The organism is Kineosporia sp. R_H_3 (assembly GCF_002198675.1).
In the GTDB taxonomy this organism is placed as follows: Bacteria; Actinomycetota; Actinomycetes; order Actinomycetales; family Kineosporiaceae; genus R-H-3.
In genome coordinates, this window is record NZ_MWLL01000092.1 from 1 (window position 1) to 57,554 (window position 57,554).

Here is a 57,554-nt window from a genome sequence, read left to right on the forward strand (position 1 = left end):
TGTAGATCTCGGTGAAGCCGACCGACCGGTACCACAGGACGTTCGTCCACACGGAGGACAGCAGCAGCACCAGCACGACGATGACGCCGAGGATGGCCAACGTCGGGGCGAGAGCCCCGCGACGGCGGGTCGGGACGGCGGGACGCGGGGCGCTGCGCGGATCGCGCTCGAAGCTCACACCCGGAGAACTTACCTTTCGCACGCATCGTTCCCGAGGTCGACCGGCCGTTCAGACGCCGTTGACAGCCGGAGCCCGGCCCGCACCCGGGCACGGCGCGGAGAATCCGCCCGGCACGTGCGAGGATCGCGCCGTGAGCACGGACGACCCGACGACCACGTCGCCCTCCTCCCCCGGCACCCGCGCGCAGGCCGTGCGCCGTGCCGTCCGCGAGCTCGAGGCGCACGTCGCCTCGGGCGGCTGGGACGGCCCGGTGCGGGTGTTCGCCCTGGTGAACACGCACGCCGCGCTCGGCCGTGACCCGGGACTGGCGACCGCCCTCGGGCCGGACGTCGTCGAGGCGGCGACCCGCGATCCCGAGCACCTCACGGCCGTCGAGCAGGAGCAGCTGCCGGACGCCGACTCGCTCGAGGGCCTGCTCGGCCGGATCGCCTGGCCGCCGAGCGTCGACGGTGCGGCCGTCGTCGTCGAGCGGCTCGTCGTCCCGCCGGAGGCCGAGGCCGCGGCCCCGCGCGACCCGGAGGCGGCGCTGGCCTACCTCCAGGAGCACCCGGACCGGCGCGAGCTGCGGATGGCGGCCGGGGTGCTCCGCGACGGGACCGGGGCGTGCGCCGTCCGGGCCCGCGACCACGACGAGGACGACCGGGTCGCCGTCGGCGGCCCCGAGCTCGTCCCGGGGCTCGTGTCCGCCGTCGCCGCGACCCTCGACGGGTAGCCGGTCAGGACGCCTGGCAGGTCGGCAGGGACGCCGGCGCGGCGCCCTTGCCGATCTTCTCGACAGCGGCCCGCGCCTCGTCGAGCGTCGCGACCCGGACGACGTTCAGCCCGTCCGGCACGTGCCCGACGACCTCGTCGCAGTTGTCCGCGGGCGCGAGGAACCACCGGGCACCGGCGTGCCGGGCGCCGAAGAGCTTCTGCCGGATGCCCCCGATCGGCCCGACCGTGCCGTCGGGGTCCATCGTCCCGGTGCCCGCGATCTGCTTGCCGCCGGTCAGCGGGCCCGGGGTGAGCTTGTCGATGATGCCGAGGGCGAACATCGTCCCCGCGCTCGGGCCGCCGATGTCCTCGATCTGGATCTTCACGTCGAACGGGAACTTGAACGTCGCGTCGATGAAGACGCCGATCTGCGTCTTGCCGTCGTCGCCCGCCCGGGTCGTCACGTCGAGCGGCACCTGCTTGCCGGCCCGCTCGACGACCATCGCCGCGACCTTGCCGGGCGCCGTCCTGTCGAGCCCGGTGCGCAGCGCGTCGAGGGTGTCGGTCGGCACGCCGTTGATGCTCACGAGGACGTCCCCGGCCTTGAGGGTCTTCGCCGCCGGGGCCTTGGCGTCGACCTCGGTGATGGAGATCCGGGTCGTCACGGCGATGCCGAGCGAGGTCAGCGCCGCGGCCGTCGCGCTCTCCTGCGACGACGTCATCTCGCGCTGGTTCTCCTCCTCGTTCTGCTTCTCCGTGACGCCCTTGGGGAAGAGCCGCTCCTCGGGGACGACCGCGACCGACGGGTCGAGCCAGCCCTCGATGACCTGGTACAGCTCGACGTGGCCGCCGGGGCCGCCGAAGACGCTGACCGTCGTGAGGTCGAGGGCGCCCGACGTCGGGTAGCTCTCGTGCCCGGAGATCGCGATGAGGTCCTTGCCGTTCTCCGTGCCGAGCGTGTTGAGCGCCGGTCCCGGCCGTTGGACGGCGTAGTGCACCGGCATGAGGAACGCCGCGGCGACGAGCGCGACCGTGACGAAGCCGGAGAGCAGCAGGACGCCGGTGCGCGGGTTCATCGTCAGCGGGTTGTCGGCCGTCGCGTGCTGCGGCCCACCATCGGCCGGCGGCGTGACCGCGGACGGCGCGCCGCCGTCGTCCGCCGCGGACGACGGCCCCGGGACGACGTCAGGCCACGGCGCGTCGTGGTCGTGGCCTGGGTTCACGGGTGGCTCCTCGGGCGTGCACGGTGCGGACGGGCCGTCACAGGGTAGGACGACGCGGGCCCGGACGGCGTGCCCGGGCCCGGCGGACGAGCGCCGCGGCACCGAGCAGCGCGACCGCCGCACCGGCCGCGCCCGCGGCCGCCTCGCGCCCCTCGACGCGCCGGCCGGCGACCGCCCGGTGGCCCGCGACGAGCGCGAGGAGCTCGGTGAGGCAGTCCGCGTTCGTCCGCGTCGGCACCCAGCCGGCCGCCCGCAGCCGCTGCGAGGACACCACCCACGGGTGGACGACGAAGGCGAGCTCCGCGGCCGGCATCGGCAGCACGCCGACCCGGTGCAGCCGCTCGGCGGTGCCGAACGCCAGGGCCGGCGGCAGCTCGACGGTGCGCAGCCGGGCGAGCCGGGCGGTCTGCCCGGCGTCGAGCCAGCCCTCGCAGCCGACGCCGAGCGGGCCGTCGAGCCCGGCGGTGAGCGCGGTGACGACGGCGGTCCCGAGGTCGTCGACGTGGCAGAACTGCCGGGCGGCCCGGGCCCCGCGCACCTCGAGCAGCCGCGGCGCCTCGAAGTGCCGGGTCACCATGCTGTCCACCCCCGGCCCGACGAGCGCGGCCGGCCGGAGCACGGTCAGCGGCAGCCCGGCGGCGTGCGCGAGCGCGGCCAGGGTCGCCTCGACCTCGACGAGGTCGCCGACGATGCCCGCGCCGCCGTCGTCCGGCACGGGCGCGTCGTCCGGGAGCGGGACCGGGTTGTCCGCGGCCGCCCCGTGCACCATCGCGCTCGTCACGACGACAAGGCGGGCGGCACCGGCATCCCGGGCGGCGGCTCCGACGGCACGGGCGGCCCGGACGGCGTGCGCCCGCCGCTGCGGACCGGTCATCGCGAGCGCGGCCTCGAGGTCGTCGGCGGCGGCGACGTGGACGACGACGTGGGCACCGTCGAGCAGCGCCGCCCCGCCGGGCGCCGCGACGTCCCCGACCCGCCAGGTGCCCGGCGCGCCGCCCCGGCGGTCGTCCACCGCGATGACCGCGAACCCGGCCGCGACGAGCGCCGACGCGACCGCGGAGCCCGCCGGACCGGCCGCCCCGACCACGGCGACCCGCCGGCTGCTGCGCCGTGAGCGAACCGTCGCGCGCTGCGGGCTCACCGGACGACCCCCCGTCGTTGGCTGTTGCGTAGGTTGGACCCCATCCTCGCCGAGAGCGGCCGCGCGCGGGCCGCGCTCCGGTGGACGAACCGTGTGAATGAGGTGCGCATGACCGGCTTCGGCAGGGACCTGCCCGACCGCAGCGAGGGCGACGACGGCGACCCGATGGGCGAGCTGTTCAAGGCGATGTTCGGCCCCGGCGGCCAGCTGCCGCCCGAGCTCGCGAACCTGCCCGGCCTGCCGCAGGACCCGGCGGCGCTCCAGGCGATGTTCCTCCAGGTGCAGCAGATGCTCGCCGGGGGAAGCGACGGTCCGGTGAACTGGGACCTCGCGGAGAACATCGCCCGCCAGGCGGCCGCCGAGGGCGGCGACCCGAGCGTCGGCGACGCGCAGCAGCGTGCGGTCACCGAGGCGCTGCGGACCGCGGACCTCTGGCTCGACCGGGCCACCGACCTGCCCGCGGCCGCGGGGCGTACCCACGCGTGGAGCCGCTCGGAGTGGGTCGCCCAGACCCTGCCGGTGTGGAAGGGCGTCGTCGAGCCGGTCGCCGAGCGGGTCGGGCAGGCGATGGGCGAGGCCATGTCGTCCCAGGCGCCGCCGGAGATCGCCCCCATGCTCGGGGCCGCGCTGCCGATGATGCGCCGGATGGGCGGCGCGTTCTTCGGCGCCCAGGTCGGCCAGGCGGTCGGGGCGCTGTCCCGCGAGGTGGTCAGCGGCGGGGACGTCGGCCTGCCGCTGCTCCCGGCCGGGGCGGCCGCGCTCGTGCCGGCGAACATCGCCGCGTTCGGCGAGGGCCTCGGCCTGCCGGAGGACGAGGTGCGGCTCTACCTCGCGCTGCGCGAGGCGGCGCACGCCCGGCTCTTCGCCGGCGTGCCGTGGCTGCGCGCGCACATCCTCGGCGCGGTCGACGAGTACGCCCGGGGCATCGCGATCGACACCGACATGATCGAGCAGGCCGTCCGGCAGATCGACCCGGGCGACCCGCAGGCCCTGCAGGAGGCGCTCTCCTCGGGGATCTTCGAGCCGGAGCGGACGCCGGCCCAGCAGGCCGCCCTCGACCGCCTCGAGATCGCCCTCGCGCTCGTCGAGGGCTGGGTCGACGAGGTCGTCGACGCCGCGGCGCGCACGTCGCTGCCGCACGCCGTCCAGCTGCGGGAGACCGTCCGGCGGCGGCGCGCCGCGGGCGGTCCGGCCGAGCACACCTTCGCCTCGCTCGTCGGCCTCGAGCTGCGCCCGCGCCGGCTCCGCGAGGCCGCTGCGGTCTGGGCGGCGCTCACGACCGCGCGCGGCGTCGGCGGCCGGGACGCGCTCTGGGAGCACCCCGACCTCGTGCCGGGCGCCGACTCCTTCGCCGACCCCGAGGGCTTCGCGCGAGGGGCCGGCCCGGACGCCGGCGGCCAGGACCTCGACGCCGCCCTCGCGGCGATCCTCGACGAGGCGGACCGGGACGAGGCGAAGCGCGACGACGCGGACGGTGACGCCGAGCAGCCCGGTGACGGGTCCGGGGGCGAGGGCCGGTGACCCCCACGCTCCACCCGGTGTCCGACCCGTCGGCCTCCCCGGGCGAACCGGCCGGCGGCGAGCCGCTGTGGACGCCGGACGAGCAGCTCGTCGCCGACGTCCGGCACGCCCTCGCGCACGCCCCGCGGGACACCCCGCAGGCCCGCTTCGAGGCCTGGGCCTGGCGCGCGATGCTCGACGAGGACGGCGCGGCGCTGCTGACCCGGCACGCCGCGCCCGCGCACGTCACGGCGTCCGCGCTCGTGCTGTCCCCGGACGGCCGGCGCACCTGCCTGGTCCTGCACGGCCGGATCGGTCTGTGGGTCCAGCCCGGCGGGCACCTCGAGCCCGACGACACGAGCCTGGCGGCCGCCGCGGCCCGCGAGGTGCTCGAGGAGACCGGGCTGACCGGCACGGTCCTGCCCCGGCTCGCCCAGCTCTCCCGGCACGCCGCCCCCTGCCGCCCCGGGGTCGTCGACTGGCACCTCGACGTCCAGCACGTGCTCGTCGCGCAGGCGACGGCGCCCGCGGTCAGCGCGGAGTCGAAGGACGTCCGCTGGTTCGACGTCGACGCCCTGCCGGCCGATCTCGCGAGCGGGGTGCCGGACGGCGTCGCCGCCGCACGTGCGGTCCTCGCCGCCGGGTAGCCGCGCAGCCGGGCTCAGGCGGTCTCAGGCCGTGCTGTCGACGTCGGCGCCGTCGACGTCCGCGCCGTCGACGTCCGTGCGGACGTTGACGCCGAACGCGGGGGTGTCGTCGACCCGGTCGGCGTGGTCGTCGTCCGTGCCGTCACCGATGCTGCCGTCGCGGGCCGCCGCGAACCCCTCGAGGAAGCCGCGGGCGCGCTCGGTCCTCGGGTAGTCGGCGAGCAGCGCCCAGAACCGCGGGCCGTGGCCGTGCTCGACGAGGTGCGCGAGCTCGTGGAGGAGCACGTAGTCGATGACCCACGGCGGCATCCCCTGCAGTCGGGTGGAGAGCCGGATCGTCCGGTCGGACGGCGTGCACGACCCCCAGCGCGAGTTCTGGTTGGGCACCCACGCGACGCTCGCCGGCCGGGCCAGCCCGTCGAGGTAGCGGCGGGACAGCTCCGTCGCGCGGGCCATGAGGTCGTCGTCCCCGGGACGGCGGCGCCGGTCCTGCGCCGAGAGGCGGGCGACCATCCGCTCGACCCACTCGCGCTCCTGGGCGCGGGTGAAGCGCGCCGGGATGAGCACGATCGTGCGGTCGCCGTCGCGGTAGGCCGTGACCGTGCGGACGCGCCGCCTGCTCCGACGTACCTCGACGTCAGGTGGCGGGGCATACGCGGGCACGCCGGCCATGGGTCGAGGCTACGGCGCCGGGCCGAGAAAATCTTCCATCCACATCCGGTGGACGGTTCCGCCGCAGGTCAGACGGGCCGTCGCGGCGTGGTGACGATCCCCTTCCACAGGCCCCGGGCGTCGTGTCCACAGCGACACGCGACGCTCTCCCCAAGATGTCCACAGGTCTGTCCACAGGCCTGGGGACAGCGGCGTTGACGACGTCCGCCTGGTGCTCCTAGGTTCGGTCCAAGACCCCGGGAGTCCGGGGGCGGCGCGCTGGGGAAGGTGCGTCGGCCCCGGCCCCGGGGTTTCTCCGTTCACGCTGCGCGACGTGTCGAGGACGCACCGAGACCTCCGCGCCGGCGATACCGGGTGCCCGGTCCGTCCAGAAATGTCCGGTGATTCGTGCGCGGCGTGGTGCCCGGACGTCACCCGTTCCATCGATCTTCCGACGCGCCAAGGCCGACTTGACCGGCGCCACGCTCACGCTCGGCTAGGCTTCACGCCGGGTCTGACGCACGGAGGGGGCCGCCAGAGCGCGTCCCGACCGGCCCGCGAGCGGCACCACTGGCCGTCGCGGTTGACCAAGCCATACGACATGAGGAGCGCCATCGTGGCCGACGAGACGTACAGCGGCGAGTTCTACTGCGTGAAGTGCAAGGAGAAGCGCCAGGCGGAGGGCAAGGTCGTCGAGACCAACGGCCGCCGCATGGCCAAGGGCCAGTGCCCCGTGTGCGGGACGAACCTCAACCGCATCCTCGGCAAGGCCTGAGCCTCACCGCTCACCGCCACGACGGGCGGCCCACCGACCGGTGGGCCGCCCGTCGCCGTTCCCGGCCTGTGGACGAGGCCGGTGGAGCGCACGGGCCTGTGGACGACGACGGCGACGCAGACGCCCGACGTGGCACGCTCCCCGGGTGCGCATCCAGCTGCTGCCCGGCCTCCAGCGCGTGTGGCGCGGGCCGACGACCCTCCAGCTCGGCGTGAGCCCGCGCCGGTCGGTCGTCCTCGAAGGGCTCACCCCGGACGACGTCCGGCTCGTCGAGCGTCTCGACGGCGGCCTCGACCCCACCGACGTCACCGCCCCGGACGAGCTCGTCGCGCTCCTGCGCGGCGCCGGGGCGCTCGTCCCCGCCCGGGCCGGGCGCTCCGCGCGCAGCGTCGTGGGTCGGCACGAGGAGCTCGAGCCGGACGCCGCGACCTGGGCGCTCGTCCACCGCGGCTGCGGCGACGGCTGGGACCTGCTCGCGGCCCGGGCCGCCCGGACCGTCCTCGTCGTCGGCGAGGGCCGGGTGGCCGACGCCGTCGCGGCCGCCCTGGCCGCCGCCGGGATCGGGACGACGGACCGCAGGCCTCGGCTCACCGAGCGCGGGATCCGTGCCCGGACCGGGCGCGGCGTGCCCAGGCCGGCCTGCGTCGTGCTCGTCGAGCCGGTCGCCGCCGACTCCGCCCGGGCGGCCGACCTCGTCCGCCGGGACGTCCCGCACCTGTCCGTCGTCGTCCGGGAGGGCGACGTCGTCGTGGGGCCGCTCGTCCGGCCCGGCACCGACCCCTGCCTGCGCTGCTTCGACCTGCACCGCACCGCGCTCGACCCGGCCTGGCCCGGCGTCCTCGCCCAGCTGCTCTCCGGCCCCCGGGACGCGCCCGAGGAGACCACCGTGGCGGCCCTGGCGGGCCGGCTCGCGGCCCTCGCCGTCCTCACCCTCCTCGACGGCCGCACGACACCCGCGGCCTGCGGTGCGACGCTGGAGGTCGAGCTGCCGGACGGGCTCGTCACCCGTCGTCCGTGGCCCGCGCACCCTGAGTGCGGGTGCCGCTGGCCGCCCGCCGGCGAGCCCGGCGACGCGCCCGGGACGACGACGTCACCCGCCCACCGCGCGCGGTCGCAGCCCGCGACCGTGACAATGGAGCCGTGACGGACCTCCCCCGCCGTGCTGTCACCCGCACGGCGAAGCTCGCCAGCCTCCCGCTCGCCTTCGCCGGCCGCACGGCCCTCGGCTTCGGCAAGCGGGTCGGGGGCCGGCCGGCGGAGATCGTCGCGGCCGAGATGCAGGCCAGGACGGCCGAGCAGCTCTTCCGCGTGCTCGGTGAGCTCAAGGGCGGCGCGATGAAGTTCGGCCAGGCCCTGAGCATCTTCGAGGCCGCGATGCCCGAGGAGCTCGCCGGCCCCTACCGGGCGACGCTCACCAAGCTCCAGGACGCCGCTCCCCCGATGCCGACGGCGACGGTGCACAAGGTGCTCGCCGCCGAGCTCGGGCCGCAGTGGCGGCGCCGGTTCAAGGAGTTCGACGAGACACCGGCCGCCGCCGCCTCGATCGGCCAGGTGCACCGCGCCGTCTGGAAGGACGGCAGGCAGGTGGCCGTCAAGGTGCAGTACCCCGGCGCCGGTGACGCGCTGATCTCCGACTTCACCCAGGTCGCCCGGGTCGGCCGGGTCGCGGCCGGCTGGATCCCGGGCCTCGACATCAAGCCGATCCTCGACGAGCTCAAGGCCCGGATCGTCGAGGAGCTCAACTACACGCTCGAGGCGGAGTCCCAGACGCAGTTCGCCGACGCGTTCCGGGACGACCCCGTCTTCGTCGTCCCCGAGGTCGTCATCGCGACGCCGCACCTCATCGTCAGCGAGTGGCTCGAGGGGGTCGCCCTCTCCAAGCTCATCGCGACGGGCACCCCGCAGGAGCGCAACCTCGGGGCACGCCGCTACCTGGAGTTCCTGCTCGCCGGGCCGGCCCGGGCCGGGTTGCTGCACGCCGACCCGCACCCCGGCAACTACCGGCTCACCCCGGACGGGCGGTTCGGCATCCTCGACTTCGGCGCGGTCAAGCGGCTGCCGGACGGGATGCCCCCGGAGATCGGGCGGCTGCTCACGCTCGCGCTCCAGAACGACGCCGACGGCGTCGTCGCGGGGCTGCGCGAGGAGGGCTTCATCAAGGCGTCGATCGACATCGACGGCCGCGCGCTGCTCGACTACCTCGCGCCGTTCCTCGAGCCGGCCCGGCACACGACGTGGACGTTCTCCCGGGCCTGGATGCGCGAGCTGTTCGCCCACGTCAACGACGTCCGCCGGCCGCAGTGGTCGCTGGGGCTCAAGCTCAACCTGCCGCCCGAGTACCTGCTCATCCACCGGGTGTGGCTCGGCGGCATCGGGGTGCTGTGCCAGATCGAGGGCGAGGTGCCCGTGCTCGAGGTGCTCGCGGAGTGGCTGCCGGACTTCGACGTGGCCTCGCTCGACTACATCGAGTGGGTCGACGACGAGGGCGAGCCGGTCGAGCCCTGAGGGCTGCTCGACCGGGTGCTCGACGGGCGGATCACCACCAGGCGGAGTCGAGCTTGCCCTCGATGCTGCGGATGTTCGCCCGCATGCACGCACCGCACGTCCAGACCCGGCGGCCCCGCTCGGTGCCCGCGGACCACGTGAGCGGCGGCGGATCCGACGGCGCCGCGGCGCCGCAGGTGAGGCAGACCATCGCGGACCCCTGGGACGGCATCGTCGCCGTGGGCAGGGCCGAGGACGTTGTGGGCTCGGTCACATCCAGAGCGTACGCCCGGAACCGTTGCCTCGCGAGGGATCCACGCCCGAATCCTTGCCAGAAATCTGGGCCGACAACGAAAACCCCCCGTTCGGCGGAGTGTTCGCCGCGGATTCCGTCGACGCGTCGACCGCTGGGCGGGCCGCCCGTCGGTCAGACGGCGATGGTCTCGATCGCGTGCAGGTGGCGACGGGTGCAGGGCGAGCAGGTCCAGGCCCGGTGCCCCTCCCGGACGGACATGGACCACAGCAGGGCGGGCCGCTCCTCGGAGGGCCGGCTCCCGCACTCGAGGCAGCACGTCGTGGTTGTCATGCTTCTCGACGCTACGGACGGTTCGTCGCCGACGGGCTACGCCTGCGCGACGGCACTGTAAAGGGTCTGTCACCCCGGGTTACGGAAACACGACACCCGTGTGTCGCCGCCCGGTGCGGCCCGGACGGCGCAGCGGCCCGCCGGGATCCCGGCGGGCCGCTGCGGACGGTGACGTGCGGGTCAGCGGCGGTAGACCGCGTCCCAGTCGCCGACCTCGAGCAGGAGGATCTGGCCGTTCTCGACGAGCTCCTCCACCGTGCCGGCGCCGGTCCCGGCGGGCAGGTTCTTCTTCGTGTGGACCTGGGCGTCGAACAGGAACGTGCCCTTGCCGAAGAGGTCCGCGGTGTCGACGATGCCGCTCGACTCCTCGTCGGTCGTGAGGACGGCCCGGGTGTCGGGCGTCGTCCCCGCCGGGTTCGTCACGCCGAAGAGGGCGGTGTCGAAGCCCGCGACGACGCCGACCCGGCCGTCCTTGATCCGGTAGGCGAGGATGCGCGCGACGTGGTCGTTGCCGCCCGGGTCCTCCTGGACGAGGAGGTTGCCGCGCCGGTCGATCGCCATGTTGTCCGGCTTGCTGAGGTACGGCGCCTCGCTGCCGTCGAGCAGCAGCGTGAGCGTCCCGCCGAGCTCCGGCTTGTCGACGTTCGTGAAGCGCAGCCGCCAGAGGCCGCCGCCGTCGCGGGACACCCCCGGCTCGGCCGGGTTGGCCGCGGTCGAGCCGCCCTCGGTCGTGAGGAAGTAGTAGTCGTTGCGGTTGCGCGGGTCGAAGGAGCCGTCCTCGATCCGGTTCAGGGTCAGGCCCTTCGCCGCCGCGTCGGCGTTCTGCGCGGCACCGCTCGCCGTCGTGTCGACCTGCTCGCCGGCCCCGAACGTCACCGGGACGGCCTTGCCCTTGCCGTAGGCGGTGCGGAACTGCGCGTCGGTCGAGACCGACTCGTCCGCGGTGTCGACGACGAACAGCGAGCCGTTCGTGAGGCCGGCGCGCTCGACCGGGCTGCCCTTCGTCGTCTTGGTGCCGACGTAGACCCGCAGCTGGCCGTTGCCGCCGTCCTCGTTGCCCATGACGACGGTCGTGTCGGTGCGGTTGGCGGCCGAGACGGTGTTCTCCCACGAGAAGAGCCCGAGCCGGGGCAGCTGGGTCGCGGCGCCGTCGGTCGTCACGCCGAACACGCGGCCCTCGTCACCGGCCTCCTCGTTCGCCATGTAGATCGCGCCGTCGTACCCGGCGTCCGTGTCGTCGTTGTAGAGCGAACCGGCCGGGGCGAGGTAGCCCGAGCAGAACCGGTTGAAGGCGGCTGTGTGGGTGCCGGCGGCGGCCCCCGCGGGAGCCACCGGCGCGGCGGCGTAGGCGCCCGTCGTGTAGTCCCAGTAGCGGACACCGGGCTGGACGAGGTCGGAGCCGGTCGTCACGGCGAGCGTCTTCGGGTCGATCGTCCAGCGGCTGACGAAGGCGCCCTTCTGGCCGTGCGCGCGGGCGATGCCGGCCGTGGCGCCGAGCTCGGCGTTCACCAGGGCCACGACCCGCTTGCCGCTGCGGTAGGCGCCGATGCCGTCGGGGATGCCGACGAGCTGCGTGCCGTCCTTCGCCGCGCCGTTGTTGACCGTGAGCAGGGACGTGACCGTCACGTCGGGGGCGACGGGCAGGACGTACGGGGCGATGCCGCCCGTCGGGCCGATCGCGGTGCTGCCGGCGGCGGACGCCGGGGCCGCCATCGGCACGACGAGTGCCGCGCAGCCGAGGCCGGTGCCGGCCAGGACGGCGCGGGTCCGGCGGGAGCGGGCGGGGGTCTGCTGGGTCACGCGGTCCTCCAGGTCGGGGTGTCGGTCGCCGCGGGGCGGCAGAGCCGAATCTGGCGACCCGGGATGAACGGACCACGGTCCTCAGGACGAACGGCACGGGACCGTCCGGTGTCGGTCCCGTGCCCGGCCCGGGCGGGTCAGACGCCGAGGTAGAGGAACCCCGGTCCCTCGTCCCGCCAGCCGACGCCCAACGGGTCGAGGGCCGCCGCGAGCGCCGGCCGCCAGGAACCGGTCCGGGTGACGTCGGCGCCCTCGAACCCGTGGTCCGCGGTGAGCAGGAACGTCACGTCGTCGGTGACCCCGAGCCCGTCGAGGTGGTCGAGGAAGGCGCAGAGCCGGCGGTCGGCGTCGCGGAAGCTGTCGCGGGCGATCTTCGAGCGGGGCCCGCCGCCGTGGTGCCCGGCGTCCGTGACGACGTTCGACCACCACGTGAGCGCGGGGGCGTCGTCCGGTACGGCCCACAGCTGGAGCATCTGCGCGACGCCCGCGTCGTCGACGCGGGTGCCCCAGCGGTAGTACGAGTCGGCCAGGTGCGCGCGGTCGCCGACGAAGGGGCTCGCGTCGGCGTCCGGCAGCGCGGAGTCGAGGTCGCCCGCTCCCCCGGCACCGGCCTGGGCCCGGACGAGCTGCATCGTCGAGTACCCCGCGCCGCGTTCGACGGCCTCGTCGACGCACGCCGTGAACGCGCCGGGCCGGGCCGCCGCGAGCGTCTCGAAGACCGTCGCGACGCCGGGTCGCAGCCACTCGGCGGAGCGGTGCCACGTCGTCTCGTCGTTGGGGACGACCCGCTCGCCCGTCGCGCGGTCGTAGAAGACGTTGCCGAGGACGCCGTGCCGACCGGGCCCGACGCCGGTGAGCGCCGAGGTGTGGTTGCACAAGGTGATGCTCGGGAACTCGGCGACCGCACCGCCGGCGAGCGCCGTCCCGTGCGCGAGCAGCCGCGCGACGCCCGGCAGCTCGCCGGACGCCGCGAGGTGCAGCAGCTCCGAGCAGTGCGCGCCGTCCCAGAGGATGCCGACCACCCAGCGGCCCGCGCCCTCGTCGACGAGCCCCTCGAGGGCGCGCCCGTCCAGGGGCAGCCCGGCGGCGTCGACGTGCAGGCGGGCCGGCACGCCCGCGGCCCGCAGCAGCGTCGGTGCGACGTCGACGATCCGGGCGTGCTCGGCGACGACGCCGCGCGGTCGGACGCCGGCCCCCGACAGCAGCAGCGGCGCCCGGGACTGGACGATGTCGAGCGAGCCGTGCTCGCCGTGGTGACCGCCCTCGTCGGGGAAGAAGTGCCGCGGCGTGTGGACGACGGCGACGTCCGGGCTGCGGCTCGGGTCGGCGAACAGGGAGAGCAGCCGCCGGCCCGGGTCCGGGTAGGCGTTGCGGGCGTTGTCCGGCGAGGGGTCGGCGACCTCGAGCTCGTACGGCAGGAAGGCCATCGGGTCGACGTCCCCGACCGGGTCCTCGCCGTGCAGCACGGTGTGCACACCACCGGCGTCGAGCCGGACGGCGCCGCGCGCGTTCGCGACGACGACGGTGGCGCCCGGGCCGAGGTTGTGCGGGCCGGGCCCTGCGTCGGGGTACGCGACGAGGTCGACGACGCCGGCGAGCGCCGGGTCGGTCAGGGCCCGGACGGCGGCGTCCCGGGCCGCGGCGGCCCCGGCCGGGCCGGTCCCCGTGACGTCAGCTCCTGCAGTGCTCATGCCCGCAGCGTGCCACGGGGGCAGACTGTGGCGGGGCCGGACACCCGGCGCCGGCCACCGTCGTCGCGAAGGAGCTTCACGTGCAGGTCGTCCGGATCACGGCCACTGGCGGACCCGAGGTGCTCGAGGTCGCCGACGTCGCACCGCTGGCGCCCGCGGCGGGCGAGGTCCTCGTCGACGTCGCCGCCGCCGGGGTGAACTTCATCGACACCTACGTCCGCTCGGGGCTCTACCCGACGCCGCTGCCCGTCGTCCTCGGCCAGGAGGGCGCCGGCACGGTGTCGGCGGTCGGCGCCGGCGTGGACGACGTCCGGGTCGGGGACGTCGTCGCCTGGGCGGGCGGGGTCGGCGCCTACGCGCAGCAGTCCGTCCGGCGCGCGGGCGAGGTCGTCGTCGTCCCGCCGGGTGTCGACCCCGAGACCGCCGCGGCGGCGATGCTCCAGGGGATGACCGCGCACTACCTCGTGACCGACACCTTCGCGCTCGGCCCGGGGCACCGCTGCCTCGTCCATGCGGGTGCGGGCGGCGTCGGGCTGCTGCTCATCCAGCTCGCCAAGCAGGCGGGCGCCGAGGTCTTCACGACCGTCGGCGGGCCGGAGAAGGCCGAGCTCGCGCGGGGCGCCGGGGCCGACCACGTCATCGACTACCGGGCCGAGGACTTCGCCGGAGCCGTCGAGCGGCTCGCGGGGCCGAAGGCGCTCGACGTCGTCTACGACGGGGTCGGCAAGGACACTTTCGTGCGGGGCCTGGACCTGCTGCGCCGGCGCGGCCTCATGGTGACGTTCGGCAACGCGTCCGGTGCGCCCGACCCGGTGCCGCCGCTGCTGCTCTCCCAGAAGGGCTCGCTCTTCCTCACCCGGCCGACGCTCGGCGACTACATCGCGACGACGCAGGAGCTGCGGGCGCGGGCGGGCGCCGTCCTGGACCTCGTCGCGGCGGGCGGTCTCGACGTCCGCGTCGGGGTGCGGCTGCCGCTGGCACAGGCCCGGCAGGCGCACGAGCTGCTCGAGGGTCGCCGGACGACGGGCAAGGTCCTGCTCGTCCCCTGACGGCGACCGGCAGGGAGGCCGCGGGCCCGGCAGACGTCAGGGCCGGGCCATCCCCTCACATGGCCCGGCCCTACCGCGTACCCGACAAGACGCAGGAACCGCCGTTTCGGTTGCTCCTGACGGAGCACGTGCGCGTGCTCCACGTACGTCCGCGGCGTGTGAGCCGCACCACGTGAGGGGTGGCACCGAGGGGTGGGCGGCCGGTCGCCGGCGGGAGCCGTCGGACGTGACGACGGCTCCCGCCTCTCCTGGCTGCACCCACCGCCCCGGTGCGGGTGCCGCTCGTCGTCAGACGAGCTGCTGGGCCGCGCGGAGCGCGGCCTGGGATGCGAGGCGCGCCGACTGGACGGCGCGCTGCGCGGATCGCTCGGCCCGACGGGCCCGGCGCTCGGCGCGCACTGCGCGCACGACGCGGGACCGCTGGGCCTCGCTACTCAGCTCGTGCCATCGGTGGCGTGCGAGCTGTTCGTTGAGGACGTGCTGACTTGCGTACATGTCGGTGCTCCTGGGCTGCGTCCGCGCGAGGCGGAGACGGATGTCGGTCTCGAGGCACCGGTCGGTGCCGTCGAGGAGTGCGTCGTGCTCGGTGCGGGACCGGGCTGCGGCGCGGTCGGTGACGGACGGGGAGACGGACGTGGCGGCGGCGCGGGCTGCCGCCCGGCGGGCTGCGACGGCGAGCCGGACGGCGCTCACGCCGCGGCCTCGTTCTTGCGCGGACGCCCACGCGGCCGCTTGCGGGCCACGACGACACCGGCGATGAAGAGCTGGCCACCCCAGACGCCCCACGGCTCCCGGCGCTCGAGGGCACCGGCGAGGCACGACGTGCGGACGGGGCAGGGCTGGCAGAGCGACTTCGCGGTCTCGACGTCTGCGGGGGACTCGGCGAACCAGAGCTCGGAGTCGTTCACCCGGCACGGGATCGTCGGCGTCTGCTCCTGGACGACCTCGTCGAGGGTGTCCAGCAGAGCGGTGAGCTGCATCGTCGTCACCTCCTCGTTCTCCTCGGGGCACCGGTTGTGACCGGGCCGCCGTCACGGCGGTCCGCCGGTGCGGGTCGACCGGCGGCTCGAACTACCCGGCGACGGTCGTCGCCGGAGTCCTTGCCGGGATCCGCGGGAGGAACACGAAGGCCGCGGATCCCGTGATCGGGTTCCGCGGCCTGAGGAGGCGTCTCGCCGGTGCTAGACCGGCGGCTTCCAGACTCTGGTACCCGATTGGTGCGGGGTGGTGCCGTACTGCTTGTCGAAACCGAACTTCTGCGTTGCCGCGGTGCGGGCGGACTCGTCCGCCGGACCGTCGTTGCGGACGCCGGCGATCAGGTCGCCGACGAGCTCGAGGGACACGTGGGCCATGGGCGCCTGCGGGCAGAGGTCTGCCCAGCTGCGGAGCGGGTTGACGCCTGCCCGGACGCGGCCGCTGAGCGGCGAGGTGGCAGCGCGCGAAGCACCGGTCATGACGCCGTAGGCGCTCTCGGTCGTGATCGCGATCATGTCTGCCACCTCCTCCCGGTCTCGGGCCCCGTGCGCGCGTGGGCGCAGCACGTGGCGTTCTGTGATGCGATGAAGGCTAGACGACGCTACGAACGAGCCACAACGTATTTTCCGTCGTGTTTTCCGAACTTTTTTCGACGATCTTTGCGGCCGGTCGTCGCGCGGACCGAAAGTCCTTCTCCCGCAACGGGAACCGGACACCGGGCCCGAAGCGGACGATCCCGGCGGCTCACCCATTCGGGGGACCGCTCCCGGCGCCCAGCTCGGCGAGCAGCGCCGCCCCGTACCGGTCGAGCTTGGCCTTGCCGACGCCCGCGATGGCGGCGAGGGAGGCGACGTCCCGCGGGACCGCCTCGGCGACCGCGACGAGCGTCGCGTCCGTGAGGACGACGTACGCGGGCACCTTCGCCTCCGCGGCGACCCGTGCCCGCCACTCGCGCAGGCGCGCGAAGAGCTCGGGGTCGTACGCCGGCGGGCAGTCCCCGCAGCGGCCGGTCTTGCGCTCGGCCCCGGACGACAGCACCGTGCCGCAGACCCGGCAGGCGGTCGGCAGCGACGTCTTGCTCCGCGAGCGGCGCGGCCCGTCGCCGTCCCGGCCCGGGCCGCGGGAGCCGCCCTGCGGAGCGCGGCCGGCGGGGGCGCCGATGAGCCCGTCGAGGAACCGCGACGGCTCCCGGGTCGCCCGCCCGCCCGGTGTGCGGGACCGGGTCCACGACAGCAGCAGGTGCTCGCGGGCCCGGGTGATCCCCACGTAGAGGAGCCGGCGCTCCTCCTCCACGGCCTCCCAGCCCTGCGCGAGCGAGATCGGCATGAGGCCCTCGGAGAGCCCGACGAGCAGGACCGCGGCCCACTCCAGACCTTTGGCCGCGTGGAAGGACGCGAGCGTGACGCCCTCGACGGTCGGGGCGTGCTGGGCGGCGGCGCGCTCCTCGAGCTCGGCGACGAGGTCGGTGACGACGGTGCCCGGGCGGGCCGCGGCCAGCTCGTCGGCGAGGACGGCGAGCGCCTGGAGGGACTCCCAGCGCTCCCGGACCGCACCGCCCGTCGACGGCGGTACCGGCGTCCAGCCGGCCGACGCGAGGACCGAGCGGACCTCGTCGCCGAGCGGCCGTGTGCCGTCGGACGCGCGCGCCGCCCCGCGCAGGAGCAGGACGGCGTCCCGGACCTCCTTGCGCTGGAAGAACCGCTCCCCGCCGCGCACGAGGTAGGAGATCCCGGCGTCGGCGAGGGCCGACTCGAGCGGCTGGGCCTGCGCGTTCGTCCGGTAGAGGACGGCGATCTCGCTGGGCCGCACCCCCGCCTCCATGAGCCGGGTCACCTCGCGGACGACCCCCGAGGCCTCGGCGAGGTCGTCGTCGTACGCCGTGAGGGTCGGGGCCGGGCCGGCCTCGCGCTGGGCGGTGAGGGTGAGCCGCGCCGTCGCCGGGGTGCCCGCCGGGCCGGACGTCGCGAGCAGGCCGTTCGCGAGCGCCACGACCTGCGGGGTCGAGCGGTAGTTGCGCTCCAGGCGGACCGTCCGCGTGCCCGGGTGCCGCTTCGGGAAGGCGAGCAGGTGCTCGGGCGAGGCGCCGGTGAAGGAGTAGATCGTCTGGGCCGGGTCGCCGACGACGCAGACGTCCTCCCGGTCCCCGAGCCACAGATCGAGCAGCCGCTGCTGGAGCGCCGAGACGTCCTGGTACTCGTCGACCACGAAGTGCCGGTACTGCCCGCGGATCGTCGCCGCGACGGCCGGGTACTCCTCGAGGATGCCGACCGTGAGGAGCAGGACGTCCTCGAAGTCGATGACGCCGCGGTCGGTCTTGACGTCCTCGTAGAGCTCGAGGACCCGCCCGACGGTCGGCAGGTCGAACCCGCCCGGCTCGCCGCGACCGGCCCGGGTCGCGGCGGCGACGTAGCGCTCGGGCGTGAGCAGGGTGACCTTGGCCCACTCGATCTCGGCGGCGAGGTCGCGGATCGCGGCCCGGTCGACGGTGAGCCGCATCCGCGCCGCGGCGTCCGCGACGAGGCCGGCCTTGTGCTCCTGGATCGCAGGCGGGGCGCCGCCGACGGCCTGCGGCCAGAAGTACGAGAGCTGGCGCAGCGCCGCGGCGTGGAAGGTCCGGGCCTGGACGCCGCCGACGCCGAGCGCACGCAGCCGGGTGCGCATCTCCCCCGCGGCCCGGGCGGTGAACGTCACCGCGAGCACCTGCTGCGGGACGTAGACCCCGCTGTGGACGCCGTACGCGATCCGGTGCGTGATGGCGCGGGTCTTGCCGGTGCCGGCACCGGCGAGCACGCAGACCGGCCCGTGGAGCGCGGAGGCCACCTCGCGCTGCTCGGGGTCGAGCGCGGCGAGGACGCCGTCCGCGGACGGCAGCAGGGTGGTGAGGACGGGCTCGGGACCGGGCATCGGGGGCCATCCTGCCAAGGAGCGGCGACAGCCGGGCGGGCGGGCGACCCCGGCCCGGGAAGATCGCACCCCCGGCCGTACGTTGACATGTCAAGCGGCCCCGCCCGCCGCCGGCCAGGACCCGGCGGGCGGGGCCGCCAGACTGCCCGAACGCCCGGCACCCGCCCCACCGAACCCGAGGAGACGCGCACGATGGAAGCCCCCGCGCCCGGCACGATCACGATGTACTCGACCACCTGGTGCGGGTACTGCCAGCGACTCAAGAAGCAGCTGGACCGTGAGGGCATCGGCTACACCGAGGTGAACATCGAGCACGTGCCGGACGCCGCCGAGTTCGTCATGCAGGTCAACAACGGCAACCAGACCGTGCCGACGGTGCTGTTCCCGGACGGCACCGCCTCGACGAACCCGTCGCTCGCCGAGGTCAAGGCGCGGCTGTCCGCCTGACGGCCGGCCCGTCACAGACCGGCCCCGAGCCGACCGACCCGCTGGACGTCGTCCCGCACTCCACGGCCACGCTCGCCGCGCACGTCGCGGGCGTGGCCGTCGGCGTCCGCGGCACCGTCGCCGCGGCCGGCGGGCACGCCGTCCGGGTCGGGGTCGACGGCCCGGTCGGGGCGGACGGCGCGGCCCTCGCGGACGCCGTGGCGGCCGCCCTCGCGGAGCGTGCGGTGCCGACGGGCAGGGTGCGCGCTGACGACTGGCTGCGCTCCCGGTCGCTGCGCCTGGAGTACGGTCCGGCCGACCCGGACGCGTACTACGAGGGCTGGCTCGACATGTACGCGCTGCGCCGGGAGGTGCTCGACCCGCTCGGTCCCGGCGGGTCGGGGCGTTGGCTCGCCCGGCTGCGCGACCCGGCGACCGACCGCTCGTACCGCGAGCCCGCGACGGTCGCCGTCCCGGGGCTCGTGGTCGTCGCCGACGGCCCGTTCCTCGCCCGCTGGGAGCTCGCCGACGCGTTCGACGTCGTCGTCCACCTCGAGGTGACCCCCGCCGCGCAGCGGCGCCGGCTCCCCGACGACGACCGCGAGCGGGTGCTGGCCGCCTGGCGGCGCTACCTCGACGAGACCGACCCGGCCCCGCGCGTCCTCGCGGCCGGCGGGCTCGTCGTCCGGTTCGACCACCCGGCCCGGCCGGCGCTCGTCGTCCCGGACGACGGCGCCCGGGACGGGCACCGGTCCGCCGGGTCGTGACCGACCCGGCGGACCGGCGGGACCTCACTCCTCCATCGAGGACCGGTGCGCCCGGGTCAGCGCCGGCGGCCCGGCGGGACCGGCGGGGCCACCGGGCCCACCGGGGCCGTCCACCGCGGCCGGGGCCGGGACACCGCGGGTGGCCCGCAGCGACAGCACGACCGACCCTCCGACGAGTGCCGCGACGACGCCCAGCGAGACGAGCGTCGGGATCTTGACGTCGGCCATGAGGAGCAGCATCTTCACGCCGACCCAGACGAGCACGAGCGACAGGCCCGCCTTGAGGTGGACGAACCGGTGCACGAGGTCGGCGAGCAGGAAGTACATCGCCCGCAGCCCGAGGATCGCGAACGCGTTGGCCGTGAAGACGAGGAACGGCTCCTGGGTGACCGCGAAGATCGCCGGGATCGAGTCGACGGCGAAGACGACGTCCGTCACCTCGACGAGGACGAGCACCGACAGCAGCGGGGTGGCCAGCCGCCGGCCGGCCCGCACGACGGTGAACCGCGCCCCGTGGTACTCGTCCGTGTGCGGGACGACCCGCCGGAACCAGCGCAGCACCCGCGAGCGCGACGGGTCGATGTGCGTGGCGCGGTGCCGGTACATCTGGACGCCGGTGAAGACGAGGAACGCGCCGAACACGTAGAGCACCCAGGAGAACGACGAGATGAGCACCGACCCCCCGGCGATGAACGCCCCGCGCAGGACGAGCGCCCCCAACACGCCGTAGAAGAGCACCCGGTGCTGGTACTCCCGGGGCACGGCGAACCAGGTGAAGATCACCGCCCAGACGAAGACGTTGTCGACGGCCAGGCTCTTCTCGATGACGTAGCCGGCGTAGTACTGGGTCGCCGCCTCGGCACCCCAGGCCCGCCACACGACGGCGCCGAAGCCGACGCCGAGGAGCACCCAGAAGCCGGACCACCAGGCGGCCTCGCGGACGCCGATGACGTGGCTGTCGCGGTGCGCGAACAGGTCGACGGCGAGCATGACGAGGATGACGCCGAGAACGGCGAGCCAGGCCCACAGGGGCACGGACAGGTCGAGCGGCACGGGAACCTCCGGTCAGGGACCAGAGGTCTCCCCCGCCGGCGCACCGTCGTGGTGGCCGGCCCGGCCGCCGGGCTCCGTCCGTGGAGCCGTCCTGACGACGGACCGTGTCGTGGGGTACTCCCCTCGACACCAGAGAATGACGAAATCCATTTCGTCTGTCAAGTGATCAGCGCCAGGCCTCCACGGCCTCGTCGAGCGGGCCGCCGAACCACTGCTCGACGAGCCGGCGGGCGATCGAGACGGCCGGCGGCAGGAGCAGCTCGCCGGACGCGACGTCGGCGGCGAGCTCCTCGCGGCTCCACCACCGGGCGTGCGCGAGCTCCTCGCCGTCGACCGTGACCTCGGTGCTCGTGGCCCGGCCGGAGAAGCCGAGCATGAGGGACGACGGGAACGGCCACGGCTGGCTGCCCTGGTAGGTGACCTCGCCGACCCGGACGCCGGCCTCCTCGAAGACCTCGCGGCGGACGGCGGCCTCGAGCGACTCCCCGGGCTCGACGAAGCCGGCGAGCGTCGAGTACCGCTTCGGCGGCCAGACCTGCTGGCGGCCGAGCAGGATCCGGCCCTCGTCGTCCTCGATCGCCATGATCACCGCAGGGTCGGTGCGCGGGTAGTGCTCTGCCCCGCAGACCGGGCACTTGCGGGACCAGCCGGCGGTCGCGACGACCGTCGGCTCGCCGCAGCGGGCGCAGCGCGGGTGCGTCGAGTGCCAGTTCGACAACGCCACGGACGCCGTGAGCAGCCCCGCGCCCGTCGCGTCGACGAGCGGGCCGACCTCGCGCAGCCCGGCCCAGCGCGAGCCCGCCGGGGCCGGGTGCTCGGCCGGGGCCGCCTGCGGGCCGCCGGTCAGCGGCACCGGGATCCTCGGGACGGCGAGGAGCACGTACGCGGCCCGGTCCGGGCCGTCGACGCCGAGGTAGGCGGCGGTCACGCCGGTCAGCGGGTCGGCCCCGAGCGCTGCGACGGCTGCACGGGCCGCGGCCGGGTCGAGCAGGAGCAGGCCGGGCCCCTCCGGCGCCGCGCCGTCGACGGCGGCGTCGGACCAGGCGTCGCCCTCGGCACCGAGACCGGTGACGAGACCGCGGTCGCCCTCGAGGACGAGCACCCGGGTCGCCGGGTCGGCGAGCAGCCCGTCGAGCAGGCCCTCCCGGGTGCGGCGCTCGGCGTCGCGGTCCAGCGTCGCGCGGGACAGCGCCAGCTCGGCGAGCGGCGGGCGCGGGGCGGTCTGGTCGCCGGTGGCGGCGTGGGTGGTCACGAGGGCCCACCCTAGGTCGTGCTCCGCGTCACGCGGGGCGGCCCGGCCCGCGTCGGTGGGTGCACCCCGGTGCGGGGCCGCGGACCGTTTACGGTGGAGCCCGTGCCCGACCGTTCCCCGTTCGCCCTCGCTGCGCTCGCGTGCGCCGCCGTCCGCGGCCTCGAGCCCGCGGCCGCCGCCGCGCGGACGAGCCACGACCCCGAGGTGGACGCCGCGGACCTCGAGGACGACCTCGGGCGCCGCTGGGTCGTGCGGGTACCGCGCACCGCGACCGCGGCCGCCCGGCTCGACGCCGAGGGCCGGCTCGTCGCCGGTCTCGCCGGTTACCTGCCGTTCGCCGTGCCGGACATCGCCGGCCGGACCCCGCTGCCCGACGGCACCGCCGCCGTCGTGACCCGGGCGCTCGCGGGCGAGCCGCTCGACCCGGCGACGCTCGAGCCGGGCCCCGGTCTGGCCGCCGCGCTCGGCCGTAGCATCGCCGCGATCCACGACCTGCCCGACCGGGTCGTCGAGGAGGCCGGACTGCCGGTCTACACGGCCGAGGAGTACCGCCAGCGCCGGCTCGCCGAGGTGGACCGGGCGGCCGCCACCGGGCACGTGCCGGCCGGGCTGCTCACCCGCTGGGAGAAGGCGATCGAGGAGGCCGGCGCCTGGCGGTTCATGCCGTGCGTCGTGCACGGCGACCTCGCGAGCGAGACGGTGCTCACCGAGCACGCGGACGTCGTCGGCGTCCTCGAGTGGGGCGAGGCCCGGGTCGCCGACCCGGCCGACGACCTGGCGTGGGTGCTCGCCGCGGCCGACGAGGACGCGGCCGAGGCCGTCCTCGAGGCGTACGCGCACACCCGGCGCACCCCGGTGGACGGCGACCTCGCCCGCCGCGCCCGGCTCGCCTCCGAGCTCGCCTGCGCCCGCTGGCTGCTGCACGGCGTCACCGCGGACGACGCGGAGGTCGTCGACGACGCCGTCGCGATGCTCGCCGACCTCGACGCCGCCGTCGACGGCTCGTCCTGGTGACCCCGGGCCCCTCGACGGGCGCCGCCGGCGGGCTGCGGCTCGTCTCCTTCAACGCGTGCTCCGGCCGCTCGCTGGACGACGGCGGCACAGACCCGCAGCGGTTCGCGGACGCCGTCGCCGCGACCGGCGCCGACGTCCTCGCGCTCCAGGAGGTGGACCGGTTCCAGCCGCGGTCCGGCGGGGTCGACCAGGCGGCGCTCGCGGCCGCGGCGCTGGGCGGCGCGCACCGCTACCTCGGGCTCGTCCACGGCACGCCCGGCGAGGACGGCTGGCTGCCCGCGCCCGACGACCACCCGCCGTCCGGTCACGAGCACGACCCACCGCCGGACGGCGCGGCGGCCGACCCGACGTACGGGATCGCGCTCGTGACGACCCGCCCGGTCGTCTCCTGGCACGTGCTGCGCCTGGCACCGGCACGCGGCCGGTACCCGATCCCGCTGCCGACCCGGCCGCCGCGGCTGCTGTGGATCCCCGACGAGCCGCGGGCCGCGATCGCCGCCGTCCTCGCCGAGCCGGCCGTCACCGTCGTCGCGACGCACCTGTCGTTCGTGCCCGGTGCGAACGTGCGCCAGCTGCGCCGGCTGCGGGACTGGGTCCGGACGCTGCCCGGCCCGCACGTCCTGCTCGGGGACCTCAACCTGCCCGGCCGGCTGCCGGCGCGGATCACCCGGTGGACGCCGCTCGTCACCGGCCCGACGTTCCCCTCCCCCGGGCCCCGGGTCCAGCTCGACCACGTGCTCGCCCACGGGCTGCCGGAGGGCAGCCGGGTCCGTGGCCGCGTCGAGCGGCTCGCCGTGAGCGACCACTGCGCGGCCGTAGCGGACGTCGACCTGCCGGGCTGACGGGCTGCGGGGCTGACGAGCTGACGGGCTGACCCGTCAGGAGAGCGCGACGCTCGTGCGCGCCGAGGCGTGGGTGTCGCCGAGCCGGGAGACGGTGACGCCGGGCACCTGGTTCGGTGACGACAGGTTCGTCGTGTCCCGGTTGCCGAGCATCCGGTTGTTGTTGAGCCCCCAGCACCACAGGGTCGCGTCGGTGCGGCGGGCGCAGGAGAACTCGTAGGCCGCGTTCACCTCGGCCCACGTCGTGGCGCTGCCGACCTGGGTCGGGGCGCTGCGGTTCGTCGACGTGCCGTCGCCGACCTGGCCGTTGCTGCCCAGGCCCCAGCACCACAGGGTGCCCGTGGTCCGCACCCCGCAGGCGTGGGCGCGGCCGACGCTCACCCCGGACCACGTCGCGGTGCCGATCTGCACGGGCGCGTTCCGCTGCGTCGTCGTCCCGTCGCCGAGGCGGCCGCTGCCGTTGTCGCCCCAGCAGAAGAGCTTGCCCGCCGCGGCACCGGTCGCCGGCACCCCGCACGTCGAGAAGTAGCCGGCGCTCACCGTCGACCAGGTCGTCGCGCCGGTCGCGCTGACCTGCACGGGGGTGGTGCGGTCCGTCGTCGTGCCGTCGCCCACCTGGCCGTTGAGGTTGTCGCCCCAGCACCACAGGGTGCCGTCGGTCTTGATGCCGCACGTGTGGGTCTCCCCGACGCTCACCGAGGACCACGACCCGGCCGGGCCCGCGGTGGGCGTCGTGATCGTCCCCGACGCACCCGAGACGCCGGTCTGCGCGTAGGTGGTCGACCCCCAGCACCAGAGCGAGTCGTCGGTGCGGACGGCGCAGACGGCGTACGTGCCCGCCGACACCGAACGCCACGTCGACGCTGCCCCCGCCTGGACGGGCGCGTACCGCGTCGTCGTCGCCGCGTCGCCGACCTGCCCGTAGAAGCCGTACCCCCAGCACCACAGCGTCCCGTCGCCGCGGACGCCGCACCCGCCGTGGTAGCCGGTCGCCCCCGCGGTGAACGCCGTCGCCGGGGCGATCAGCGGGGTCGGAGAGCCCGCGGAGTTGTTGTAGTACATGCCGAGCTGGGCGGACCCGTCGTCCCCGGAGCACCAGACGGCCTGGTCGCTGCGCAGCCCGCACGTCGTGCTGAAGCCGCCGCTCACGGAGCGCCAGGCGGTCGAGGACCCGGCCTGCACGGGCGACAGGCGCTGCGACGTCGTCCCGTCGCCGAGCTGGCCGGAGCCGTTGTAGCCCCAGCAGTACAGCGCCCCCGTGGTGCGGACCGCGCACGTGTGGTTCTGCCAGGTCATGAGCGCGGGGGCGGACGACGAGGCCGGGCTCATCCCTGCCGTCGCCCAGGTCGTCGCGCTCGTGCTCTCCCGCACGGGCGTCGTCCGGTCGGTCGTCGTCCCGTCACCGAGGTTGCCGTAGCCGTTGTAGCCCCAGCAGTAGAGGGACCCGGCGGTCGTCACGCCGCACGCGTAGTGGTCGGCCACGGAGACCGTGGCCCAGGACAGGCCGCCGGAGACGGTGACGGGCGTCGACGAGTCGGCCGTGGCGCCGTTGCCGAGCGCGCCGTACAGGCCGTTGCCCCAGCAGCGGATCGCGGCGTCCGAGGTCCGGACGGCGCACGTCGAGTCGTAGCCGGCCGAGACGGTCGAGTACGCGGTGCCCGCGGTCACCTGGACCGGGCTGCTCTGGTTCGAGGTCCCGCCGTTGCCGAGCCGGCCGCTGCCCCCGCTGCCCCAGCACCACAGGCTGGAGTCGGTCTTCCGGGCGCAGACGTGGTTCTGGCCGACGCTCACCTGCGCCCACGTCGTGACGCCGGTGGCGGGCACCGCGTTCGGGACGTCCCGGGAGGTCGTCGTCCCGTCGCCCATCTCGCCCGCACCGCCGTAGCCCCAGCACCACAGGCTCTGGTCGGACTTGATGCCGCACGTCGTGTTCTCGCCGGCGTCGACGGACAGCCAGGTGCCGCCGCCGGAGACGCCGGTCGCCTCCCAGCGCTGCGCCGAGTCGCCCACCCCGAGGCTGCCGAAGGAGTTCGGTCCCCAGCAGGACAGGGCGCCTGCGGTGCTGATGGCGCAGCCGTGGTTGTCGCCCTCGGTCATGTCCTGCCAGGTCTCCGGGCCGGGCATCCGGACGGCGGTCGTGGTCGTCGAGTTCTGCATGATCACGCCGGTGCGGCCGAGGTCGCCGTCGCCCCAGGCGTACAGGTACGACGTCACCGTCGCGCCGGCCGAGGCCGCCGAGGCGGGCCCGGTGCCGACGCTGTTCGTCGCCGTCACGGTGAACGTGTACGTCCCGGCGGCGAGGCCGCTGAACGTGCAGGACGTCGTCGCCGACGTGCACGTGCTGCCGCCCGGGCTCGCGGTCGCGGTGTAGGAGGTCACGGTGGCGCCGCCGTTCCACGCGGGCGCGGACCAGGACACCGTGGCACCGCCGAAGCCCCCGGTGGCGGTGGGGGTCCCCGGCGCGGACGGGGTGATCGTGACGCCCCACTTGCGGGCGAGGTACTCCTGGACGGTGCGGGTCTGGGCCGACGTCGCGGCGGTGTTCGTCACGACGACCTCGGCGATCCGGCCCTTCCACGTGTCCGCCGTGTTCCAGCCGGTGGCGCCGAGCGCCGCACCGTCGGCGGTGCCGGTCGTGTTCGTCGTCGAGAGCGTGTAGTTGCTCGCACCGTTGACGTTCGACGACATCGACGTCGACGTGACGACGCCGTCGGTGACGACGGCGGTGCCCACCGGCCACGTCTTCGTCGGTGTCACCGAGGCCCAGGTGTCGTAGGTCTCGAGATAGACGTTGTTGTTCCCGTTGCCCCGCTCGAGGACCCGGCCGAGGCCGGTTCCCGCAGCGCCCCAGCCGATCGCGTGCCGCCAGGTCGACGACGGGACGGCCTCCTCCTGGACCGCGACCGCCCACAGCGTCGACGGCGTCGTCCCGGTGGGGAGCTTGGCGACGGCGAGCGGGTAGTGGTCGTCGGTGCCGTCGAAGGCCGGCGCGGTGCGGCCGTTGAGGCTGCTCACGAGAGGTCGCCTGGTCGACGTCGACTGGACGGCGTCGTTCGCCTGGGCGGACTTGTCCTTCCAACAACCGACGGCCGTCCCGGCCGCGGCGGCGGCCCCGCTGCACGCCGTCGACGTGAACAGGGTCGAGGAGTCGGCGCCGTCCATCCACAGCCGCACCGCGGACGTCGTCATGACCGCGGCGGGGTAGGTCGTCAGCGCGGTCCCGGACGACGCGGCGCCGGTGCCCGCGGCGTTCGTCGCCGCCACGGTCACCGTGTAGGCCGCACCGTCGGTGAGCCCGGTGACGGCGCACGGCGAGGACGCGCAGGACTGCGTGACGGTCGCCGCCGTCACGTCGGACGGGGTCGCGGTGACGGTGTACGAGGTCACCGCCGCGCCGCCGTTCCACGCCGGGGCGGTCCAGGTCACCGAGGCGGTCCGGTCGGCGGTCGTCGACGGCGTCGCGGTCACGGTGGCCGGCACGTCCGGCGTGATCGCGACACCCCACTTGCGGGCGAGGTACTCGCGGACGGTGCGGCGCTCGGCCGCGGTGAGCGCGGTCCGGAAGACGAGGACCTCGCGGAAGGAGCCGCTGCCACGACGCGCCACGAGGTCGTAGTCGTCGGCGCCGACGGTCAGCGTGACGCTCCCCGCCGACCGGGTCGTCGTGCTCGACACCGTGCCGCTCACCACGGAGTCGACGGCGACGTCGAGGGTCTGGCTGGACGTGCCTCCGGAGATCTGGCCGTCCCAGACGTGAGGGCCGGTGAGAGCGGTCGACGGGCTGACGATGGCGGTGTTCGTCGTCTGCAGGTTGTAACCGCCGGCCTCGATGCCGAAGAAGCTGGTGCCGGTCGAGCTGATGTGGGGGTGCAGGATCCAGCCGTTCGCGGCGCGGCTGCCGGTGAGCCACCCGTAGGTGTTGAACGTCGGGTCCGTCGACGACGCGACCGAGAAGGCGGTGACCCCCGGCCCGGTCGGGACGCCGGCCGCGGTCTGGTAGTACCCGTTGCCGGAGAACGACACCAGCCCGGTCGCAGGCGTGTACGTGCCGGCCATCGCCGTCGTCGACTGGACGGCGTGCCGGCCGCCGCCGGTCTTGTCGACCCACCGCTTCAGGACGTTCGCCGTCGACGCGCAGGACGTCGCGGTGTCGCACGACTCCGCCGTCCCCTCGAGGACTCCGTCGCCGTCCACGTCGACGCCGTCGAGCCACAGCACCGCGTCGCTGCTCGCGAGGAGCGCCGGCCGTGGCACGACGGTGACGGCCGTCGACGCCGGTCCGGCGCCCACGGCGTTGTTGCCCGCCACGGTGACCGCGTAGGTGGCCCCGTTCGTCAGGCCGGTCAGCGTGCACGGCGACGACGCGCAGGGCAGCGTCACGGTCGGCAGGGTGCCGTCCGAGGGCACGGCGGTGACCGTGTACGACGTCACCGCGGAGCCGCCGTTCCACGGCGCCGTCCACGAGACCGTCGTCTGGGCGTCCCCGGCGGCCGCCGCGACCGCCGTCGGCACGCCCGGGGTGATCGTGGCGGACCACTTGCGCGCCAGGTACTCCTCGACGGTGCGCCGCTGCGTCGCCGTGAGCGTGCCGGAGAGGACGACGACCTCGTCGACCGGGCCCTGCCAGGACTCCGTCAGGGTAGCCTTCCGCCCGATCGCCCCGGAGGTGCCCGTCGTGCTGAACGAGCCGGTGCCCGTCGTCCCCGCCAGGCCCGACGGCCACAGCGTCACCGAGGTCCCGGAGGCGAACTCCGTCGCGGCGACGGTCGGCTCCGTGGCGGACCAGGTCCCGGCGTAGACCGACAGGGGCGTGTCGTTGTGGGCGTCGGCCTGGATCGTCGACGTCGCCGCGCGGTGGAGGACCTGCCGCATCTGGCCGCTCGTCGCCGTCCCGTACGAGACGACCACGCCGTACACGGTGGCCGGGCTCGTCAGCGTCGCGACGGTGAACGTCGTGCTGCTGCTCGTGCCCGTGGGCAGGGCCGCTGCGGAGAACGAGAACCCGTCGTCGCTGCCGTCGAACCCCGGGACCTGCCGGCCCGCCGAGGTCGTCAGCACCGGCTGCTTCGCGGCGGTCCCCTGCGAGGCGTGGGCGGCGGACGCCGACTTGTCCAGCCAGCAGCCCACCGTGGTCGTCGCGACGGCGCCGGTGCACGTGGACGACGCGACGAGGGTCGAGGTGTCCGCGCCGTCGAACCACAGCTTCGTGGCACCGGACGACATGACCGTCGACGGGTACGGGACCGTCGTCGACGTCGCCGCCGGCCCGGTCCCGAGGTTCGAGGTCGCCGTCACCGACACGGTGTACGTGAGGCCGTTCGTCAGCGACGACCACGAGCACGAGGTGGTCGGCACCGTCGCGGTGCACGTCGCCGACCCGGACCCCGGCGCCGGGGAGATCGTCGCCGTGTAGGACGCGACCGTCCCGCCGTTGCCCGCGGGCGCCGTCCACGACGCCTGCACCGCGCCGTCCGAGGGCGTGAGCGTCAGCGCACCCGGCGCGTCCGGGTACCCGTTGCACACCGACGCCGCGGGGGTCGAGGTCGTCGACACCCAGGAGTTGAGCCGGGCCTTGACGCGCGGCGTCACCGCCGACGCCGGGACCGTCACCGAGACCGAGGTGCCGGACACCCCGGTCGCCACCGTCGACGTCCCGTCCGTGACGTCGTACGTCAGGCCCGCGGGCAGCCCGGACGCCGGGGTCCAGGACACCAGGCACGTCGTCGCGGCGGTGCGAGAGGCCGTGACGGCCGTCGGGACGTACGACGTGAGCTGGCCGGCGGTGTACACCGACGGCGGTCCCGCCGTGGTCGCGGAGAAGACCGCGCCGATGACCCCGATGACGAGGGCGACGGCCGAGACGCCGAGCGCCGCGACCCCGGCCCGGCCGAGCCGCTCCTGCAGCGACCGGTCAGGGGCGCCGCGGTGCCGGGCAGCCCGCGGGAGCGGCCCGCGGCACGCCGAGGACCGCGACCCGCGTCCCGCGGTCGCGCCCATGCCTGGAACGTCGTCCGCGCGACGGGTCCCCTGAAGCGCCTGCGCGGGCGATCCCGATCACCGCACCGCGCCCACAGGGGGACGAAACGGACGGCGCGATCACGAGACGGCGATCTCCGCGTGCCGGTACCGGTGCGCGGCGTTGTCCGACGCGATGGCGACGATCCCCTCGACGGACACCGGGTCCTTCGTCGTCGACACGTCGTTGACGACGGCGCCCGCGGCGCTCATGAGGACGGTCCCGCGGCCGGACCCCCAGGAGAGCGTGGCGGCCGAGGCGTCCTTGCGGTAGACCGACCCGCCGGCGACCGGCGAGGTGGTGAGCACGTGCACCCGGCCGTTGACGAAGTCCACGACGAGCTGGGGGCGGGTGGCCTTGTCGGCGACGGTGTGCGACGTCGAGACCGTCCACCGCCCGGCGGCGTCCCGGCGCAGCACCTGGATGAGCGGCGCCGTGGCCGGGGACGCCGGGTCGTCGTCGAGCGAGGTCTTCACCGCCGCGAAGACCCGGTCGTCGTCGAAGGTGCCCTTGAGGCTGATGTGGTCGTCGGCGACCCCCGCCCCCGACAGCACCGTCTGGACCGTCCAGCGGGTGTCCGGCGTCCCGTCGTCGTGCACGGCGAACCGCACCGCGCTGCTCTGCTGGTCCGACCACATGATCCCGACCCTGCCGCGGAACCGGGTGATCGCCGAGATGTCGTCGGAGGAGACGGTGGCGTCCGGCACCGGCAGCACCGAGGCGGGCGTCCAGTCCCCGCTGCCCGGTGACACCGTCCGGGTGACCATGACCCGCTTGCCCTGCGTGAAGGTGACCCAGAGCATGCCGGTCGAGTCCCGGGTGAGGGACGCCGACTCGGTCCCGCCCGTGGCGAGCACCCGGGCCGCACCGGGCAGCCGGAGCCAGACGTTGCCGACCCCGATGTACTGGAACCGCTCGTAGCGGATCTCGCCGGTCGCCGTCCGGCTCACGACGTGCGCCATGTTGCCGAGCCCCAGGACGTCCGCGGTGCTGTCCGGCCGGGACGCCGCAGCCGCGTCCGCGGCAGCCGCTCCGCCGGCGTCCACGAGGACCCCGGTGTCGCGCCAGGTGTGGTCGGGCATGAGCTGGTGGATCGTCGGCCGGCCGCGGCCGGCCGGGACCATGACCGCCCACCACCGGTTGCCCGCCCGACCGCACGGATCCTCTCCGCGANTGGTCCCGGCCGGCCGCGGCCGGCCGGGACCATGACCGCCCACCACCGGTTGCCCGCCCGCCACACCTTGCTCTGCGGCTTGTCCGCGGTCGGCGAGGTGAGGGTCGCCGGGAAGGCCTGGTCCGCGTACTGGGTCGAGGTCACCGCCGCGGACGCGGGGACGGCCGTGAGGAACAGGCTCGCGGCAGCCCCCGCCAGTGCGAGGGCGGTCGCGGAGAGGATCCGTGCGGTCGGGCGGGCTGGGGTCACGTCGGCTCCCGGGAGGTGTCCGGTCGCCGCCTGCGACCGGTGCGCCGGACGCTAGGGACCCGCGGTCACCGGCCGGTCATCGTCCGGTCACCGGGTCCGCGCCGTCGGTCGCCGCCACGACGAGCCGTTCGAGACCGGCCGCGTCGAGCAGGTCGACGGGGCGCACGGTGCGCCCGGCCGAGGCGTAGAAGAACGCCGCACCGACCTGCTCCACCGGGACGCCCTGGAGCCGGGCCCACGCGAGCCGGTAGACCGCGAGCTGGACGGCGCGGGTGCGGGCCCCGGCGTCGTCGTCGCGGCCCGGCGGCGGCCCCGTCTTCCAGTCGACGACCTCCCAGCGGTCGCCCGGGAGCCGGAAGACCGCGTCGACCCGGCCGCGGAGCACGACGCCCGCGACCGGGGTCTCGATGCTCACCTCGACGGCGTCCGGCACCCGGTCGGCCCACTCGCTCGCGAGGAAGGCTGCCTGGAGCGCGGCGAGATCCTCGTCGCCGGCGCTCTCGTCGGCGGCTCCCGGCAGGTCGTCGACGTCGACGAGCGCGGCCATGCCGTAACGCTCCTCGAGCCAGGCGTGGAACGCGCTGCCCCGGCGGGCGTGCGGGTTCGGCGGCTCGGGCATCGGGCGGCGCAGCCTGGCCGCGAACGCCACGGGGTCGGTGGCCAGCGCCACGACCTTGGACGCCGACAGGTGCCGCGGGAGCGCGACCGCGAGGTCGCGCCGGGTCGAGGCGTCGCGCTCGGTGAGGAGCAGGTCGACCTCCCGCGCCCAGCCGACCCGGTCACCGACCGGTGCGACCGGGGGCGCGGCGTGCCGCTCGGCGAGCGCCGCGAGCACCCGCGCGGCACCGTCGCCGACGGCGGCCCGGCGCGGGCCGAGCGGGTCGAACGGCCAGTCGGCCCGCGCCACGAGGGCGTCCCGGGGGTTCGCGACGCCGTCCTCGGCGGCGTCGGCCCAGTGCAGCATCTCGACCCCGCCGGCGCCGACGAGGTCGGCGGCCTCGACGAGGAAGCGGGACGGCGTCCGCGGCCGGGAGCCGTCGCCCCACTGGGCGCCGGTCAGGAGGAGCAGCCGCCGGGCCCGGGTCACGGCGACGTAGGCGAGCCGGCGCTCCTCGGCGACGTCGTGCTCGCCGCACGCCTCGCGGAAGTCGTCGAGCGCGGCGGCGAGGTCGACCTGCGTCGAGGCCCCCTCGACGGGCCAGTGCGGCAGCCCGGCCCGGTCCCCGCGCAGCGGGTACGGCAGGGCCCCGATGTCGCCGAGCCAGCCGTTGGCCGGGCCGGGCGGGCGGCCGTTCGTCCCCGAGGGGAAGGTGCCCTCGACGAGGCCGGTGACGGCGACGACGTCCCACTCCAGGCCCTTCGAGGCGTGCACCGTGAGCACCTGGACCGCGTCGTCGCGCACCTCGGTGACCGGGGCCTCCAGGCCGCGCTCACGGGTGTCCGCGGCGGCGAGCCAGCCGAGGAAGGCCCCGAGCGACCCGCCGGAGCCGGCCCGCGCCCCGCCGCCTTCGCCGNAGGCGGCGGCGACGTCGGCGAACGCGTCGAGGTGCGCGCGGGCGGCGCCCGGTCGCACCCCCGGCCGGGCGGCGACCTCGACGTCGAGGAGCAGCGCACGCTCGACGTCGAGCACGAGGTCGGCGAGCGGCAGCGCGGTCCGCGAGCGCAGGTCGCGCAGCGTGCCGCCGAGCCGGTCGAGGCGCCGCCGGCCCGGCGCGGAGAGCTCCTGGCCGGCCGGGCCGCGCCAGCCCTCCGGCGGCAGCTCGTCGAGGGCCTCGACGATCGACCGCTCGTCGACCGCGTCCGCGACGACCTCGACCGGCTGTCCGGCGTCCGCAGAGCCACCGGTGCGGGCGTCCGTCGCCCGCCGGCGCCGCCGGTTCAGCTCCGCGGACCACACGCCGAGGGCCTCGACGTCCCGCGGCCCGAGCCGGACCGCGGCCCCCGTGAGCAGCCGCATGAGCGAGTCGCCGCGGGTCGGGTCGTGGAGCACCTCGAGCGCGGCGCGGACGTCGGCGACCTCGGGCACGGTGAGCAGGCCGCCGAGGCCGACGACCTCGACCGGCAGGCCCTGCGCGCGCAGCGCGGCCTCGACGAGCGGGAACTGCGCCCGGGCCCGGCACAGGACGGCCGCGCTCGGCCGGCCCGCCGGGTCGCGCCACTGCCCGGCGACGACCTCGGCGACGGCGCGGGCCTCGTCCTCGAGCGTGGCGAACCAGCCGAGCGCCACCCGGCCCGGCCCGGCCTGCGGGCGCCCCACGAGCGGCGGGACGTCGACGTGCTCGCCGCGGCGGCCGTCCCGGTGCAGCCAGCGCGGCGGCGTCCGCAGGTCGGCGGCGACCCGGTTCGCGACCGCGAGGACGGCGGCGTCGTTGCGCCAGCTCGTCGAGAGCACCCGGGTGCCCGACGGCTCGCCGCCGGCCCGGGCGAAGTCCGCGGGGAAGCGCTGCAGGTTGCCCGCCGAGGCGCCGCGCCAGCCGTAGATCGACTGGTGCGGGTCGCCGACGGCGGTCACCGGGTGGCCGTCGCCGAAGAGCGCGCGGAGCAGGACGAGCTGGCCGTGGCTGGTGTCCTGGTACTCGTCGAGGAGGACGACCCGGAACCGCTCGCGCTCGCCCGCGGCGACCTCGGGCACGTCGAGCGCGACCCGGGCCGCGAGCGCCACCTGGTCGCCGAAGTCGAGCACCTCGAGGTCACGCTTGCGCTGCGCGTACGCGGCGACGAGCGGGACGACGCGCTGCTTGGCGACGAGCTTGGCGAGCCGCTCCCGGACCGGCGCCTTCGGGGTCCCGGGGCCGGCGCTGCCGAGCTCGGCGGGCAGCGTCACGGCCCGGTCGAGGACGCCCTCGAGGTACGCCTCGACGTCCGCCGGCTCGACGAGGTGCTCGGCGCACTCCCCGGCGAGCGCGAGGACGGCCTCGGTGACGGTCGCGGCGACGTTCTCGACGCCGGACATGTCGCCGTCCCAGCGTTCGACGACCTCGCTCGCGAGCTGCCAGGCGCCCGCCTCGCCGAGGAGCTTCGAGCCGGGCTCGATGCCGACCCGCAGCCCGTGGTCGGACAGCACTGCGGCGGCGTACGCGTGGTAGGTCGAGACCGTGACCGGCTGCGGCTCGACGTCGACGAGGCCGCGGCGGTACAGCGCCCGCAGCCGGGACCGCACCCGGTCGGCGAGCTCGCCCGCCGCCTTGCGGGTGAAGGTGAGGCCGAGGATCTCCTCGGAGGCGACGTGCCCGTTCGCGACGAGCCAGACGACCCGGGCGGCCATCGTCTCGGTCTTGCCGGAGCCGGCCCCGGCGACGACGAGCAGCGGCGCGGCCGGGTCGGCCTCGATGACCGCGACCTGCTCGGGCGTCGGGTCCGGGCGGCCGAGGGCGCGGGCGATCTCGACGGCGGAGACGGCCGAGACGCCGAGCGGCAGCAGCGCCTGCTCGCCGTGCCCGCCCTGCTCCGGACGCGCCGGCCCCGCCCGGCGGCCGCCGCGCGACCGCGCGGCGCGGTCCTCCGGGACGAGCTGGAAGAGCTCGTCGAGGTCGAGCCCGAGCTGGGAGTCGGTCACGCGCCCACCTGCCGGCCCTCGGGCTGCAGCGGGCAGGAGCGGCGCACGGCGCACATCCGGCACATCGGGTTGCCGGACGCCGGGAACGCCTCGCCGGCCATCCCGTCGGCCGCCTCCGTGACGAGCGTGCGGGCCCACTGCGGGTCGTCGTCGCTCGCGAGCGGCGGCTGCTCCTGCACCCCGGCGCTCTTGCGCGTCGTCCCGAGCTGGACGAGCAGCGCTCCCCCGCTCTCCCGGCCCGGGGCGAGGTCGTCGAACCCGCCCTCCTCGACGGCCACCTGGTAGACGCCGAGCTGGGCGTGCCGGGCGAGCTCCGCGGACGCCGGCGCGGACTTGCCGGTCTTGAGGTCGACGACGACGAGCCGGCCGTCGGCGTCCCGCTCGACCCGGTCGACCTGGCCGCGGACCACCGCACGGCCGACCTGAACCTCGACGGACCGCTCGACGGCGACGAGCTCACGGCCCGCCTTCCTGGCCTGGGACGCGTAGTCGGAGAGCTTGGTGACCATGTCGTGCGCGCGCTGCCGCTGCCGCTCGTCGACCCAGCCGTCGCCGAGCCCGAGCCGCCCGATCGTCGCGGCGAGCCGCTCGGCGAGCGCGGCGCGGTCGAGGTCGGGCACCTGCTGCGCGACCTCGTGGACGAGCGTGCCGAGCGCCTGCGAGACCGAGGAGCCGGTCGTGCCGCCGGACGACTCGAGGAGCCAGCGCAGCGCGCACCGGTCGAACTGCTCGATCCGGGACGGCGACACCGCCACGAGGTCGCCGGGGCCGCGCAGCGGGCGGTCGTCGGTGAGGTCGGGCAGCCCGAACCAGTCGTCGGGGTGCGCACCGGGCACCCCGGCGTCGGCGAGCTCGGCGAGCCGGCGGGCCGCCTCGTCGCGGCGCGCCGGGTGGGCGGTGTCGTCGGTGGCGACGCCGCGCAGCTCCGCGACGAGCGCGGGCAGCGTCATCGACCGCGGGACGTCGGTGACGGGCCGGACCTCGACGTCGTCGGGGAGCGGGTCGACGAGGTCGACGAACCCGGACGGCAGCTCGTCCTCGGAGCGGACGGCGGTGACGAGCAGGTGCGCGCGGGCCCGGCTCACCGCGACGTGGAAGGTCCGCAGCTCGTCGTCGAGGACGGCGCGGCGCTGCGCCGCGACGGTGCCGCCGCCGGCGCCGGAGCGGCCGTCGAGCAGGTCGGCGAGCGCCTGGGCGCCGAGCAGCGACGAGCGCAGCCGCAGGTCGGGCCAGACCCCTTCCTGGACGCCGGGGACGGCGACGACGTCCCACTCCCGGCCGGCGGCACCGGCCGCGGTGACGAGGGCGACGGCCTCGCCGTCGGGCGCCCGCTCCGCGAGGGTGTCCGAGGGCAGGTCCTGGCCCTCGAGGTAGGCGAGGAAGCCGGCCGGGCCGGCGTGCGGCAGCCGGTCGACGTACCGCTCGGCGGCCTCGAAGAGCGCGACGACGGCGTCGAGGTCGCGGTCGGCGCGGGCCCCGGCCTGGCCGCCGCGCAGCGCCGTCCGGCGCCACGGCGCGGCGAGCCCGGCGGTCTCCCAGAGCGCCCAGAGCACGGTCTCGGCGGTCGCGCCCGGGACCGCGGCGGCGGTGCGGCCGGCCGTCACGGCGGCCGCCACCCGGAACGCCGGGGCGGCGACCCGGGGCTCGACGAGCACGAGCGCGCCCGGTGAGAGCACCGCCTCGACGAGCAGGTCGTCGCTGCCCCGGCCGCCGCCGGCGGCGATCTCGACGGCCCGCAGGGCCTGCCGCAGCCGGCGCAGCGCGACGGCGTCCGCCCCGCCCACCGGCCCGGTGAGCAGCTCGGCGACGTCCTCGGGGGCGGGCGGGGCGTCGGAGAGGGCGCACCGCATCGCCAGGCGCAGCGGCCGGACGGCGGGCTCGTCCCGGACCGGCACCTCGGCGGGCGGGACGGCGACCGGCACCCCGGCTGCGGCCATCGCGCGGCGCAGCGGCTGGGTCGCCCGGGCCGAGCGGACGACGACGGCCATCGCGCTCCACGGGACGCCGCCCTCGAGGTGGTGGCGGCGCAGGTGCTGGGCGACGTAGGCCGCCTCGAGCGAGGCCGACGACAGCAGCGCGACCTGCGCCGAGCCGGTGGGCGGGCCGCCGTCGGCCGGGGCGACCGGTTGCGCGGCGCGGTGCGCGACGGCCCCCGTCGAGCCGATCCGCTCCGCGACCCGGCGGGCGACGGCCCGCAGCGCCGTGCCGTGCCGGTGCACCGTGCGCAGGACGACGGTCGGCGCAGGCCCGCCGTCCAGGCGCGGGTACCGCTGCGGGGCGGTGGCGAGCAGCGCCGGCCGGGCGCCGCGGAAGGTCTGGGTCGCGGCGTCCGGGTCGCCCGTGAGGAGCAGGTCACGGCCCTCCCCGGCGAGCACGTCGAGCAGGCGCAGCGTCGCGGCGGTCGCCTCGTGCGCGTCGTCCACCGCGACGACGAGCCGGCGTTCCTGCTCCTGCGCGAGCAGGTCGGGGTCGGTCTCGAGCAGGGCGGTCGCGGCGTCGACGATCCCGGCCGGGTCGTAGGCGCCGGGGGTCGCGAGCGCCGTGACGTCGAGGTACTCCCCGAGGACGGCCGCCGCGGCGACCCAGTCGGGCCGGTCGTGGGTGCGGCCGAGGTGATCGAGGTCGTCGGGCCCGAGGCCGCGCTCGACGGCGCGCATGAGCAGGTCGCGCAGCTCGTCGCGGAAGCCGCGCAGGGCGCGGATCTCCTCGCCGACGCCCGGCGGCCAGACCGGGCCCTCGACGACGCCGTCGACGTGCCCGGCGAGCAGGTCGGCGAGGATCTGGTCCTGCTCCGGGCCGGAGATCAGCCGGGGCGGGACGTCCCCGTCGAGCACCCGGGCCCGGCGCAGCAGCCCGAACGCGTAGGCGTGCGGCGTCCGGGCGAGCGGCTCCTTGACGGTGCGGTCCAGCCGGGCGGAGATCCGGTCCCGCAGCGTGGCGGCGGCGGTGCGGGACGGTGCGAGCACGAGGACGGCGTCCGGCGGGACGCCGTCCCGCTCGACCCGGGCGACGACCGCCTCGACGAGGGCCGTCGTCTTGCCCGTGCCGGGCCCGCCGAGGACGACGAGCGGGCCGGCGCCTCGGCCGTGCGCGACGACCGCAGCCTGGGCGGCGTCGAGCGCCTCGGCCGGGACCGCCGGAGGCGTCGGGGCGGGCCGGACGAGCCGGATCCGGGGACCGTCGGCCTGCCGGCCGCTCCGCTGCCCGGCCGTCGCCGTCCCCGATCCCACGTCCGCGAGTCCATCACAGCCGACCGACAGATCGCCGGACGACGGGCGGGCCGGGACGGATGAGGCTGCTGTGACTCGCACCGCCCGGGCACGGAACGCCCTCTGTCGGTCCGGTCGCGGGAGGGCTAGCGTGCGGCCCGACACCGTCGGGCGCCCGGGCGAGGAGCACTCCGTTGGACGAGGCAGTGGACATCTCTGACGACCTGGCCGGCTACTACGACCTCGGCACCTACCACCGCCCGGTGACGACGGCGTCCGCCGCGGCGCAGACCTGGTTCGACCGCGGCCTCGTCTGGACCTACGGGTTCAACCACGAGGAGGCGGTCCGCTGTTTCGAGCGCGCGGCCGCGGCCGACCCGGGGTGCGCGATGGCCCACTGGGGCGTCGCCTACGCGCTCGGCCCGAACTACAACAAGCCGTGGGAGTTCTTCGACGAGACCGACCTCGCGAGCACCGTGGAGCGCACCCACGCCGCGGTCGCCCGGGCCCGTGAGGCGGCGGCGCACGCGACCCCCCTCGAGCAGGCGCTCGTCGAGGCGCTCGCCGCCCGCTACCCCGCCGACCGGCCCGCCGGGGACCTGTCGGTGTGGAACCACGACTACGCGGGCGCGATGCGCGCCGTCCACGCCCGGTTCGGCGACGACCTCGACGTCGCGACCCTGTTCGCCGACGCGCTGATGAACCTCACGCCGTGGGCCCTGTGGGACCTGCGCACCGGGGAGCCGGCGCCGGGCTCGCACGCGGTCGAGGCACGGGCGGTGCTCGACGGGGCCCTCACGGACGAGGCCGGCCGCACCCACCCCGGACTGCTCCACATGTACATCCACCTCATGGAGATGTCGACGACGCCCGAGCAGGCGCTGCCCGTCGCGGACCGGCTCCGCGGGCTCGTCCCGGACGCCGGCCACCTCGAGCACATGCCGACCCACCTCGACGTGCTCTGCGGCCGCTACGGCCAGGTCGTCGCGTCGAACACCGCGGCCGTCGCCGCCGACGAGCGCTACCTCGCCCGCGAGGGTGCGATGAACTTCTACACGCTGTACCGCTCGCACGACTACCACTTCGCGGTCTACGGGGCGATGTTCCAGGGCCGTTCGCAGGTCGCGCTCGAGATGGCCGACCGGCTCGCGGCGTCGATCCCCGAGGACCTGCTGCGGGTGCAGGTGCCGCCGATGGCGGACTGGCTCGAGGGCTTCCTCGCGATGCGCGTCCACGTGCTCATCCGGTTCGGCCGCTGGGAGCAGATCCTCGACCTGCCGCTGCCGGCCGACCCGGACCTGTACTGCGTCTCGACGGCGATGACGCACTACGCCCGCGGGGTCGCGTTCTCCGCGACGGGCCGGGTCGACGCCGCGGAGCAGGAACGGACGGCGTTCCGCGCGGCGAGCGACCGGGTCCCGGAGTCCCGGACCCTGTTCAACAACACGTGCCGCGACATCCTCGCCGTCGCCGGCGCGATGCTCGACGGCGAGCTGGAGTACCGCCGGGGCCGCTACGACGAGGCCTACGCGCACCTGCGCCGCTCGATCGACCTCGATGACGCGCTGCCCTACGACGAGCCGTGGGGCTGGATGCAGCCGACCCGGCACGCGTACGGCGCGCTGCTCCTCGAGCAGGGGCACGTCGAGGAGGCCGCCGCGGTCTACCGGGCCGACCTCGGCCTCGACGACACCCTGCCGCGGGCGCTCCAGCACCCGGAGAACGTGTGGAGCCTGCACGGGTACCACGAGTGCCTGCTGCGTCTCGGCCGCGCCGCCGAGGCGGCGCAGGTCGCGCCCCGGCTCGCCGCGGCGGTCGCCGAGGCCGACGTGCCCGTCACGGCGTCGTGCTTCTGCCGTGGCGGGCCGCCGCCCTCGACGTCCGACGACTGCTGCCGCTGACGGCGCCGGGCAGCCGGGCGCGCAGGCCGCTACCGGGAGTGCTTGCCGATCTCCCAGCCCCGGTCGCCGAGCAGCTCACCGGCCCTGGCCGCCGGCAGCTCCTCCAACGGGGTGGCCATCGAGTCGTTCCACCGGTTGAAGACACCGAACATGCACACGACGCCGAGGATCTCGACGATCTGCTCCTCGTCCCAGTGCGCCGCCAGCGCGCGGTAGGACTCGTCCGTGACTCCGTTGGGCACCGACGCCGCCGCGAGCGCGAAGTCGAGCGCGACCCGCTCGGCGTCGGAGAACAGCGGGCTCGTCGCGTAGTCGTAGATCGCCGCCATCTTCTCGTCGTCGACGCCGTGCCGGGTCGCGCTGACCGTCGTGTGCGCCTTGCAGTACTGGCAGCCCGTCGCGAAGCTCGACATGTGCGCCACGAGGCGCTTGAGCCCGAGATCGACCCGGCCGCCCGGGCTGAACACGGCCCGGTTCAGGCCGATGACGGCCTTGGCGATCGCCGGCACCCGCTGCATCGTCAGCAGGCTGTTGGGCACGAACCCGAGCGTGGCGACGAAGTGGTCGAGCGCCGCTCGTAGCTCGGCGTCGGTGCAGTCCTCGATCGACAGCGGCTCCATGCGGGCCATGACTGCTCCTCCGGGTCGCGGGGGCGGCCCCGACTGGGAGGGACCTCGCCGAATGCTCGCACCGGCGACCCGTCCCGTGACGGCGACCGTTCGCCCCTCCGGGACAGGACCCGGTGCCCGTCGACGCCGTCCGGACGGCGTCGATGATGTGCCGCACCGGCATCAAGTTGCTCGCCCGCCGTCGCACGCCATCGACGGCCGGCGAGCCGAGCCAGACCATGAGCGGCCGTCACAGAACCGACGGAGGTCCCGACCCAGACCGCTGGCTCCGGTTCAGTCTGCCACGCTCCAGGATCTTCGATGGTTCGGATGGGAATCACTGGACTCAGAGACGCAGTACGCAGCCAAGGGCACCTACCACAGCGGATTACTCAGTGCTTCCTGCTCGGGCTTCGGCACGCGGACCTACAGGACCGCCGTCGAAGTCTGGTATGCCGCAGTCGGGACAGTCATGGAGAAAACAAGCACCCAGGTCCGTTGGTCCTGCTGAAGGAGTCGGCGCGAAGGCGTCACGCGTTCTCCTTGCGAAAGGTTGCTGTCCCCCACCACACGGCGGCGAGGAGAAGCAGGGCGGCCCAGGCGGACCCCCAGAACATGGTGTCGAGCGATGCATGACCGGCGAAGGCGCTCCTGACCGCGTCGACGATGTGGCGCACGGGCATGAACTTGCTGAACTCGACGAGCCACGGAGGTCCGATGGTCATGGGCAGGAGGATCCCGGAGAGCAGCAGCACAGGCATCATGACGACGTTGACGACCGGCGCCATGACGTCTTCACTCTTGGTCGTCAACGCCAGTGCGTTCGACGCAGCCGCGCACGCGCCACCGATCGCGAGCGTCAGCAGGACTCCGAGGACGGCGCCCGACAGGGGTGCCTGCATCCCCAGGACCCACCCCAGCCCGACGAGGATGAGCGCCTGGACGAGGAGCTGGAGCAGGTCGCGCCCGAGCCGGCCGACGAGCAGCGCCGTCCGGCTCGCCGGGGTGACCCGCTCGGCCTCGATGACGCCCTCCCGCCATTCGCCGATGAGGCTGAAACCCGCGAAGAACGCCCCGAAGATGCCGAGCTGTACGAGCATTCCCGGCACGAAGAACGTGTACGCGTTCGTCGCTCCCAGTTGAGCCACCAACGGCTTGAGCAGCGGCCCGAAGAGGAACAGGTAGAGGATCGGCTGGAAGATCCCGATGAGCACCCACGCCGGGTTGCGCAGCGCCGTCCGGAGCTGCCGCCGGCAGATGATCCAGGACTCCCGCCAGAAGGTCGCGGTCACCGCAGTGCTCCCGTCATGTCGTCGGTGGTGGTCGGGTGCGCGCCCGTCTGCGCGGCTGCCTCGCCGTCCTCCCCGCCCCCCTCGGCGTCGCGCAGCGACCGGCCGGTCAGGGTGAGGAACACGTCGTCCAGGGTCGGACGGTGCACCTCGATCGCGTCGAGGACGACGCCCGCGTCGTGCAGCGAGGAGAGCAGCCCGGGCAGCGCCCGGCCCGCGCGCTGGATCCGACCACGGACGTGGACACCGTCGATCTCGACACCGGGCAGCCCGTGCCGCGGCGGCTCGGCGATCGAGCCGAGCTTCTCGGCGACGGTCGTGCGCGCCGCCGGGTCGGCGACCTCGAGGCTCACGAGGTCGCCGGAGACCTGGGCCTTGAGGTTCTCGGACGTGTCGGCCGCGACGATCCGGCCGCGGTCGATGATGACGATCCGGTCGCTCAGGGCGTCGGCCTCGTCAAGGTAGTGCGTCGTGATGAAGACCGTCGCGCCGCGGCGGGTGCGCAGGTCGGCGATGTGCGTCCAGAGGTTCGCCCGCGCCTGCGGGTCGAGGCCGGTCGTCGGCTCGTCGAGGAAGACGAGCGTCGGGTCGTGGATGAGCCCCATGACGATGTCGAGCCGGCGCTTCTGGCCGCCGGACATGTTCTTGGGCATCCGCTCCCAGAGCCCGTCGAGCTGGAGCTCGGCGAACAGCTCCTTGCCCCGCTTCTCGACCTGCGCCTGGGTGCGGCCGTAGAGCATCCCGTGGTCCATGACCTCCTCGCCGGCGCGCGCCGAGCTGAAGGTGCTCCCGGACTGGGAGACGTAGCCGATCCGCTTCCTGACCTCGACCGGCTCGCGGACGATGTCGTGCCCGGCGACGGTCGCGGTGCCCGCGGTCGGCGTGATGAGCGTCGTGAGCATCCGCAGCGTCGTCGTCTTGCCGGCGCCGTTCGGGCCGAGGAAGCCGACGACCTCGCCCTCGGCGACGTCGAGGTCGACCCCGTCGACGGCCCGGACCTCGGTCTTCTTCTTGCCCTGCCTGGTGTGGAACGTCTGCACGAGACCTCGTGCGTGGATCATTGCGGTCCCTCCCGCTCGGCCGGCCGGTGGACACGGGCCGGGTCGTCCAGCGTGCTCGCCCGCGCCGACGGGTGTCGACGCATGTGTCCGCCACCCACATGGATGGAGACACGTTATATCGCGTTTCGTCAAAGTCAAGATATATCGCGTGCTGCCGTGTCGTCGGCTGCCGACGCCCGCGCCGGGCAGACCGGCGGCAGGCGCGGAAGTCATCGGCCCCGGCGACACTGGTGCGGTGCAGGACCCGTCCCCTGACTCCACGGACTCCCCGGACTCCCCCGACGGCGCGGCCTGGGCGCGCGAGGTCGCCCGCCGCTTCGACCTCGGCCGCCCGGCCGGCCCCGCGGTCGTCGCGGCCCGCGGGCAGCAGGGCGTCGTCCGCAGCCTCGTCACCGACCGCGGCCGGTTCGCCGTCAAGGTGCTCCTCGAGCCTCTCGACGAGGCGGAGGCCGCAGCCGACGCCGCGTTCTGCGCGCGGATGGCCGACCGCGGCGTCCTCGCGCCCCGACCGGTCCGCACGACGGACGGCGCGGTCATCGGTGCCGTCGGCGAGGCCCGGGTCCGGGTCGCGACGTGGGTCGACCTCGACGGCCCGCGGACCGACCTCGACCCGGTCGCGCTCGGCACCCTCTTCGGCACGCTGCACCGGGACCCGGTCCCCACCACCGCCACGGTCGACCCCTGGTACACCGAGCCGGTCCCCGCGCACGCGTGGGACGACCTCGCGACCGAGCTCGCGCGGGCCCGCTGCCCGTTCGCCGGCGCGCTCGCGGCCGACGTCCCGCGCCACGTCGCCCTCGCCGCACTGTTCCGCGCCCCTGTCGACCCGCAGGTCTGCCACAGCGACCTGTGGGCCGACAACGTCCGCGGGACGCCGTCCGGCCGGCTCGCCGTCGTCGACTGGGACAACAGCGGGCCGGCCGAGGCGCTCGGCGAGGTGTGCGTCGGGCTCGTCGAGTACTGCCGCAGGGGCGACGCACGGCACCCGGACGCCGACGACCGGGTCCGCGCGTTCCTGCGCGCCTACCGGGCGGCGGGCGGCCCGGCCGTCCCCCGCGAGCGCGCCGATTTCACGATGGTCCTGGCGCAGTTCGGCCACTTCGCCCACCTCGCCGGCCGGCGCTGGCTCGCCGCGACGACGGACGCGCAGCGGCAGGCCGCCTCGGACTGGTTCCACGAGGAGCACGACGACCCCGTCGACGTCGCGACCCTCGACCGCCTGCTCATCGCGGCCCGGTCCGTATGACGGGCCGGGCGCCGGTCCGTTCTCAGGTCAGGTGCCGGACGAAGAAGCGGGTCACGTCCTCCCCCTCGAACGCCGGGACGCCGGTGTGCCCGCCGAGGTTGGCGTGCAGCGTCTTCTCCTTGCTGCCCAGGGCGTCGAAGAGATCGAGGGCCTGCTGCCGGTCGTTCCCCTCGTCGTCCCACTGGAGCAGGACGAGCAGCGGGACGGCGACCCGCCGGGCCTCCTCGACGACGGCACGCGGCACGTAGCTGCCGGCGAACAGGACGGCGGCCGCGACGCGCGGCTCGACGGCCGCCAGCCGGACGCCGACGGAGATCACCCCGCCCGAGAACCCGACCGGACCGCCGATGCCGGGCACGGCGAGAAGGGCGTCGAGCGCGGCCTGCCACTCCGGGACCGCCTGCTCGACGAGCGGCAGGACGAGCCGGTCGACGACCTCGTCGGGGACCGGCTCCCCCGCCTCGACCGCACGGCGCAGCTCGGCGCGGGCCCGGTCGGCCTCGGCGGACCGCGGCCGGTCACCGCTGCCGGGCAGCTCGATCGTGGCGGCGGCGAAGCCCGCCGCGACGGCCTCGCGGGCCCGGCCGGCCAGGCGCGGGTACATCCTGCGGAGGTCCCCGGGGTGACCGAGGAGGATCAAGGGCGCCGATGCCGGCGCCGGGGCGGACCCGGACGTCCAGAGGATGCCGGGGATCCCGTCGAGGGTGAACCCGCGTTCGAGGACGCCGTCGTCGTGGCGCTGCTCGGAGGTGTGCAGGAGGTCGGTGGGTCGCATGGTCGTGCCTTTCGGGAGGGCTGTGGACGGCGCTCCCGGACGACCTACCGCCCGACCGTGACCCCGGAGGGGAGCACCCACGTCGACATGTCCACGGGTACCACCTCCTCGTTCTCTCGCACGGTGCCAGGACCGTAGCAGCGACCCCTGCGTGCCGCCGAAGGGTTTACGCACAGGGACGCACGGCTCCGTCGGTTCACCACCGATCCTTGATCACGCCCGGTGGTACAGTCGCGTGGTACACCGACCTGGAGGTGACTGCATGAGCGCCCTCGACGACCTCGTCGCAGCCCTCGACGAGGACGACTCCGACTCGACGAGCACGTCGGTCCGGCAACCTGCATCGCTGCGTCGCGCGCTCAAGGCGGCCGTCCGGCTCGGCTTCGCGGACACCGCGAACGAGGGACTCAACAGCTCGTTGCGGGAGGCACTGGAGGGCTTCGCCATGCGGGCCGCTCTCGAGGCGCACTTCACCGAGCATCCCGACGCCAGGCCCGCCCTGCACCAGGTCGCCGAGGCACTGGCCGTCATCGACCGCGATCCCCTGGCCGAGCGACCCGACCTCATCCGGCAGGCCGCCGCGGAGGTCGTGCAGGTCAGGCCCGATGCGGACGGAGCTGACGTCCTGCTCTGGGCCGCGAGCCTGCTGGCCCACGAGGGCGAACGACGCGCGCGGAAGCGGACGGCGTGACGCCCGGCGTCCGTCCGGGCACCCGACCCGCGGTCGTCGTCCTCGACAACGAGGCTGCGCAGGCCCTCGCACGCAGGGACCATCCGAAGCACACGGAGGCGCTGGCGTTCCTCGTCGCCGCCGGGGGCCGGAGCGGCCGTGGGCCGAGGGCGCACGTCTGCGTCCCGACGGTCGTCCGGGTCGAGGCCGGCATCGACCGGCGTGCGCCGGGCACGGCGGCGTTCAACCGGCTGCGGATCCACGACGTGGCGCTCGACCGCACCGGTGCCGACCGGGCGGCCGGGCTGCGGCACGTGGGCGGATCCGCCGTCGACGCCTGCGTCGCCGTCACCGCGGGCCTGAGCGCCACGGCGAGCGACGTCGTGGTGCTGACGGCGGACCTCACGGACATCCCCCGGCTGCTCGAGGCGGCGGGCGTCGACGCGACGACGCGGCGGATCTGACGCCGCCGCTCAGGCCGCGGGCTCGCCGTCCCACCGCGCGCGCGACAGGTCGACCTTCTCCCCGCCCGCGCGCAGCGGCGTCCGCTCCCGGCGGTAGTGCCGCAGCGCCTGCGCCTCGTGACCCTGCGGCGGCGAGCCGTCGGCCCGCAGCACCCGCCACCACGGGACGGCGCTGCCGTAGCGGGCCATCACGGTGCCGACGGCACGCGGACCGCCGCGGCCGAGGTACTCGGCGACGTCGCCGTACGTCATGACCCGGCCCGGCGGGACGAGCTCGACGACGTCGAGCACGGCCTCGGCGAAGGTGCTCAGGTGCTCGGACGGGTGCAGGGGCTCGGACGGCACGCGGGCCAGTATCGCGGCCCGCGCCGCCGGCGGGCAGGGCGTGTTGGTCAGGGCGCCGCGGGCGGGTCGTCGCCGGTGACGCCCGCGAGCGGGACGAGCTTGAGGTTGCTCATGTCCGCGCCGGTGTTGCGCTCGTCGTGGACGACGAGCAGCCCGCCGGCGAACGCGCCGCCGAAGTCGCGGGCGTCGGCGGCGACGCCGTCCGTCGTCGTGACCTTGTCGACCCCGCCCGCCCCGGCCACCGTGACGCTGCGGACGTACGCGTTGTCGCCGGCGCGGTCGTAGACGGCGATCGTCGAGTCGCCCTGGCTCGACACGAGCAGGTGGCCCCCGCCGTCCGGCCCGGTCGTGAGCGCCAGCCCTTCGACGTCGGCGACGAGGTGCCCGTCGCCGACCCGGCCGACCGCGACCCGGTCGTCGCCGTCGCCGGGCCCGGCGCCGTAGCGCCAGACCGCGACGTCCTCCTCGCCGACGTAGAGCAGGCCGCGTTCGTCGTCCGCGACGCAGCCCTCGCTCTGGCTGCCGACGTCGAGGGTGCGCACCCGCCGGGCGTCGACGCCGTCCGCCGTCACCGTGAGCGCGTACTGCTCGAGGCCGCCGCCGTCCCGCTCGGTGACGAACGCGGAGAGGTCACCGGAGGCGCTGCGGTAGAGGCAGAACCCGTAGTTGGGCCGCAGCGTCGCCGGTCCGGCACCGGGCAGCGGCGTGAGCCGGCGGGTGCCGGGGTCGAGCGTCCAGAACGCGAGGGTGTCGTCGGAGCGGTCGTTCGCCCCGACGAGGACGACGTCCCGGCCGCCGACCGGGACGCCGTCGCGCAGGTCGACGTTGCCGATCTGCCCGCCCGGCAGGAACTGCAGCAGCGCCCCCGAGAGGTCGTACACCGCGATCCCGCCCGGCTCCGCCTTGCTGTCCGCGACGACGACGCTGCGCGCCGGGTCGTCCGCGTCGAACCAGATCGCGCTGTCGTCGGCGATGTCGCCGCTGCCCTCGGGGAAGGGCTCGGTCTCGGCCGCGGGGAACACCGTCCGGACGCCGGACGCCGGCCCCGCGGTCGCGCTGCGGGGGCGGTCCCCGCCGCCGGGCCCACCGTCGCCGCCGGGGGACCCGCCCCGCAGGACGACGAACGCGGCGGCAGCAGCCATCACCACCGCCACCGCGGCCACGACGACCAGGACCGCCGCTCTGCCGGCGCCCGACTCCCCCGGTGCACCCTGTTGCCGCATCCCCGCTCGCCCCCTCCGACGTCCGCGGAACGTACCAGGGCGCGCGGCCGGCGGCCCGTCCCCCGTCAGCCCGTCGTGTACGTGACGACGAGCCGCGCCCCGTTCGCCGTCTCCCGGCTCGACAGGTACCCGAGCGAGCAGCCGGGCGCGCCCTTGACGGCGAGCGTGAACGCCGCGCCCTTCGGCACCGCCGTCGCCGGCAGCGTGACGGGCACACGGACCTTGGCCCCGAGGGTCGCCGACGTGCCGAGGACCACCGGGTCCACCGCGGGTGCCGTCGCGGCCTTCACCGTCTTCTCCGCCCAGGTGTTCCCCGCGGCGTGCACCTCGTACCGGCAGGTCTTCTTCGACGGCGAGTACGGCTCGAGCACCGCGGCGGTGACGGTGGCCGTCGCCGGCACCGTGGTCGCGTCGAAGCGCAGCAGGGTCGTCAGCGTCGTCGTCGACACCCGGAGCGTCGTCGACCCACCGTGGGTCGAGCCGTCGAGGTAGGTGTCCGCGACGGCCGGCAGCGTGACCTGCACGACGGTGCCGGGCGGCGGGGGCGGCGGGTCCGCGGCGGTGACGGCGTCCAGCGGGACGTACTTGAGGTTGCTCATCGTGCCGCCGGAGTTCGACGCGTCGTGGACGACGAGCAGACCGCCGGCGAACGCGCCGCCGAGGTCGGCCGCGACCGCGGCGACGCCGTCCGTCGAGGTGACCTTGTCCACCGTGCCGTTCGCGGCGACCGTGACGCTGCGAACGTACGCGTTGTCGCCGCCGCGCTCGTAGACGGCCACGGTCGAGTCGCCCTGGCTCGACACGAGCAGGTGGCCGGCCCCGCCGGGGCCGTAGGTGAGCGCGAGGCCCTCGACGTCCGCGACGAGCCGGCCCGCGCCGACGGTGTCGACGGCGACCCGGGCGGCGCCGGCGTCCGGCTCCGCGCCGTAGCGCCAGACCGCGACGTCCTCCTCGCCGACGTAGAGCAGGCCGCGCTCGTCGTCCGCGACGCAGCCCTCGCTCTGGCTGCCGACGGCGAGGCTGCGGACGAGCCGGGCGTCGACGGCGCCGGCGGTCTCGAAGAGCTCGTACTGCTCGAGCAGCCCGCCGCCGCTCTGGGTGACGAACGCGTAGGCCGTGCCGCTCACCGGGCTGCGGTACAGGCAGAAGCCGTAGTTCGGCGTCAGCGTCGTGATCGCGCGCGCGGCCACCGGGGTCAGCGCGTGCGTCACGCGGTCGAGCGTCCAGAACATGATCGTGTTCGTCGTCCGGTTGTTCGCCCCGACGAGGGCGACCGGCCCGCCGCCGAGCGGGACGCCGTCCCGGACGTCGATGTTGCCGACCTGCCCGACCGGCAGGTACTGGAGCAGCCGGCCCGCGAGGTCGTACGTCGCGACGCCGCCGGACCCCGCCTTGTTGTCGGCGAGGACGACGCTGTTCGCCGGGTCCGACGTGTCGACCCAGATCGCGCTGTCGTCGGCGATGTCGCCGCTGCCGGACGGGAAGACCTGGGTCTCCGCCACCGGCAGCACCGCGCGGGCCGTCGCCGCAGCGCTGCTGCCCGCGACGCCGACCGCGACCGCCCCGGCCACCGCCGCGACGGCGACCGCCGTTCCCACCACCGTGCCCCGTGCGAGCCGCATGCCCCTGCTCTTCCGTGTCCGGCCGCTGCCCCGTGCCCCCGTCCGGCCCGTGCGGCACATCGCCAGATCCGCGGGACCGTAGCAGCAAGATCGTCAGGACGTCGGGCGGCACGACGGCGGGCCGGCCGCGGGATCGTTCCCGCGACCGGCCCGCCGGTCCGTGGCGCCTTCTGCCGCCTCAGTGGTGGATCGCCGGCAGCCACTTCGGCCCGGTGTGCGCCCGCCGGCCGAGCAGCGCGAGCACCGCCGGGAGGAGGACGCCGCGCACGAGCGTCGCGTCGAGGAGCACCGCGGTCGCCAGGCCGATGCCGAGCTGCTTCATCTCCAGCGACGACAGCGTCCCGAAGATCGCGAACACCGCGACCATGACGGCGGCCGCGCTCGTGACGACGCCCGCCGAGCGGGCCACCCCGAGCCGGACGGCGTCCCGCGGGCCGACCCCGGCCGCCCAGGCCTCGCGCACCCGGCTCACGACGAACACGTGGTAGTCCATCGAGAGGCCGAAGAGCACGACGAACATGAGCAGCGGCAGCCACGCCGCGATCGAGCCGATCGACGTGAAGGCGAGCAACCCCTCCGCCCAGGTGTTCTGGAACACCAGGGTGATGACGCCGTACGCCGCCCCCACCGACAGGGCGTTGAGGACGACGGTCGCCGCCGCGAGCCACGGTGACCCGAACGAGACCGTCATGACGACGAGCGTGAGCACGAGCACGAAGCCGACGACCCACGGGAGCCGCTCGTCGAGCCAGTCCGTGAGGTCGGTGACAGCGGCCGAGCCGCCGACGTGGACCTCGGCACCGGTGCCCGCGAGCGCCTGCTCCACGACGGGGACGACGTCCGCCCGGACCGTGTCGACGGCCGTCCCGAGCCGCGGGTCGGACATGTCCACGGGCACCGGCAGCGGGAGCACGTGCACCGTGCCGTCCGTCGAGGTCTTCACCTGCGGCTCCCCCGCGGCGACCTCACCGGTCGCGACCCCGGCGCGGAAACCCTTCTGCAGCGCCGCATCCACCTGCTCGGACGCCGACGCCGGCGCCCGCACGACGACGTCGACCGTCGTCCCGTCCTGCGGGAACGCGGCGGTGAGGCGGTCGTACGTCGCCACGGAGTCGAAGCTCTTCGGCAGCGACTCCGCGCCGGGCAGCGCGGTGCGCATGCCGAGAGCCGGCAGCGCGAGCGCGACGAGCACGCCGCCCGCCGCCAGCGTCCACACGAGCGGACGCCGGGTCACGGCACCGGCGAGCCGGCCCCACAGCGAGTCGACCGAGCCGCGGCGGGCGGCCCGCCGGGCCGAGAACGGCAGCCTGAGCGCCTCGACCTTGTCGCCGAGGACGACGAGCAGCGCCGGCAGCACGGTCGCCGAGGCGAGCACCGCGACGGCGACGACGAGCATGGTGCCGATCGCGAGCGAGGTGAACATCCCGCCGGCGACGAGCATGCCGCTCATCGCGACGACGACGGTGAGCCCGGAGATGACGACGGCGCGGCCGGCGGTGCGGCCCGCGGTCGTCACAGCCTCGACGACGCCCGCGCCCGCCGCGCGCTCCTCCCGGGAGCGCCGGATGACGAAGAGCGCGTAGTCGACACCGACCGCGAGGCCGATGAGGAGCACGAGGGACTGCGTGTTCTGGTCGACGGGCGTGATCCCGCGGGAGGCCCACGCGGTGAGCCCGAGCGCCGCGACGACGGCCCCGACCCCGAGGAGCACCGGGACGCCCGCCGCGACGACCGCGCCGAACGCGACGAGCAGCACGCCGAGCGTCACGGGCAGGCTGATGTACTCCGCCCGGCGGAAGTCGCTCTCGAGCGCCTCGCCGACCTCGGCGTCGATCGAGCCGGGGCCGACCTGGCCGACCTCGAGCGCCGGGTGGTCGGCGGCGACCCGGTCGGTCACCGCGAGCATCGGGCCCACGGCGTCCTGCGGGGTCGTCGCGCCGTCCGGCGTCGAGCCGTCGGCACGCTGGACGGCGTCCAGCGCGACGGGGACGACGACCGTGCGGCCGTCGGGGGCCAGGGCCGGGTCGCCGACGGCGGCGACGCCCTCGACCCCGGTGTAGACCGCGCTCAGCTCGCGGCCGAGCGCCGCGACCTCGTCGGCGGTGAAGGAGCCCGACCGGGTCGTGAGCACGACGTTCTCGGTGGGCCGGTCGCCGAAGTCCACGGCACCGGCGATCTTCGCCGCGGTCGCGGAGTCCCCGACGAGCTGGTCGTCCGGCTTCGTCGTCACGAGCCCGCCGGAGAGCAGGACCACCGTGCCCGCGAGGACGAGCAGGGCGGCGAAGAGGGTGCGCCAGCGGTGCCGTGCGCACCAACCGGCGATCCCGCCGTGCGGCGGGGCTGCGTCCCGGGGACCCCTCGTGGGGGTGGAGGACGGCGCGGGAGTCGTTGTCGTCATGGTCAACGAGGCTCCCGCCGCACGGGCCGCCGGGCACTGGGGCTCCTCCCCCGATCGGGGGTGGGGGCAGCCCCACCCCGGGACACCGGGCCGCCGCACTCCGCCCCGGTCGGGACGCGCCTACCGTGGACCCGTGAGCACCACGAGCCCGGCCGTGCCGTCGACGACGACGCCGGCCCCCGACCCCGCCGCCGTCCCGGCGCCCCGCCGTCCGGGGGGCGTGCGGGTCCTGCTCCGCACATGGGCCTGGGGCTGGCTCGCCGCAGCCCAGCTCGTCGGCGACCTGCTGCTCGCGGGCCCGTACCTCGTGATTGCCGGCCTGCTCGTCGGCGGCGTCTCCTCGATCGCCGCGCTCGGCGTCGGCATCCCGCTCACCGCGCTGGCGCTGCTCATGGCGTTCGGCGTCGGCTCCTTCGAGCGGTTGCGGGTGCAGGCGTTCACGGGCGTCGTCATCGAGCCGCCGCCCGGGCCGGCCGGGCCGCAGACCTGGTGGCGCCGCTACCTCCTCGACGGGCGTCCCTGGCGGGCCACCGCGCACCTCACCGTCATCGCCCTGTGGGGGCTGCTCGTCGGCACGCTGACGCTCGTGCTGCTCTGCGTGAGCCTGGCGTTCGCCGCGCTGCCGCTGTACTCCGCGGCCCTGCCCGACGGCTCGATCGCCCTGCCGTGGGGGGCCCGGCTCGCACCGCACCTCGGCCTGTTCGCCGCGGGCGTCTTCGGCCTCGTCGTGCTCCCGCTCGTCGCCCGCGGCGCCGTCGGGGTCGACGTCCACCTCGCCCAGTCGCTCCTCGGGCGCAGCCGCCGCGAGCAGGTCCAGGTGCTCGCCGAGCGGGTGGAGACCCTCCAGGTGAGCCGCGCCGGCACCGTCGACTCGGTCGAGCTGGAACGTCGCCGGATCGAGCGCGACCTCCACGACGGCCCGCAGCAGCGGCTCGTGGCGATCGCCATGGACCTCGGCATGGCGAAGGAGAAGCTCGACTCCGACCCGGCGGGCGCCCGTGAGCTCGTCGAGAAGGCGCACGTCTCCGCCAAGGAGGCGATCACCGAGATGCGCCAGGTCGCCCGCGGCATCCACCCGCCGATCCTCACCGACCGCGGCCTGGACGCCGCGCTGTCGGCGCTCGCGGCCCGCTCCCCCGTGCCGGTGACGGTGCGCGTCGAGCCCGGGCCGCGCCCCGGCCCGACGATCGAGGCCATCGCCTACTTCTGCGTGAGCGAGCTGCTGACGAACGTCGCCAAGCACTCCCGGGCGCGGACGGCGTCCGTCGACGTCACGCGGCACGGCCCGACGCTCGTCGTCCGGGTCACCGACGACGGCGTCGGCGGCGTCGACGCCGCCCGCGGCACCGGTCTCGTCGGCCTGCGGCAACGGGTCGCGGCCGTCGACGGCACCATCGACGTGTCCTCCCCGGACGGCGGCCCCACCGTCGTCTCGGTCTTCCTCCCCGAACCCAGGAGCACATCGTGAGCACCGCCCCGTCCGCCGTGCCGCCCGCCGAGGCCACCGCCCGGCTGCGCGTCGTCCTCGCCGAGGACTCCGTGCTGCTGCGCGAGGGTCTGCTGCGTCTGCTGGGGGACAACGGGTTCGACGTCGTCGACGCCGTCGGGGACGCCGAGGCGTTCCTGCGGTCGGTCGAGACGCACCGCCCCGACCTCGTCGTCGTCGACGTCCGGATGCCGCCGACCTTCACGGACGAGGGCGTCCGCGCCGCGCTCGTCGTGCGCCAGCAGTACCCCGACATCGCCGTCCTCGTGCTCTCCCAGTACGTCGAGGAGAACTACGCGACCGAGCTCGTCGCGGCCCGCTCCCGGGGCGTCGGCTACCTGCTCAAGGACCGGGTCGCCGACGTCCGCGAGTTCGTCGACGCGCTGCACCGGGTCGCGGCCGGCGGCACCGCGCTCGACCCTGAGGTCGTCACCCAGCTGCTGTCCCGCTCACGCCGCCGCGACCCGCTCGAACGGCTTACCCCGCGCGAGACCGAGGTGCTCGGGCTCATGGCCGAGGGCCGGTCGAACACGGCGATCGCCCAGGCACTCGTCGTCACCGAGGGCGCGGTCGAGAAGCACGTGTCGAGCATCTTCGCCAAGCTCGACCTGCCGCCGACCGAGCACGACCACCGCCGGGTCCTCGCCGTCCTGCGCTGGCTCGAGCACGAGGAGGAGAGCTGATGGCCTCCCCCGCGGCCGCCGTCGGCCTGCGGGTCGTCGGTCTCGTCGGCCTGCTCGCCCTCGTCGTCGGCGGCGCCGCGAGCCTGGTCGCCGGCTTCTTCGAGGAGCGCAGCACCCGGACCACCGTCGTCGACGGCACGGTGACCGCGCTCGACGTCCGGGCCGGTGCCGGCGACGTCACCGTCGAGGTCGGCCCGGCCGGCGGGCCGACGACGGTGACGGCCGCCAGCACGTGGGCGTTCGACCCGCCGGTCGAGACGAGGACGCTCGACGCCGGCACGCTGCGCCTGTCCGCCACGTGCCCGGCGAGCGCGACGTTCGCGCAGCGCTGCTCGGTCGACTGGACCGTGTCGGTGCCCGCGGACGCCACGGTCACGGTCGCGACGTCGAGCGGGGACATCCGGGTCGAGGACGTCGCGGGCCGGGTCGCCCTGCGGACCGGTGCGGGCGACGTCCGGCTGTCGGCCGTCCGTTCCACGGACGTGCGCGTCGAGACCGGCGCCGGGGACGCGCGGCTCGTCTTCGCGACGGCGCCGGACAGCGTCGTGACGACCACCGGCGCCGGCGACGTCACCGTCGAGGTGCCCGCGGACGGCACGACGTACCGGGTCGTCGGCTCGAGCGGCGTCGGCGAGCGCAGAGTGTCCGTGGCCCAGGACCCTGCGTCACGGCACCTGCTCGATCTCACCTCCGGCGTCGGTGACGTCGTCGTGGCGTCCGGCGCCGCACCCGCCGCCGGGTGAAGATGACCTCATGAACTCCACCACCTCGACCTCCCGCGCCGTCCTCGCCGCCGCGGCCGCCGTCCTCGCCCTCGCGCTCACCGGATGCGGGGTCGCCGAGGACGCCGTCCAGGGGGCGCAGGACGCGGCGTCGGACAAGGCCTCCGAGGCCGTCGACGGGGCGAAGGCCAAGGCGTCCGCCAAGGCCTCCGAGCTCGCGGTCGCGGCCGTGCGCACCCAGATCTGCAACCTCGTCAAGGACGGTTCGCTCTCCGACGCGGACGCCAAGGCGCTCGAGGGCCTCGCCGCGGCCGGTGACGAGGCCGGCGTGCCCGCCGAGGTCGTCGACCTCGCGAAGTCCCTCGCCGACGCGGGCAAGGCCGCCACGGCCGGGCAGGTCTCCGACCTCGAGGCGAAGGCCTGCCAGTAGCCTGCGGCCAGCACCCGTCGACCGGCGGCGGGGCGAACGGAGGCATCGTGTCCAGCACCCCGCAGGATTCCGACGGGGCGCAGGCGCCCACCGTCGTCGTCACCGTGACCGTCGACGGCCCGTACCTGCTCAGCGGGTCGACGGAGATCCGCAACGCCGAGGGCGAGGTCGTCAAGACCGTCACCAAGACGGCGCTCTGCCGCTGCGGCCACAGCGAGAACAAGCCGTTCTGCGACGGCAGCCACCGCCGCGTCGGGTTCACCGACCCGGGTCCGGTGGCGCCGCAGGCCTGACGACCGGACGTCCCGAACTTTCCGCGGGGGCGGTGCAACACGCACCGCCCCCGCGGCGTCCTCGGAGCACCCCGGCCGCACTACCGGGGCCGACACGAGGAGGTCCCTGTGCAGCACACCGACAGCCCGGCCCGCGGTGCCCGGCGCCGCTTCACCGCGGCCGGCGTCACCTTCGCCCTCGTCACCGGAGGGTTGTTCGCGGCGACGTTCGGCCCGACCCTCGCCACGTACGCGGCGGACGACGGCCGGACCGTCGACGGCCGCCCGGCCGCCGGCGCCCCGGACCGGCCCGGCACGCTCAGCGGCGTCCAGAACGCGGCGTACGCGAGCTTCACCGACTGCTCGGCCCTGCTCGACTACTACCGCACGCACGCGCGGCCGATCGTCGGGCCGTACGGCCTGCCCGGCAACCAGTTCGGCGTCATGTTCGACACCGTCGGCGGGGTCGCCACCGCGGCCCGGGCCGCGGGCGGGGCCCCGGTACCCGCCGCCGCGCCGAACGCGGCGGCCGAGGGGACGACGTCCGCCACCGGCACGAACGTCCAGGTCGCGGGCGTCGACGAGGCCGACGTCGCCAAGCGCGTCGGTGACCTCGTCTACTCCGCCGCCCCGGGCACCGTGGACTGGAGCAAGGACCCGAACGGCTCGTCGCTCGCCGCGCTCACCGTGGCCCGGACCCGCGACGGCCGCAGCGAGGTGCTCGGCCGGCTGCGGCTCGACGGCTGGACGGCGCAGAGCATGCTCGTCGACGGGACGACGGTGCTGCTCGTCGGCGGCGCCCCCTGGAAGGAGGGCGACATCGTCGCCCCCGGCCCGGCCCGGATCATGCCCGGCTACGGGTTCGCGAACCGGACCCGGGTGGTCCAGGTCGACGTCAGCGACCCCGCGTCGCCGCGCGTCGTCCGCTCGCTCGTCGTCGACGGCTCCTCGGTAGGCACCCGGCTCGTCGACGGCGTCGCCCGGATCACCGTGAGCGGCGCGACGAACCGGCTCAAGTTCGTGCAGCCGCTCTACCCAGACCAGGGCGGCATCGTGCCCCCGCTCGCCGACGGCGGTCCCGACGCCCCGGTCGTCTCGCCGCCGTACGACGAGGGCGCGGTGAAGAAGGCCGAGAAGAAGGCCACCGCAGCGAACCGGCAGGTCGTCGCCCGGTCGACGATCGACGCCTGGCTGCCGACGTACGAGCTCACCGAGGGCACCGGCGCGCGGCCGACGTCCACGGGGAGCCTGCTGTCGTGCCAGGACGTGTCCGCACCGAAGACGTTCTCCGGCCTCGACACGATGTCGATGCTCACGTTCGACCTGCGCGACACGGCCGGCATCTCGCGCTGGGACGCCGCGGGCGTCGTCGCCTCCGGCGCCCAGCTCTACGCGACGGCCGACCGCACGTACGTCGCGACCACCCCGTGGCAGGACTGGGCGGTCATGAGCCCGACCAAGCAGCTCGTCGCGATGCGCTCCCAGCGCAGCCAGATCCACCTCTTCGACACCACCGGCGGCGCCTCCCCCGTCTACGTCGGCTCCGGCGAGGTGCCGGGCTTCCTGCTCAACCAGTTCTCCATGGACGAGAACGGCGGCTACCTGCGCGTCGCCTCGACGACGATGCCCGACTGGTGGGGCGGCGACAGGGAGCGGACGCCGAGCACCAGCCAGGTCACGGTGCTGCGGATCGGTGAGGACGGCCTCACGAGGACCGGCTCGGTCGGCGGGCTCGGGAAGACCGAGACGATCCGGGCGGTGCGGTTCCTCGGTGACGTCGGCTACGTCGTCACGTACCGGCAGACCGACCCGCTCTACACGATCGACCTGTCCGACCCGACGGCGCCGCGGGTGGCCGGTGAGCTGAAGATCCTCGGCTACTCGGCGTACCTGCACCCGGTCGGTGACGGGCTCGTCCTCGGCGTCGGCCAGGACGCGACCGCGAAGGGTGTGACGACCGGGCTCCAGATGGCGCTCTTCGACGTCTCCGACCCGGCGCAGCCGCGACGGGTCGACACCGTGAACATGCCGGGGGCCTGGTCGGACGTCGAGGGCGACCACCACGCCTTCACGTTCGCCGACGGGCTCGCTCTCGTGCCCTACACCCGGTGGATCGACCCGGGCGCCCCGGTCGCGCCGTCCGACGACACGGTCGGCGCCGTGGCACCGGGCCAGCAGGGCTTCGACGCCGGCGTCGTCGCCGTCCGGATGACGGGCACCGGGGCAGGCAGCCGGTTCACCGAGCCCGTCGTCCTGCGGCCGATCGGCTCCGGCCCGCAGGCGGTCGACCCCACGACCGGCGAGACCGGCCCGGCCCCGCTGCGGACGTTCGTCGGCGACGGCTCGGTGTGGACCGTGACCACGGGCGGCATCGCCGCCCACGACGCCCGCACCCTCGCCCGGACCGACTTCACGAGGTTCTGAGCCCTCGCTTCCCGCGCTGGTGACGCGGGGTCAGCGGGAGCGGCGCAGGCGCGGGGCGGGGGCGCTCGGGTCGTGGC

45 protein-coding genes and 1 pseudogene are annotated in these 57,554 nt (G+C 75.5%); 21 read left to right on the plus strand and 25 right to left on the minus strand.

Annotation, left to right across the window (positions count from 1 at the left end):
* The first annotated feature begins 311 nt into the window (after positions 1-311).
* Complete coding sequence (locus tag ECOMGDLI_RS07795) at positions 312-893, plus strand: PPA1309 family protein (protein WP_088315788.1); 582 nt, start codon at positions 312-314, stop codon at positions 891-893.
* 4 nt (positions 894-897) lie between these two features.
* On the opposite strand, the gene ECOMGDLI_RS35825 is transcribed toward ECOMGDLI_RS07795, so the two are convergent.
* Together ECOMGDLI_RS35825 and ECOMGDLI_RS07805 are read right to left on the minus strand one after the other, a co-directional pair.
* Positions 898-2,097: a PDZ domain-containing protein gene (locus ECOMGDLI_RS35825; RefSeq protein WP_233153356.1), complete on the minus strand. Its 1,200-nt coding sequence runs from the start codon at positions 2,095-2,097 to the stop codon at positions 898-900.
* A 37-nt stretch (positions 2,098-2,134) separates the two neighbouring features.
* Positions 2,135-3,238: an NAD-dependent epimerase/dehydratase family protein gene (locus ECOMGDLI_RS07805; RefSeq protein WP_088315790.1), complete on the minus strand. Its 1,104-nt coding sequence runs from the start codon at positions 3,236-3,238 to the stop codon at positions 2,135-2,137.
* A gap of 108 nt (positions 3,239-3,346) precedes the next feature.
* Here ECOMGDLI_RS07805 and ECOMGDLI_RS07810 point away from each other — a divergent pair, with 108 nt between their 5' ends.
* Together ECOMGDLI_RS07810 and ECOMGDLI_RS07815 are read left to right on the plus strand one after the other, a co-directional pair.
* Positions 3,347-4,759: a zinc-dependent metalloprotease gene (locus tag ECOMGDLI_RS07810; protein ID WP_088315856.1), complete on the plus strand. Its 1,413-nt coding sequence runs from the start codon at positions 3,347-3,349 to the stop codon at positions 4,757-4,759.
* 17 nt (positions 4,760-4,776) lie between these two features.
* The gene (locus tag ECOMGDLI_RS07815; RefSeq protein WP_143447570.1) at positions 4,777-5,385 is read left to right on the plus strand and encodes an NUDIX hydrolase; all 609 of its coding nucleotides are present in this window, start codon (positions 4,777-4,779) and stop codon (positions 5,383-5,385) included.
* A 24-nt stretch (positions 5,386-5,409) separates the two neighbouring features.
* Here the strand turns inward: ECOMGDLI_RS07815 and ECOMGDLI_RS07820 are convergent, their stop codons facing one another.
* Complete coding sequence (locus tag ECOMGDLI_RS07820) at positions 5,410-6,057, minus strand: M48 family metallopeptidase (protein ID WP_088315794.1); 648 nt, start codon at positions 6,055-6,057, stop codon at positions 5,410-5,412.
* A 595-nt stretch (positions 6,058-6,652) separates the two neighbouring features.
* Between ECOMGDLI_RS07820 and ECOMGDLI_RS35315 the strand changes: the two genes are divergently transcribed.
* From ECOMGDLI_RS35315 to ECOMGDLI_RS07835, 3 genes are all read left to right on the plus strand, one after another.
* On the plus strand, positions 6,653-6,811 hold the full coding sequence (locus ECOMGDLI_RS35315; RefSeq protein WP_088281308.1) for a DUF5679 domain-containing protein: 159 nt from the start codon (positions 6,653-6,655) through the stop codon (positions 6,809-6,811).
* A gap of 145 nt (positions 6,812-6,956) precedes the next feature.
* Positions 6,957-7,955, plus strand: coding sequence for a hypothetical protein (locus tag ECOMGDLI_RS07830; RefSeq protein WP_088315796.1), 999 nt, complete (start codon positions 6,957-6,959; stop codon positions 7,953-7,955).
* Positions 7,952-9,316: an AarF/ABC1/UbiB kinase family protein gene (locus ECOMGDLI_RS07835; RefSeq protein ID WP_088315798.1), complete on the plus strand. Its 1,365-nt coding sequence runs from the start codon at positions 7,952-7,954 to the stop codon at positions 9,314-9,316. Before ECOMGDLI_RS07830 ends, ECOMGDLI_RS07835 begins: the two co-directional genes overlap by 4 nt.
* A gap of 31 nt (positions 9,317-9,347) precedes the next feature.
* On the opposite strand, the gene ECOMGDLI_RS33715 is transcribed toward ECOMGDLI_RS07835, so the two are convergent.
* The 4 genes from ECOMGDLI_RS33715 to ECOMGDLI_RS07850 all read right to left on the minus strand — a co-directional run bounded on the left by ECOMGDLI_RS33715 (position 9,348) and on the right by ECOMGDLI_RS07850 (position 13,372).
* Positions 9,348-9,569 (minus strand): hypothetical protein, encoded by a 222-nt coding sequence (locus ECOMGDLI_RS33715; RefSeq protein ID WP_143447571.1) that lies wholly within the window; start codon positions 9,567-9,569, stop codon positions 9,348-9,350.
* Between the two features lie 153 nt (positions 9,570-9,722).
* Positions 9,723-9,881, minus strand: coding sequence for a hypothetical protein (locus ECOMGDLI_RS34495; protein WP_158220933.1), 159 nt, complete (start codon positions 9,879-9,881; stop codon positions 9,723-9,725).
* A 180-nt stretch (positions 9,882-10,061) separates the two neighbouring features.
* Entirely contained in the window at positions 10,062-11,681 is a 1,620-nt protein-coding gene (locus ECOMGDLI_RS07845) for an alkaline phosphatase PhoX (RefSeq protein WP_088315802.1), read from the minus strand.
* 137 nt (positions 11,682-11,818) lie between these two features.
* Positions 11,819-13,372, minus strand: coding sequence for an alkaline phosphatase family protein (locus ECOMGDLI_RS07850; protein WP_088315804.1), 1,554 nt, complete (start codon positions 13,370-13,372; stop codon positions 11,819-11,821).
* A gap of 80 nt (positions 13,373-13,452) precedes the next feature.
* Here ECOMGDLI_RS07850 and ECOMGDLI_RS07855 point away from each other — a divergent pair, with 80 nt between their 5' ends.
* Entirely contained in the window at positions 13,453-14,421 is a 969-nt protein-coding gene (locus tag ECOMGDLI_RS07855; protein WP_088315806.1) for a quinone oxidoreductase, read from the plus strand.
* A 288-nt stretch (positions 14,422-14,709) separates the two neighbouring features.
* Here ECOMGDLI_RS07855 and ECOMGDLI_RS07860 read toward each other — a convergent pair whose 3' ends face one another.
* The 4 genes from ECOMGDLI_RS07860 to ECOMGDLI_RS07875 form a co-directional block, all read right to left on the minus strand.
* The gene (locus tag ECOMGDLI_RS07860) at positions 14,710-15,114 is read right to left on the minus strand and encodes a hypothetical protein (RefSeq protein ID WP_088315808.1); all 405 of its coding nucleotides are present in this window, start codon (positions 15,112-15,114) and stop codon (positions 14,710-14,712) included.
* Complete coding sequence (locus tag ECOMGDLI_RS07865) at positions 15,111-15,401, minus strand: WhiB family transcriptional regulator (RefSeq protein WP_088315857.1); 291 nt, start codon at positions 15,399-15,401, stop codon at positions 15,111-15,113. Before ECOMGDLI_RS07865 ends, ECOMGDLI_RS07860 begins: the two co-directional genes overlap by 4 nt.
* 201 nt (positions 15,402-15,602) lie before the next feature.
* The gene (locus ECOMGDLI_RS07870) at positions 15,603-15,911 is read right to left on the minus strand and encodes a hypothetical protein (RefSeq protein ID WP_088315810.1); all 309 of its coding nucleotides are present in this window, start codon (positions 15,909-15,911) and stop codon (positions 15,603-15,605) included.
* Between the two features lie 229 nt (positions 15,912-16,140).
* Positions 16,141-18,300: an ATP-dependent DNA helicase UvrD2 gene (locus ECOMGDLI_RS07875; RefSeq protein ID WP_088315812.1), complete on the minus strand. Its 2,160-nt coding sequence runs from the start codon at positions 18,298-18,300 to the stop codon at positions 16,141-16,143.
* A gap of 192 nt (positions 18,301-18,492) precedes the next feature.
* On the opposite strand from ECOMGDLI_RS07875, the gene ECOMGDLI_RS07880 reads away from it, so the two are divergent.
* Positions 18,493-18,747, plus strand: coding sequence for a mycoredoxin (locus ECOMGDLI_RS07880; protein WP_088315814.1), 255 nt, complete (start codon positions 18,493-18,495; stop codon positions 18,745-18,747).
* A 92-nt stretch (positions 18,748-18,839) separates the two neighbouring features.
* On the plus strand, positions 18,840-19,493 hold the full coding sequence (locus tag ECOMGDLI_RS07885) for a uridine kinase (RefSeq protein ID WP_088315816.1): 654 nt from the start codon (positions 18,840-18,842) through the stop codon (positions 19,491-19,493).
* Positions 19,494-19,517: 24 nt separating this feature from the next.
* On the opposite strand, the gene ECOMGDLI_RS07890 is transcribed toward ECOMGDLI_RS07885, so the two are convergent.
* Positions 19,518-20,534, minus strand: coding sequence for a TerC family protein (locus ECOMGDLI_RS07890; RefSeq protein ID WP_088315859.1), 1,017 nt, complete (start codon positions 20,532-20,534; stop codon positions 19,518-19,520).
* Between the two features lie 178 nt (positions 20,535-20,712).
* Entirely contained in the window at positions 20,713-21,798 is a 1,086-nt protein-coding gene (gene nudC / locus ECOMGDLI_RS07895; RefSeq protein WP_233153358.1) for an NAD(+) diphosphatase, read from the minus strand.
* Positions 21,799-21,900: 102 nt separating this feature from the next.
* Here nudC and ECOMGDLI_RS07900 point away from each other — a divergent pair, with 102 nt between their 5' ends.
* Positions 21,901-22,812, plus strand: coding sequence for a phosphotransferase (locus ECOMGDLI_RS07900; protein ID WP_088315863.1), 912 nt, complete (start codon positions 21,901-21,903; stop codon positions 22,810-22,812).
* 32 nt (positions 22,813-22,844) lie between these two features.
* Positions 22,845-23,654, plus strand: a complete 810-nt coding sequence (locus ECOMGDLI_RS07905; protein ID WP_088315864.1) for an endonuclease/exonuclease/phosphatase family protein — start codon at positions 22,845-22,847, stop codon at positions 23,652-23,654.
* 36 nt (positions 23,655-23,690) lie between these two features.
* Here the strand turns inward: ECOMGDLI_RS07905 and ECOMGDLI_RS36425 are convergent, their stop codons facing one another.
* From ECOMGDLI_RS36425 to ECOMGDLI_RS07930, 4 genes and pseudogenes are all read right to left on the minus strand, one after another.
* Positions 23,691-29,651 (minus strand): fibronectin type III domain-containing protein, encoded by a 5,961-nt coding sequence (locus ECOMGDLI_RS36425; RefSeq protein ID WP_088315818.1) that lies wholly within the window; start codon positions 29,649-29,651, stop codon positions 23,691-23,693.
* Positions 29,652-31,169: 1,518 nt separating this feature from the next.
* Positions 31,170-32,495, minus strand: coding sequence for a PD-(D/E)XK nuclease family protein (locus ECOMGDLI_RS36730; protein ID WP_369812725.1), 1,326 nt, complete (start codon positions 32,493-32,495; stop codon positions 31,170-31,172).
* Positions 32,496-32,608: 113 nt separating this feature from the next.
* Positions 32,609-34,712 (minus strand): annotated as a pseudogene (locus tag ECOMGDLI_RS36735) (ATP-dependent helicase); the annotation flags it as partial.
* Positions 34,646-37,879, minus strand: coding sequence for an ATP-dependent DNA helicase (locus ECOMGDLI_RS07930; protein ID WP_198954663.1), 3,234 nt, complete (start codon positions 37,877-37,879; stop codon positions 34,646-34,648). The pseudogene ECOMGDLI_RS36735 and the gene ECOMGDLI_RS07930, both read right to left, overlap by 67 nt.
* A gap of 173 nt (positions 37,880-38,052) precedes the next feature.
* Between ECOMGDLI_RS07930 and ECOMGDLI_RS07935 the strand changes: the two genes are divergently transcribed.
* The gene (locus ECOMGDLI_RS07935; RefSeq protein ID WP_233153359.1) at positions 38,053-39,759 is read left to right on the plus strand and encodes a tetratricopeptide repeat protein; all 1,707 of its coding nucleotides are present in this window, start codon (positions 38,053-38,055) and stop codon (positions 39,757-39,759) included.
* A gap of 29 nt (positions 39,760-39,788) precedes the next feature.
* Here ECOMGDLI_RS07935 and ECOMGDLI_RS07940 read toward each other — a convergent pair whose 3' ends face one another.
* The 3 genes from ECOMGDLI_RS07940 to ECOMGDLI_RS07950 form a co-directional block, all read right to left on the minus strand.
* A complete protein-coding gene (locus tag ECOMGDLI_RS07940; RefSeq protein ID WP_088315824.1) occupies positions 39,789-40,388 on the minus strand; it encodes a carboxymuconolactone decarboxylase family protein in 600 nt (199 codons plus the stop codon).
* A 509-nt stretch (positions 40,389-40,897) separates the two neighbouring features.
* Positions 40,898-41,659, minus strand: coding sequence for an ABC transporter permease (locus ECOMGDLI_RS07945; RefSeq protein WP_088315826.1), 762 nt, complete (start codon positions 41,657-41,659; stop codon positions 40,898-40,900).
* The gene (locus ECOMGDLI_RS07950) at positions 41,656-42,717 is read right to left on the minus strand and encodes an ATP-binding cassette domain-containing protein (RefSeq protein ID WP_088315828.1); all 1,062 of its coding nucleotides are present in this window, start codon (positions 42,715-42,717) and stop codon (positions 41,656-41,658) included. Before ECOMGDLI_RS07950 ends, ECOMGDLI_RS07945 begins: the two co-directional genes overlap by 4 nt.
* Positions 42,718-42,952: 235 nt before the next feature.
* Here ECOMGDLI_RS07950 and ECOMGDLI_RS07955 point away from each other — a divergent pair, with 235 nt between their 5' ends.
* Positions 42,953-43,963 carry a phosphotransferase enzyme family protein gene (locus ECOMGDLI_RS07955; RefSeq protein WP_143447572.1) on the plus strand — a complete coding sequence of 337 codons (1,011 nt, stop codon included), beginning with the start codon at positions 42,953-42,955 and terminating at the stop codon, positions 43,961-43,963.
* Positions 43,964-43,985: 22 nt separating this feature from the next.
* On the opposite strand, the gene ECOMGDLI_RS07960 is transcribed toward ECOMGDLI_RS07955, so the two are convergent.
* Complete coding sequence (locus ECOMGDLI_RS07960; RefSeq protein WP_088315832.1) at positions 43,986-44,738, minus strand: alpha/beta hydrolase; 753 nt, start codon at positions 44,736-44,738, stop codon at positions 43,986-43,988.
* Between the two features lie 262 nt (positions 44,739-45,000).
* On the opposite strand from ECOMGDLI_RS07960, the gene ECOMGDLI_RS07965 reads away from it, so the two are divergent.
* Positions 45,001-45,429 (plus strand): hypothetical protein, encoded by a 429-nt coding sequence (locus tag ECOMGDLI_RS07965; RefSeq protein ID WP_088315834.1) that lies wholly within the window; start codon positions 45,001-45,003, stop codon positions 45,427-45,429.
* Positions 45,426-45,872 (plus strand): hypothetical protein, encoded by a 447-nt coding sequence (locus tag ECOMGDLI_RS07970; protein WP_088315836.1) that lies wholly within the window; start codon positions 45,426-45,428, stop codon positions 45,870-45,872. The genes ECOMGDLI_RS07965 and ECOMGDLI_RS07970 overlap by 4 nt, the downstream gene beginning before the upstream one ends.
* 9 nt (positions 45,873-45,881) lie before the next feature.
* Here the strand turns inward: ECOMGDLI_RS07970 and ECOMGDLI_RS07975 are convergent, their stop codons facing one another.
* The 4 genes from ECOMGDLI_RS07975 to ECOMGDLI_RS07990 all read right to left on the minus strand — a co-directional run bounded on the left by ECOMGDLI_RS07975 (position 45,882) and on the right by ECOMGDLI_RS07990 (position 51,460).
* Complete coding sequence (locus ECOMGDLI_RS07975) at positions 45,882-46,226, minus strand: MGMT family protein (RefSeq protein ID WP_369812726.1); 345 nt, start codon at positions 46,224-46,226, stop codon at positions 45,882-45,884.
* Positions 46,227-46,264: 38 nt separating this feature from the next.
* Positions 46,265-47,359 (minus strand): phytase, encoded by a 1,095-nt coding sequence (locus tag ECOMGDLI_RS07980; RefSeq protein ID WP_158220935.1) that lies wholly within the window; start codon positions 47,357-47,359, stop codon positions 46,265-46,267.
* 146 nt (positions 47,360-47,505) lie between these two features.
* Positions 47,506-49,062: a phytase gene (locus ECOMGDLI_RS07985; RefSeq protein WP_158220936.1), complete on the minus strand. Its 1,557-nt coding sequence runs from the start codon at positions 49,060-49,062 to the stop codon at positions 47,506-47,508.
* A gap of 178 nt (positions 49,063-49,240) precedes the next feature.
* Positions 49,241-51,460, minus strand: coding sequence for an MMPL family transporter (locus ECOMGDLI_RS07990; protein ID WP_088315843.1), 2,220 nt, complete (start codon positions 51,458-51,460; stop codon positions 49,241-49,243).
* A gap of 133 nt (positions 51,461-51,593) precedes the next feature.
* Here ECOMGDLI_RS07990 and ECOMGDLI_RS07995 point away from each other — a divergent pair, with 133 nt between their 5' ends.
* From ECOMGDLI_RS07995 to ECOMGDLI_RS08020, 6 genes are all read left to right on the plus strand, one after another.
* Positions 51,594-52,928, plus strand: coding sequence for a sensor histidine kinase (locus ECOMGDLI_RS07995; RefSeq protein ID WP_143447573.1), 1,335 nt, complete (start codon positions 51,594-51,596; stop codon positions 52,926-52,928).
* A 44-nt stretch (positions 52,929-52,972) separates the two neighbouring features.
* Positions 52,973-53,629: a response regulator transcription factor gene (locus ECOMGDLI_RS08000; protein WP_088315873.1), complete on the plus strand. Its 657-nt coding sequence runs from the start codon at positions 52,973-52,975 to the stop codon at positions 53,627-53,629.
* Positions 53,629-54,372 carry a DUF4097 family beta strand repeat-containing protein gene (locus ECOMGDLI_RS08005; RefSeq protein WP_088315847.1) on the plus strand — a complete coding sequence of 248 codons (744 nt, stop codon included), beginning with the start codon at positions 53,629-53,631 and terminating at the stop codon, positions 54,370-54,372. Before ECOMGDLI_RS08000 ends, ECOMGDLI_RS08005 begins: the two co-directional genes overlap by 1 nt.
* 10 nt (positions 54,373-54,382) lie before the next feature.
* Positions 54,383-54,781, plus strand: a complete 399-nt coding sequence (locus ECOMGDLI_RS08010; protein WP_088315849.1) for a hypothetical protein — start codon at positions 54,383-54,385, stop codon at positions 54,779-54,781.
* 47 nt (positions 54,782-54,828) lie between these two features.
* On the plus strand, positions 54,829-55,074 hold the full coding sequence (locus ECOMGDLI_RS08015; protein WP_198954665.1) for a CDGSH iron-sulfur domain-containing protein: 246 nt from the start codon (positions 54,829-54,831) through the stop codon (positions 55,072-55,074).
* 108 nt (positions 55,075-55,182) lie between these two features.
* A complete protein-coding gene (locus ECOMGDLI_RS08020) occupies positions 55,183-57,477 on the plus strand; it encodes a beta-propeller domain-containing protein (protein WP_088315853.1) in 2,295 nt (764 codons plus the stop codon).
* Positions 57,478-57,554: the final 77 nt, after the last annotated feature.

Coding starts and splice junctions, on each gene's coding strand:
- ECOMGDLI_RS07810 (WP_088315856.1), top strand. CDS start 3,347: ATGACCGGCTTCGGCAGGGACCTGCCCGACCGCAGCGAGGGCGACGAC.
- ECOMGDLI_RS07820 (WP_088315794.1), bottom strand. CDS start 6,057: ATGGCCGGCGTGCCCGCGTATGCCCCGCCACCTGACGTCGAGGTACGT.
- ECOMGDLI_RS34495 (WP_158220933.1), bottom strand. CDS start 9,881: ATGACAACCACGACGTGCTGCCTCGAGTGCGGGAGCCGGCCCTCCGAG.
- ECOMGDLI_RS07850 (WP_088315804.1), bottom strand. CDS start 13,372: ATGAGCACTGCAGGAGCTGACGTCACGGGGACCGGCCCGGCCGGGGCC.
- ECOMGDLI_RS07865 (WP_088315857.1), bottom strand. CDS start 15,401: ATGCAGCTCACCGCTCTGCTGGACACCCTCGACGAGGTCGTCCAGGAG.
- ECOMGDLI_RS07870 (WP_088315810.1), bottom strand. CDS start 15,911: ATGATCGCGATCACGACCGAGAGCGCCTACGGCGTCATGACCGGTGCT.
- ECOMGDLI_RS07875 (WP_088315812.1), bottom strand. CDS start 18,300: ATGCCCGGTCCCGAGCCCGTCCTCACCACCCTGCTGCCGTCCGCGGAC.
- ECOMGDLI_RS07880 (WP_088315814.1), top strand. CDS start 18,493: ATGGAAGCCCCCGCGCCCGGCACGATCACGATGTACTCGACCACCTGG.
- ECOMGDLI_RS36425 (WP_088315818.1), bottom strand. CDS start 29,651: ATGGGCGCGACCGCGGGACGCGGGTCGCGGTCCTCGGCGTGCCGCGGG.
- ECOMGDLI_RS07940 (WP_088315824.1), bottom strand. CDS start 40,388: ATGGCCCGCATGGAGCCGCTGTCGATCGAGGACTGCACCGACGCCGAG.
- ECOMGDLI_RS07950 (WP_088315828.1), bottom strand. CDS start 42,717: ATGATCCACGCACGAGGTCTCGTGCAGACGTTCCACACCAGGCAGGGC.
- ECOMGDLI_RS07960 (WP_088315832.1), bottom strand. CDS start 44,738: ATGCGACCCACCGACCTCCTGCACACCTCCGAGCAGCGCCACGACGAC.
- ECOMGDLI_RS07965 (WP_088315834.1), top strand. CDS start 45,001: ATGAGCGCCCTCGACGACCTCGTCGCAGCCCTCGACGAGGACGACTCC.
- ECOMGDLI_RS07980 (WP_158220935.1), bottom strand. CDS start 47,359: ATGGCTGCTGCCGCCGCGTTCGTCGTCCTGCGGGGCGGGTCCCCCGGC.
- ECOMGDLI_RS07985 (WP_158220936.1), bottom strand. CDS start 49,062: ATGCGGCTCGCACGGGGCACGGTGGTGGGAACGGCGGTCGCCGTCGCG.
- ECOMGDLI_RS07990 (WP_088315843.1), bottom strand. CDS start 51,460: ATGACGACAACGACTCCCGCGCCGTCCTCCACCCCCACGAGGGGTCCC.
- ECOMGDLI_RS08005 (WP_088315847.1), top strand. CDS start 53,629: ATGGCCTCCCCCGCGGCCGCCGTCGGCCTGCGGGTCGTCGGTCTCGTC.
- ECOMGDLI_RS08010 (WP_088315849.1), top strand. CDS start 54,383: ATGAACTCCACCACCTCGACCTCCCGCGCCGTCCTCGCCGCCGCGGCC.